Source organism: Acrocarpospora sp. B8E8, assembly GCF_039871605.1.
In the GTDB taxonomy this organism is placed as follows: Bacteria; Actinomycetota; Actinomycetes; order Streptosporangiales; family Streptosporangiaceae; genus Acrocarpospora; species Acrocarpospora macrocephala.
Genome location: NZ_JBDPLV010000091.1, coordinates 1 through 40,547 on the forward strand (window position 1 = coordinate 1; position 40,547 = coordinate 40,547).

Genomic DNA, 40,547 nt, shown 5'->3' on the forward strand with positions numbered 1-40,547 from the left:
ACTGTGGCCCGTGCTCGCGCAGGTGCCGCAGCACCAGGGAGAGGTTGGACCTGCGGACTGTGGCCTGGTCGGCGGGGATGTCCGCGAGTCCGTTGGGAACCGGCCGCACGCGCGTCCTCCTGGGGGGGTTGAGGTTGCGGGATCCGCTCAGGAAGTCGACCCTCCGAGCGGATTAATTTGCATGGCGCGCCGAATTAAATGATGTTCTTGCGTAGCCGCGCAAGCGTTGAAACGATTCGACGAGTAACGCTTCCGTAACGTAACTCGCGCCGGGGCGTAACCTAAGGCAGACCGTGCCTAGAGGCGACGGGACTGCGTCCCAACGCAAGAAATTTCTCAGTAGCGCAAAAGATGGACCAAGAGACGCACGCTGTAGACACTCCGCCCGTCCGAGCCTTTCAGATGTCAGCTCCGGATGCTCCCCATCGCACATCCCCACAAGAGGACATGAGGCAACCACTGCCATGCCCAACAGCCACGCCAAGCTGTGCGGTCGTACGCCCGCGATGCCGGCAAGCCGCTTGAAGGCCTGCTAAATCGTTTCACGTCATTCCCGCCACGAGCGCACTTCCGCGACGTGGGCGAAACTTTGCGGGATTCACTTCGAAAACTATGGGTTGCCAACTGGTAACTTCTGTGAAATTTTCACTACCGCAGGCACTGCGCCGTGATCTCTCTCCGGGCGTATGTCCAGGTTGCGAGACGGGTTCGGGGTATTGCCCAGGTCGGCGAGAGTCATTGACTCGTTGACGCTGAATCTGACTGTCGGATGTACTTCGCGACAACTATCCACCGGAGGATCGCATGGAGAACCGGGGTCCAGAATGTTATCGCTAACATCTTGGCGACCGCCCTGTCTCGGACCTAGCCCGCCAGCAACCCCCCAGAAAGGAACACATGTGTCCTTGAGTCGCAGGCAGTTCGCCAAGACCGTCCTGACGCCGGTCGCCCGCCCCACATCCCCCGTCCTCAGCTGTCCTCGGGCGGCGTACGCGGCCAACCCCGCGCATGCCCTCGCCTCCTTCGAGTCCCGCGACCAGCAGGTAGCCTCCCCCGGGCCTCGCTCCAACCCGATCAACGTCTCATTACGGGTGACGCCATGACAAAAATGTTAGCGCTAACACGTACTCGGAGCCGCCTGCGCGGCTGGCTGGCCATCCTCGCCTCGGCCGTGCTCACCGGCACGCTGATCACGGTCGTAACACCATCGGCGAACGCGGCGACGGTCGACACCAACGCCTGGTACGTCCTGGTCAACCGCAACAGCGGCAAAGCCCTGGACGTCTACAACCTGGCCACCAACGACGGCGCGCGGATCACCCAGTGGACCCGCAACAACCAGAATCAGCAGCAGTGGCAGTTCGTCGACTCCGGCGGCGGCTACTACCGGATCAAGTCCCGCCACTCCGGCAAGGTGCTGGACGTCTACAACTTCTCCACCGCCAACGGCGGCGCCATCGTCCAATGGGCCGACCTCAACGGCAACAACCAGCAGTGGCGCCTCGCGGACTCCGCCGGCGGCTACGTCCGCTTCATCAGCCGCCACAGCAACAAGGCGCTGGAAGTGCAGGGCGCCTCCACCGCCGACAACGCCAACATCGTCCAGTACGACGACTGGGGCGGCAACAACCAGCAGTGGCAGCTGGTCCAGGTCGGCGGCGGCAACCCCAGCCCCACCCCCACGACAACCCCGACCCCAGGTGGTCCGTGCGATCTTCCCTCGACCTACCGGTGGACCTCGACCGGCTCGCTGGCCACCCCGAAGTCGGGGTGGGTCTCGCTCAAGGACTTCACCGTCGCCCCCTACAACGGCAGGCACCTGGTCTACGCGACCACGCACAACACCGGGACGAGCTGGGGTTCGATGAACTTCAGCCTGTTCACCAACTGGTCTGAGATGGCCTCGGCCAGCCAGAACACGATGTCGTCCGCCACGGTCGCGCCCACGCTGTTCTACTTCGCCCCCAGGAACATCTGGGTGCTGGCCTACCAGTGGGGCTCGACCGCCTTCTCCTACCGGACCTCCAGCGACCCGACCAATGCCAATGGCTGGTCAGCGCAGCAGGTGCTGTTCTCCGGGAGCATCTCCGGCTCCGGGACCGGGCCCATCGACCAGACGCTCATCGGTGACAGCACGAACATGTACCTGTTCTTCGCCGGGGACAACGGCAAGATCTACCGGGCCAGCATGCCGATCGGGAACTTCCCGGGCAGTTTCGGCACCAGCTCGACGGTGATCATGAGCGACACGACGAACAACCTGTTCGAGGCCGTTCAGGTCTACAAGCTCCAGGGCCAGAACCGGTACCTGATGATCGTCGAGGCGATCGGCTCGCAGGGGCGCTACTTCCGCTCGTTCACGGCCACCAGCCTGAACGGTTCGTGGACGCCGCAGGCCGCCACCGAGAGCAATCCGTTCGCCGGCAAGGCCAACAGCGGCGCCACCTGGACCAACGACATCAGCCACGGCGAGCTGATCCGCACCAGCGCCGATCAGACCATGACCGTGGACCCGTGCAATCTGCAGTTGCTCTACCAGGGGCGTAGCCCCAGCTCCGGCGGCGACTACGGCCTGCTGCCGTACCGGCCGGGTGTGCTGACACTGCAGCGGTAATGGCGTGACGCGGGTCCTGCTCGGGTGGTCGTGACCACGGCAAAGGCGTACGCCGAATCGGGAGGCACACGATCAGGACCGCGTAGAGCGGCGGGCTCGGTGCAAGGCCGAGCCCGCCGGGTCGGCCCTCTATCCCCTCAGGAGTGATGACCATGACAAGCACACGATTGCGCGCGTTGCTGGCCCCGGCCGTCACCGTGATGCTGACCCTGGCCGCGGGAGCCGTGGCGGTCACCTCGGCCGTCCCGGCGCAGGCGTTGAACAACGGTGTGGGCCGTACGCCGCCGATGGGGTGGAACACCTGGAACACGTTCGGCTGCAACATCAACGAGACGCTGCTCCGGCAGACGGCCGACGCTCTCGTCAACTCCGGCATGCGCGACCTCGGATACCAGTACGTCGTGGTGGACGACTGCTGGTTCGACCCCAACCGCGACTCGGCCGGAAACCTGCAGGCCAACCTGTCGCGGTTCCCGAGCGGAATGAAGGCGCTCGGCGACTACCTGCACGCCCGGGGGCTGAAGTTCGGCCTCTACCAGGCCCCGCTCGACCGCACCTGCGCGCAGTACTTCGGCGCCTATCCGGGCGCGACCGGAAGCCTCGGACACGAGACCCAGGACGCCCGCCAGTTCGCCGCCTGGGGCGTCGACTACCTCAAGTACGACTGGTGCTCGCCCACCGGCACCATCGACGACCAGGTACGCACCTTCGCCAAGATGCGGGACGCGCTGGCGGCGACCGGGCGTCCGATCCTCTACAGCATCAACTCCAACAGCATCCATTCGAAGACCGGCCCGCAGCGGGACTGGGGCGACGTCGCCAACATCTGGCGTACGACCGAGGACATCACCAACGCCTGGAACACCGGCCAGACCAACGGCTACCCGATGGGCATCCAGAACATCGTCAACGTCAACGTCCCCCTCGCGGGCAACGCCCGGCCGGGTCAGTTCAACGACCCGGACATGATGGTCGTCGGCCGCGGCGGCATGACCGACACCGAAATGCGCAGCCACTTCGCGCTCTGGGCCATCATGGCCGCACCCCTGATCGCCGGCAACGACGTACGCACCATGGACAGCGCCACGTCCACGATCATGAAGAACCAGAATCTGATCGCCATCAACCAGGACGCCCTCGGCCTGCAAGCCACCCAGATCAGCAACGACGGAACCCGGCGCGTCCTGGCGAAACGCCTGAGCAACGGCGACGTCGCGGTCGCCCTGTTCAACCAGGGCGGCAGCACCACCACGATCAGCACCACCGCGTCCGCGATCGGCCTGCCGGGCGGTTCTTACACCCTGCGCGACGCCTGGACGAACACGGTCACCGGCAGCACGGGCTCCATCTCGGCGAGCGTGCCGTCCCACGGCACGGTCGTGTTCCGGGTGAGCTCCGGCGGCACGCCCAGTCCCTCGGCCTCGCCCTCCCCGTCCACGAGCCGGATCCGCGGTGTGGGGTCGGGCAGGTGCCTGGACGTGACCGGAGCCTCCCAGGCAAACGGAACCCAGGTGGGGATCTGGGACTGCAACGGGCAGTCCAACCAGCAGTGGACCTCCACCAGCACGAGCGAACTGCGCGTGTACGGCAACAAGTGCCTGGACGTCAACAACGCCGGCACCGCCGACGGCACCACCGTCATCATCTGGGACTGCAACGGCCAGAACAACCAGAAGTGGCGATTCAACTCCGACGGCACCATCACCGCCATCGGGGCCGGCAAATGCCTGGACGTCCCCAGCAACTCCACCGCCAACGGCGTCAAACTCCAGATCTGGACCTGCCACGGCTCTGCCAACCAGCAGTGGACCCGTTCCTGATCCCGACGCGGTGACGTCCTCGTCCGGGACACCGACCTGTCCCAGACGAGGGCGCCTCATATGAAAGTTTCATCACATCAGTTTCGTCCGGTGTGTGCGAAGGCGCCGAACCCCCAGTTGAGCCATGGTGATCGCGCCACTCCCAGCCCCAGGAAATGTTTCATACTCTTGACGGAGTGGCCCTCCCTCGGATTTGCTCCGCTCCACACCACCACGAGTTCCGACAGAAAGGAGGCAAGGCGGCCAAATGTTAACGATAACACGCGATTCACGTGCAGGAATAGTTGGCACAGGCGCCTGGGCTCCGATGGAGTCTCATCCTCGCCTGGAGGGACGATCATCGCGCGTCCCGACAGATGGAGAGGCTTTTCAAGCCACCAAGATTCCCGATCAGACTGATACATAAGCATCAATTCCAGGAAACATCGGCTGCCGACGGTGTCACATCAGGCCATCGGCCCCCCTACCGCATCCCGTCGATCGATGCACCCGAGCCGAGCTCGCGGGCACTTCACAACGGTCAGAAGAGGTCGAGCATGCATGCTTGGAGACGCTTACTCGTCACGGCGCTGAGTGCCGCGGTCACCGTCGCCCTGAGTGTGGCGGTACAGACAACCTCCGCCGACGCGGAATCCAACGGCGGGGTCCGGGTCATGCCGCTGGGTGACTCGATCACCGAGGGCACCCAGGTACCCGGCGGCTACCGCATCGGCCTGTGGCAGCGCCTCGCCGCCAATCGGTTCACGGTCGACTTCGTCGGCTCCCAGTTCAACGGGCCGAGCGGTCTGGGTGACCACGATCACGAGGGACACCCCGGCTGGCGCATCGATCAGATCGACGCGAACATCACCGGGTGGGCGCGGACCCACAACCCGCGTACCGTGCTGCTGCACATCGGAACCAACGACGTGCTGCAGAACCACAACGTGGCGGGCGCGCCGCAGCGGCTGTCCACCCTGATCGACCGCATCACCACGGCCGTGCCGAACGCGGACGTGTTCGTCGCCACCATCATCCCCCTGGCGTCGGCGAGCCAGGAGGCCGCCGCCCGCACGTTCAACGCGGCCGTTCCCGGCATCGTGCAGAACAAGGTCAACGCCGGCAAGCGCGTCCATCTGGTCGACATGCACAGCAAGCTCACCACGTCAGATCTGATCGACGGCATCCACCCCACCGCCGGCGGTTACGACAAGATGGCCGCCGCCTGGTACGCGGCGCTGCAGGCCGTCCCCGGCAGCATCGGCCAGCCCGGCGGAACGCCCAGTCCCTCGCCTTCCCCGTCGACGGCGACCCCGATCCGCGGTGTGGGGTCGGGCAGGTGCCTGGACGTGACCGGCGTCTCCCAGGCCAACGGCGCGCTGGCGCAGATCTGGGACTGCAACGGCCAGAACAACCAGCAGTGGACCTCCACCAGCACGAGCGAGCTGCGCGTGTACGGCAACAAGTGCCTGGACGTCAACAACGCCGGCACCGCCGACGGCACCACCGTCATCATCTGGGACTGCAACGGCCAGAACAACCAGAAGTGGCGGTTCAACTCCGACGGCACCATCACCGCCATCGGGGCCGGCAAATGCCTGGACGTCCCCAGCAACTCCACCGCCAACGGCGTCAAACTCCAGATCTGGACCTGCCACGGCTCTGCCAACCAGCGCTGGACCCGCGCCTGATCCGCGTCGGCCCCCGACGTCGACCAGCCGATACGCCATGACCGGCGCCCCATCGGGGGTCGCCGTCCCCTCAGGACAGTCATCCCGGTATTCGAACCCCAGGGAGTCCCTTGATGTCGAAACAGAGATCCGTCTTCGGAACGATCGCGGCCACGGCCGTGCTCGTCCTGGCCATGGGTCACGCGGCGCTGGGCAGCAGCCAGAGCACCGCGTCATCCACCGTCGCCGCGGCTACCGCCGGGTGCGGCAAGACTCCGACCCTCCGGAGTGGCACCTACACGATCCAGAGCGGCGGCAAGAGCCGCTCTTTCATCCTGAAAATCCCCGACAACTACAACAACGTCACCCAGTACCGCCTGATTTTCGCCTTCCACTGGCGTGGCGGTACCGCCAACGATGTGGCGTCCGGCGGCACGAGCGGGGCCCCGTGGGCCTATTACGGGCTCATGCAGCTGTCCAACAACAGCGCGATCCTGGTGTCGCCCCAGGGTCTCGGCAACGGCTGGGCCAACTCCGGCGGCGAGGACGTGACCTTCGTCGACGACATGATGAGGATGATCGAGGCCGATCTGTGCGTCGACACCACGCAGCGCTTCGCCACCGGATTCAGCTACGGCGGCGGCATGAGCTTCGCGCTGGCGTGTAGCCGCGCGACGGTCTTCCGCGCGGTCGCCGTCTTCTCCGGCGCCCAGCTCAGCGGGTGCAGCGGCGGCACACAGCCGATCGCCTACATGGGGCTCCACGGGATCGGGGACTCGGTGCTCAACATCTCCCAGGGACGGGCCCTGCGGGACAGGTTCGTGAGCAACAACGGGTGCACCCCGCAGAACCCGCCTGAGCCGTCGGCGGGCAGCCGGACGCACATCATCACCTCCTACTCCGGCTGCCGTGCCGGCTACCCGGTCGTATGGGCGGCGTTCGACAACGGGCACATGCCCGGCCCGGTGGACGGGACCACAGCGGAGAGTGGCATCACGACGTGGACCAAGGGGGAGGTGTGGAAGTTCTTCTCGCAGTTCGGGAGCGGTCCGTCCCCGTCTGCCTCGCCCACTCCCACTCCCACGCCTTCCCCGTCGACGGCGACCCCGATCCGCGGTGTGGGATCGGGCAGGTGCCTGGACGTGACCGGCGTCTCCCAGGCCAACGGCGCGCTGGCGCAGATCTGGGACTGCAACGGGCAGGCCAACCAGCAGTGGACCTCCACCAGCGCGAGTGAGTTGCGGGTGTACGGCAACAAGTGCCTGGACGTGTCCGGCGGCGGCACCGCCGACGGCGCCAGCGTGATCATCTGGGACTGCAACGGCCAGAACAACCAGAAGTGGCGGTTCAACGCCGACGGCAGCATCACCGCGGTCGGGGCCGGCAAGTGCCTGGACGTGTCCGGCGCCGGCACCGCCAACGGCAGCAGGGTGCAGATCTGGACCTGCCACGGCGGCACCAACCAGAGATGGACCCGCGCCTGACAGCCTCCGGCGTCTTCCACCGTCCCGCACGACCGGCCGACGGAACCCGGCGGCCGGTCGTGAGGCACCAGGAATTCGGCAACAGCGCGGCGGCGCGCGCCTTGCCCTGACTGATCGACAGTCGTCAAGAAGGAAAACTCATGTCCCGACGTCCGTGGCTCACCTTGCTGGCCACGATGGCACTGATCACTCCAGGCGCCACCGCGCTCACCGCCTCCCCGGCCAACGCATTGACCATCCCGGCGTCCGACTACCAGCAGGTGTCGCTCGCGTCGGGCGGTTCGGAACTGGGCGAGGCGATGTCGCTGGCCGTGATGCCGAACCGCTCGGTCGTCCACACGGCCCGCGACGGCACGCTGCGTGTGACCGATGTCAACGGCAACACGAAGGTGGCCGCCCGGCTCAACGTCTACAGCCACGACGAGGAGGGCCTCCAGGGTGTGGCGGTCGACCCGGACTTCGCGTCGAACCGATACCTCTGGCTGTACTACTCACCCCGGCTGAGCACGGCGAGCGGCGACGCCCCCGCCACCGGCACCCAGTCGCAGTTCGACCAGTGGAAGGGTGAGCTCTATCTGTCCCGGTTCACCCTCAAGTCGGATGACACGCTCGACATGTCCAGCGAGAAGGTGGTCCTGCGGGTCGCCAACGACCGCGGCCAGTGCTGCCACGTGGGCGGAGACATCGACTTCGACGCCGCCGGCAACCTGTATCTGACCACCGGCGACGACACCAACCCGTTCGAGTCGAGCGGCTACGCCCCGCTGGACGAGCGGACCAACCGCAACCCGCAGTACGACGCCCAGCGCACCGCGGCCAACACCAACGACCTGCGCGGCAAGCTCCTGCGGATCAAACCGCAGCCGGACGGCAGCTACACGATTCCCAGCGGCAACCTGTTCGCCCCGGGAACGGCGAAGACCCGGCCGGAGATCTACGCGATGGGCCTGCGCAACCCGTTCCGGATGAGCGTGGACAAGGCGACCGGGATCGTCTACCTGGGCGACTACGGGCCGGACGCGGGTGTGACCAACTCCAGCAGGGGGCCGAGCGGGCAGGTGGAGTTCAATCGCATCACCGGTCCCGGCAACTACGGCTGGCCCTACTGCACGGGCACGAACACCACCAGCGAGACCTACAACGAGTGGGACTTCGCCTCCGGCAGCACCGGCTCGAAGTACAACTGCGCGGGCGGCCCGGCCAACAACTCCTTCCGCAACACCGGCCTGACCACGCTGCCTCCGGCCAAGCCGGCGTGGATCAAGTACGCCGGCGACTCCGGCTCGCCGCCGGAGTTCGGCAGCGGCTCGGAATCGCCGATGGGCGGCCCGGTCTACCGGTACGACCCGAACCTCAACTCCAGCGTCAAGTTCCCCCAGGCACTCGACGGACGATACTTCGCCGGCGAGTACGGCCGCCGCTGGATCAAGGCCATCGAGGTGAAGTCCGACGGCGGCTACGGGGAGATCTCCGCGTTCCCCTGGTCGGGGACGCAGGTGATGGACATGGCCTTCGGCCCCGACGGGGCGTTGTACGTGCTCGACTACGGCACCGGAAGCAACAACCAGGCGCTCTACCGTATCGAGTACATCGGCCAGGCCAACCGCAACCCGATCGCGAGAGCCTCGGCCGACAAGACTTCGGGACCGGCTCCGCTGACGGTGAGCTTCTCCTCGGCGGGCAGCTCCGACCCCGAGGGCGGCTCGCTGACGTACTCGTGGAGCTTCGGCGACGGAACCACCTCCACCGCCGCCAACCCGACCAAGACCTACACCGCCAACGGCACCTTCACCGCCACGCTCACCGTCCGCGACCCGCAAGGGCTGACCGGGGGCGCGAGCGTCATCGTGAACGTGGGCAACACCGCCCCGACGGTCACGCTCACGAGCCCGGCCGACGGTCAGCTGTTCTCCTTCGGTGACACGGTGCCGTTCCAGGTCGGCGTCAGCGATCCGGAGGACGGCACCATCGACTGTTCGAGGGTGACGGTGACGTACTCGCTCGGCCACGACAGCCACGCCCACCAGATCACCTCGCGGACCGGCTGCAGCGGCTCCATCGCGGTGCCGGTCGACGGCGAGCACGACGCCGCGGCGAACATCTTCGGCGTCTTCACGGCGTCCTACACCGACGGCGGCGGCCTGACCTCCACGAGCACCCGGACGCTGCAACCGCGGCACCGGCAGGGCGAGCATTTCGGCGCCCAGCAGGGCGTCCAGACGGCCGACCACACCACCGCGGAGGGCGGCAAGACCGTGGGCTTCGTCGACGACGGGGACTGGGTCTCCTTCCAGCCGTACAATCTGAGCAACGCCAGGAGCGTCACCGCGCGGGTGTCCTCGGCGGGCGCGGGCGGCCGGATCGAGGTGCGCGCGGGCTCGGCGACGGGCCCGCTGCTGGGAACGGTGAACGTCGGGAGCACCGGTAGCTGGGACACCTTCGCCGACGTCTCGGCGAACCTCAGCGGCGCGCCGACCGGCGCCACGACGCTGTACCTGGTCTTCCGCGGCCCGACCGGCCAGGGCTACCTGTTCGACCTGGACGCGTTCACCTTCGCGACCGGCACGTCCCCCTCGCCTTCTCCGTCGCCCTCGGGGAGCGCCGGCGCTCTGCGGGGTGTGGCGTCGGGCAGGTGCCTGGACGTCAACGGCGCTTCGCAGGCCAATGGGGCTCTGGCGCAGATCTGGGACTGTAACGGGCAGTCCAACCAGCGGTGGACCTCGACCAGCACCAGCGAGCTGCGGGTGTACGGCAACAAGTGCCTGGACGTGTCCGGCGGCGGGTCCGCCGACGGCTCAGCCGTGATCATCTGGGACTGCAACGGCCAGAACAACCAGAAGTGGCGTTTCAACGCCGACGGCAGCATCACCGCGGTCGGGGCCGGCAAGTGCCTGGACGTGTCCGGCGCCGGCACCGCCAACGGCACCAAGGCGCACATCTGGACCTGCGGCGGCCAGAACAACCAGAAATGGACCCGCGTCTGAGGCCGGCCGCCACATCACACGCCGTCGACCACCCCACGACCATTCATTGACGTGCGCCCGGCGCGGCCCGGCCTTCATCGCCGGACGGGCCGCACCGGGCGCCGTGACGGAAGGACACTCATGCTGCGACAACTGATCCCCGCCGCGCTCGGGCGCGCCGCGGGACACGACCGGAGGACATCCGTGCTGCGACGCCTGTCGGTGACCGCGGTGGCCCTCACCACCGCCGCCGCGACGGTGATCCCCGCCATTCCCGCCCAGGCCGCCGCCTTCAAGGTGCTGGTGTTCTCCAAGACGGCCGGGTTCCGGCACGACGCGATCCCCACCGGAATCCAGGCCATCCGCGACCTGGGGGGCGCCAACGACTTCACCGTGGACACGACCGAGGACTCGAACGCCTTCAACGCGGGCAATCTCGCCCAGTACAAGGCGGTGGTGTTCCTCAACACCACCGGTGACGTGCTGAACGACACCCAGCAGGCCGCCTTCCAGACGTACGTGGACGGTGGGGGCGGTTATGTGGGGGTGCACTCGGCCGCCGACACCGAGTACGGCTGGCCCTACTACGGGCAGTTGGTGGGAGCCTGGTTCAACAATCACCCGGCGATCCAGCAGGCCACCGTACGGAACGAGGACCGGGCGCACGCCGCGACCGCTCATCTGGGGACGACCTGGTCCCGTACGGACGAGTGGTACAACTACCGCACCAACCCTCGTTCGAGCGCGCGGGTGCTGCAGAGCCTGGACGAAAGCAGCTACAGCGGCGGCGGCATGGGCGACCATCCGATCACGTGGTGCCATCCCCAGTCCTCCGGCCGCGCATTCTATACCGGCTTGGGGCACACCCAGGAGTCGTACGCGGACTCGAACTTCCGCAACCTGCTGCTCGGCGGAATCCGGTACGCGGCCAAGGCGGCCAACGCCGACTGCCGCCCGGAGAACGGATACACGACGCTGTACAACGGGTCGACGACGGGCTGGTCGCAGGCCGGGCCGGGGTCGTTCTCGAACAGCGCCGCCACGCTGACCTCCCAGGGTGGCATGGGCATGCTGTGGTACAGCGCCAAGGAGTTCCGTTCCTACTCGATCAAGCTCGACTGGAGGCTGACCGGCGACTCCAACTCGGGGGTGATCGTCGGGTTCCCGGCCACCAGCGATCCGAACGCCGCGCTCAACACCGGATATGAGGTGCAGATCGACGCGACCGACAGCACGGACAAGACGACGGGGGCCATCTACGGCTTCAAGGCGGCCGACATCACCGCACGCGATGCGGCGCTGAACCCGCCGGGTCAGTGGAACACCTACGAGCTGCTGGTGGAGGGCGAGCGGCTGCAGGTGTTCCTGAACGGCGCCAAGATCAACGATTTCACCAACACCGATCCGGTCCGCTCGCTCCAGCAGGGCTACATCGGCGTCCAGAACCACGGGTCCGGCGACGTGGTGTCCTTCCGCAACATCCGCGTCAAGGAACTGACCGTCGTCTCTCCCTCTCCGTCGCCCTCTCCGTCGCCCTCTCCTTCGCCTTCTCCGTCGCCCTCGGGCAGCACCGGCGCTCTGCGGGGCGTGGCGTCGGGCAGGTGCCTGGACGTCAGCGGAGCCTCGCAGGCCAACGGCGCGCTGGCGCAGATCTGGGACTGCAACGGCCAGGCCAACCAGCGGTGGACCTCGACCAGCGCGAGTGAGTTGCGGGTGTACGGCAACAAGTGCCTGGACGTGTCCGGCGGCGGGACCGCCAACGGCTCAGCTGTGATCATCTGGGACTGCAACGGCCAGAACAACCAGAAGTGGCGGTTCAACGCCGACGGCAGCATCACCGCGGTCGGGGCCGGCAAGTGCCTGGACGTGTCCGGCGCCGGCACCGCCAACGGCACCAGGGCGCACATCTGGACCTGCGGCGGCCAGAGCAACCAGCGGTGGACCCGCGTCTGAGTCCATCCGCCCGAACCCGGCGAGCGGCCAGGAGCTCCAGAGTCCTGGGGCGGTGGACGTCTTCGCACGGGACATGACGCCCGGCGCGGCCTATCAAGGCCGTGCCGGGCGAGGCCGACCAAGCCGCCACATCCGGAATGCCGCATGTCGGTGAAACACCGACCCGGGTTTTATGCTTCATACTCATTGTGAAGGCTCTGCCGTGTCCAACTTCAGGAGCGGTTACGGGTGCATCCCTATATAGCCGCACTTTTTCGAGTACAGGCAGCGCCATAGCGGCAGTGCGACAGGGAAATCAGGCTGCTCATTCGGCCGAATAATCATCCTTGACAGGGTTAAGTATCAGACTTATTTTCTTATCGAATTGATTCGACTCTTGTCGCATGGTTCAGGCTCGGCGTCCACCGGCGCCACGCGCCCTCCACCAAGAGGAGATCGGCCCGGCCGATCACCCGCGCGACCCAGCACACCCCCCGGCCCATGAGGAGACTCCCGTGCATGACCCGCCACCCCGTACGGCGCGGAGACTCCTCCCGCCCGCCCGGCTACATGGGCGGGCCGCGTGCTGAGGATGACCGGCATCGGCAAGAGCTTCCTGGGCGTCCGGGTCCTCGGCGGAGTGGACCTGGAGGCGTCCGCCGGCGAGGTCCACGCGGTGGTGGGGGAGAACGGCGCGGGCAAGTCCACGCTCATGAAGATCCTCGCCGGGGTGCACGGTCCGGACGAGGGGACGATCGAGATCGACGGCCGGAGCGTGGCCTTCGGGCACCCGGCCGAGGCGCAGCGGGCCGGGGTGGCGATCATCTACCAGGAGCTCACGCTGCTGCCGGAGCGCACGGTGGCCGAGAACGTCTTCCTCGGCCGGGAACCGGTCCGGCGAGGGATGGTCGACCGGGCGGCGATGGAGGCGGCGACCCGTGAGCTGCTGAGCTCGCTCGGGGAGGAGTCGTTCGGGCCGCGCGATCTCGTCCGGTGGCTCTCGGTCGCGCGGCAGCAGGTCGTGGAGATCGCCAAGGCGTTGTCGCTGAACGCCCGGATCGTGGTGATGGACGAGCCGACCGCCGCCCTGGCCGATCACGAGGTGGAGCTGCTCTACACGCTGGTGCGGCGGCTCACCGCGCGCGGCATCGCGGTCCTGTACATCTCGCACCGGCTCCGCGAGGTCTTCGAACTCGCCGACCGGATCACCGTGCTCAAGGACGGCGCCCGCGTCGCCACCGCGGCGGCCTCGACCCTGGACACCGCGACTCTGATCCGCCTGATGGTCGGCCGGGAGCTGGACTCGTACTATCCGCCCCGGGCGGCGGACCGGCCCGGAGAGGTGATGCTGAGCGTGCGCGGCGGCGGCAACGCCAGGCTGCACGGCGTCGACCTCGACCTGCGCGCGGGGGAGATCGTCGGAGTGGCCGGGCTGCAAGGCTCGGGCCGCACCGAGCTGGCCAAGGCGCTGTTCGGCGCGGAGCCCTTCACCAGCGGCGAGATGACCCCCCGCCGTCCCCGCTCGGTCCGAGAGGGCGTAGCCGCGGGGATCGGCCTGGTCACCGAGGACCGCAAGGCCGAAGGACTCCTGCTCAACCAAGGCGTGCGCGACAACGCCCTGCTCGTCGCCCGGGCCACCGGGATGCGCCCGCCCGGGATCGAGCGGCTGCTCGAGCACGTGCGGCTCAACCCGCCCCGGCCCGCCCAGGAGGTCCGGCTGCTGTCCGGCGGCAACCAGCAGAAGGTCGTGCTGGCCAAATGGATGACGGCCGCGCCGCGCGTCCTGCTGTTCGACGAACCCACCCGCGGCGTCGACGTCGGCGCCAAGGCCGCCATCCACCAGCTGATGCGAGAACTCGCCCATGACGGCAAGGCCATCCTGATGATCTCCTCAGAGCTTCCCGAGCTCATCGGCATGAGCGATCGCATCGTGGTGCTGCGGGACGGCCGGATCGCCGGCGAACTGCCCGCCGGCGCCACCGAGGAGGCCGTGATGCGCCTGGCGGCCGGCTCATGACCCAGCCACTGAAGCTCCGGCGTGTCCCGGCCGGGGGCTCGTTACTCCGGCGGCTGTCGGCCGACCGGCCCGCGCGGCCCGTGTACGTGGCGCTGGCCCTGCTCATCGTGCTGGGCTGGCTGCTGTTCGCCTTGGACGGCGGGCAGTTCCTCAGCCAGGAGAACATCGTCGGCATCCAGCAGCGATCCGCGGCGCTGGGCATCGTCGCGGTCGGCCAGACCCTGGTGATCCTGGCCGGCAGCCTGGACCTCTCGGTGGCCTACCTGATCAGCCTGACCTCGCTGGTCGCGGCCGAGATCATGGCGGGCGCCGACGCGAACGTGCCGGCGGCGGTCGCGGCGGCGCTCGCGGTGAGCGCGCTGACCGGGCTGGTGAACGGCCTGATCGTCACCAGGCTCCGGGTGCACGCCTTCATCGCCACGCTCGGGGTCGCGCTCATCATCAGAGGGGCGCTGGACGAGCGGTACGACGGGCCGGCGGGCAGCGTGCCCGAGTCCTTCCAGCACCTCGGATACGACCGCATCGGGCCGGTGCCGGTGTCGGCGCTGCTGTGGGCGGCGGTGGCGGCGCTCGCGTGGCTCCTGCTCAGCCGGACGCGCCTGGGGTACCGGATCTACGCCGTGGGCGGGGACGTCGAGGTCGCGCGGCTGTCGGGAGTCCGTACCGGACGGGTGGTGGTCGCGGCCCACGTGCTCTGCTCGCTCTGCGCCGGGATCGCCGGGCTGCTGCTCGCCTCCCGGCTCGGAGCCGGCGCCCCGACGGTCGGCACCGACGGCGGGTACGACCTGGAGTCGATCGCCGCGGTCGTGCTCGGCGGGACCGCCCTGGCCGGCGGCCGCGGCGGGGTCGCGGGCACCGTCGGCGGAGTCCTGCTCCTGGCCGTCCTCGACAGCGTCTTCAACCAGCTGGAGGTCAACTCCTTCGCCAAGGACGTCGTGCGGGGCGTGGTCCTGGTGGCCGCCCTGGCGAGCTACGCCCGCGGGAGGCGGACCGCATGAGACGTGCGCTGCCGATCTTCGTGGTGCTGGCCGGGCTGCTGGTCGCGATCGCGGTCGTGAACCCGTACTTCCTGGAGCCGCCCGCCTTCCTCGCCTTCGTCAAACGGGCCGCGCCGCTGGTGATCCTCGCGGCCGGGCAGTACTTCGTCATCGTGTGCGGCGAGTTCGACCTGTCGGTCGGCTCACTCGTCACCGCCGAGGTGGTGATCGCCGCCCGGCTCATCGACGGCTCCGCGGCGGCCACCTGGCCCGTGCTGGCCCTGCTGATCGTGATCGGGCTGCTCACCGGGCTGGTCAACGGGGTCATCACCACGCTGCTGCGGGTCCCGTCGTTCATCGCGACCCTCGGCATGCTGCTGGTCCTGTCAGGGGCGATCTTCCTCTGGACCGGCGGCGCGCCCCGGGGGGCCCTGTCCGAGCAGTTCCGCGAGCTGGGCCGGGGGAGTCTCGGCCCGGTGCCGTGGTCGGTCCTGATCCTCGCCGCGATGGCGGCCGCCGCCGGCTACGCGATGCGCACCCGGTACGGCCACACGCTGGTCGCGACCGGCGACAACGCCCGGGCCGCGGCTCTGTCCGGTGTCCGCGTCGCCCGGGTGCGGACGGCGGCGTTCATGATCTCCGGACTCTCCGCGGCGGTCGCCGCGATCCTGCTCGCCGGCTTCGCCGGGGTGTCGGCACAGGTCGGCCAGGGCCTGGAGTTCCAGGCCATCACCGCGGTGGTGCTCGGCGGCGTGGCCCTCGGAGGCGGCCGCGGCTCCGTGGTCGCCGCGATGGCGGGCGCCTTCACCCTGGAGGCGCTCTTCACCCTTTTCAACCTGTACGGCATCTCGGGGGCGCTGGAGCCGGCCGTACAGGGAGTGATCATCATCGCCGCGGTGGCGCTGGGAGCAGCGAGCTTCCCGCGCGGACGCGCCGCGGCAGCCTCGTAAGGAAAGGAACACCATGCGTTCATATTCGACGCGGCTCCTCGCTGCCGCACTCGCCGCGCTGACGCTGCCGGCGGCCGCGTGCACCAGCGACAAACCCGCGCCCTCCGGTCCGGTGGCCTCCGCCGCGCCGACGGAGGCCACCCAGCCGGAGGACAAGGGCACCGGAGCGCAGTCGAAGTTCTTCGTGCAGGCCGACTACGACGCCCAGATGGCGATGCGCCGGGCGCAGCCGACCGGCCTGCCCGACAAGCCGTGGGAGCAGAGCATCGACCCGCAGCTCGTCGACACCGCCGGGCACAAGAAGGCGGGGCCGTACCACCTGTGCTTCTCCAACGCCGCCGTCAACAACCCGTGGCGGCAGGTCGGCTGGAAGACCATGCAGGCGGAGGTCGCCCTGCACCAGGAGATCACGCGCTTCACGACGCTGGACGCCGAGGGCAAGGACGACAAGCAGATCTCCGACATCGCCGAGCTTCAGGGCAAGGGCTGCGACGTACTGATCGTCTCGCCCAACACCACGGCCACGCTGACTCCCGCGGTGTCCGGGGCCTGCCCGGAAGTGCCGGTCATCGTGTTCGACCGGGGAGTCCAGACCGACTGCCCGGTCACCTTCATCAAGCCGATCGGCGGCTACGCCTTCGGCGCCGAGGCGGCCGAGTTCCTCATCGACAAGGTGCCGCCCGGCGGGAAGATCCTGGCGTTGCGCATCCTGCCCGGTGTGGACGTGCTGGAGACCCGGTGGTCGGCGGCGAAGGTCGCGTTCGACGCCAGCGACCGCGAGGTCGTCGGCGTGGAGTTCACCGACGGCGACGCCGCGAAGACCAAGAGCATCGTCAGCGACTACATCCAGCGCTACGGCAAGATCGACGGGATCTGGATGGACGCGGGCGCCACCGCCGTGGCGGCCATCGAGGCGTTCGAGGACGCGGGCCAGCCCGTACCGCCGATCAACGGCGAGGACCAGCAGGACTTCCTGAAGAAGTGGAGCGACGCGAAGCTGACCGCGATCGCCCCGACCTATCCGACCTACCAGTGGCGCACCCCCATCATCGCCGCGCTCAAGATTCTCAAGGGCGAGCAGGTGCCGAAGGTCTGGAACCTTCCGCAGCCCACGATCACCCAGGCCAACCTCGCCACCTACCTCAAGCCCGGCATGCCGCCGCTGCACTACGCCCTGTGCGGCTGCGAGAACCTGCCCGGCTACCCCGGCAAGTGGGGCGGCACGTCGTGATCGGCGTCAACACCTGGGTCTGGGTCTCGCCGCTCACCGACGAGTCCCTGGCCGCCCTCGCGCCGCGGATCGCCGGCTGGGGCTTCGACGTCGTCGAGCTGCCGGTCGAGCGGCCCGGCGACTGGGATCCCGGGAGGGCGACGGCCCTCCTGAACGGTCTCGGGCTCGGCGCGTCGGTGGTGCTCACGATGCCGCCGGGACGCGAACTCGTCGGCGCCGCGCCGCAGGTGGTCCAGGAGACCCAGGACTACCTGCGGCACTGCGTGGACGTGGCGGTGACCGTCGGCGCGCCGGCGGTCAGCGGACCCGCGTACGCCTCCGTCGGCCGGGCCTGGCGGATGAGCCAGGACGAGCGGCGCGCGCTCTACGCCGAGCTGAGGGAGAACCTGAAACCGGTGGTGGCCCACGCGGCCGAACGCGGGATCAGGATCGGCGTCGAACCGCTCAACCGGTACGAGACCAGCGTCATCAACACCGTCGAGCAGGCGCTCGAAGCCCTTCCGGAGGAATGCGGGCTCGCCCTCGACACCTACCACATGAACATCGAGGAGAAGGATCCCCTCCGGGCCATCCGGCTGGCGGGCGCCAGGATCGCGCACCTCCAGGCGTGCGGGACCGACCGCGGCGCCCCCGGCAGCGACCACTTCGACTGGCCGGGCTTCGCCGCGGCCGTCCGCGACGTGCGCTACGGCGGCCCGCTCGTGATCGAGTCCTTCACCGCCGACAACAAGACCATCGCCACCGCCGCGTCCGTCTGGCGTCCCCTCGCCCGCAGTCAGGACGCCCTCGCCACCGAAGGCCTGGCCTTCCTCCGCAATCTCACGACCTGACCCGGCGATCCTCCCCGCAAGCCGGGACGGCTCGTGCCTTCGCACCGCCCACTCCGGCCGTTGCCGGTAGCCCCCCGAGGAGATCCTCATGCGACGATCACGATTACTGTTCGCCCTGGCCGCCGCCCTGTCGGTGCTGTTGACGTCCGCGGTGCCGATCCCGGCGCACGCGGCCGCTCCGCAGTTCAAGGTGCTGCTGTTCAGCGAGACCGCGAGCGGCGCCTACCGGCACGACTCCATCGCCGCCGGTGTCGCGATGTTCCAGCAGATGGCGACCGACAACAACTTCCAGCTCGACCGCAGCGAGGACTCCACCGTCTTCACGTCCGCGACGCTGAACACCTACGACGCGGTCATCATGTTCCAGACCAGCGGCATGGTGTGGGACAACGACGCCCAGCGCCAGGCCTTCCAGGCCTATGTGCGCGGCGGCCGCGGCGTCGTCGCGATCCACAACGCCACCGACATGAACATCGAGGCGCAGTTCCCCTGGTGGGACCAGGTCGCGCTGGCCGGCGCGCACATGACCGCCCATTCGGCGGTCGTGCAGGGCACCGCCAAGGTGGCCGACAAGGTCCACCCCTCCACCAGGGGGCTGCCGGATCGGTGGGTGCGTACGGAGGAGTGGTACAACTTCGACAAGAACATGCGTGGCTCGGTGCACGTGCTGGTGACCGCGGACGAGACCACCTACGACGCGGGGTCCAGCAAGATGGGCGCCGACCACCCGATCTCCTGGTGTCACAACCCGGAGGGCGGCCGGGTGTGGGCCACCGCGATGGGCCACCAGGCGTCCTCCTATTCGGAGCCGCTGTTCAAGCAGCACCTGCTGGGCGCGGTGAACTGGGCGGCGGGCGCGGCGCCGGGCGACTGCGGCGGCACGGTCGCGGCCCGGTTCCAGAAGGTCACCCTCGACGGCGCGCCGGACCAGCCGATGGAGCTGGACGTGGCCGCCGACGGCAGGGTCTTCTACATCTCCCGCTCGGGCAAGGTGAACCTGATCCCCGCCAACGGCGCAGGCACGCGCGTCATCGGCACCCTGCCGGTGTACGACGGCGGTGAGGACGGCGGGATCGGACTGGCGCTGGATCCGGACTTCGCCACCAACGGCTGGATCTACGTCAACTATTCGCCGTCCAACGGCGGTGAGGTGAACCGGGTGTCGCGGTTCACCTTCAACGGCACCGGCCTCGACGTGTCGAGCGAGAAGAAGGTCATCGAGGTGCCGGCGTACCGCAACGTCGACGAGCCGGGCCACACCGGCGGCTACCTCGCGTTCGGCCCCGGCGGCAACCTGTACATCGGCCCGGGCGACGACACCAACCCCAACGGGTCCAGCGGCTACGCCCCGATCGACGAGCGGCAGGGCCGGGAGCACTACGACGCGCAGCGGTCCTCGGCGAACACCAACGACCTGCGCGGCAAGATCCTGCGCATCCACCCCGAATCCGACGGCACCTACACGATTCCGTCCGGCAACCTGTTCGCGCCGGGCACCGCCAGGACGCGGCCGGAGATCTACGCGATGGGTTTCCGCAACCCGTTCCGCTTCTCGGTCGACAAGGTGACCGGCTGGATCTCGCTGGGGGACTACGGTCCTGACGCGGGGAGCGCCAACGCCAGCCGTGGTCCCGAGGGCACGGTCGAGTGGAATCTGATCAAGCAGCCGGGCTTCTACGGCTGGCCGTACTGCGTCGGCAACAACATCCCGTTCAACGACTTCAACTTCGCCACCAACACCTCGGGGGCCAAGTTCTCCTGCTCGGCGCCGGTCAACAACTCGCCCAACAACACCGGCCTGACCAGCCTGCCTTCGGCGCAGCCCGCGACCGTGTGGTACAACTACCACGCCTCGGCCGAGTTCCCCGAGATCAACTGTTGCGGCGGCGCCGCCGCGATGGGCGGGCCGTTCTACCGTTACGACGCGGCCAGCACCTCCGACCGCAAGTTCCCCGAGTATTTCGACGGCACGCCGTTCTTCTACGAGTGGAGCCGCAACTTCGTCAAGGAGTTCCGCCTGGACTCCTCCGGCAACCTCCTGAAGATCAACCCCTTCGTGGCGCAGGTCGCCCCGCACGCGCCGATCGACATGAAGTTCGGCCCGGACGGCGCCCTGTACATGGCGGACTGGGGCAACGGCTTCGGGCACGCCAACACCGATGACGGCGTCTACCGCGTCGACTACGTGGCCGGGAACCGTGCTCCCGTCGCCAAGGCGAGCGCCGACCCCGACTCGGGCAGCGCGCCGCTGACCGTGGCGTTCTCCTCGGCCGGATCGTCCGACCCCGACGGCGACACGATCACCTACAGCTGGGACTTCGGTGACGGCGGAACCTCCTCCAGCGCCAACCCGTCCCACACCTACAGCGCCAACGGCTCCTTCACCGCCCGGCTGACCGTGCGGGACTCGGGCGGGAAGACGGGAAGCGTCACGGTGCCCGTCGTCGTCGGCAACACCCGTCCCAAGGTCGCCTTCTCGGCTCCGCCGGACGGCGGGTTCATCGACTTCGGCGACCAGGTGGCCTACACGGTGAACGTCACCGACCCGGAGGACGGCGCCGCCGACTGCGCCAAGGTCAACGTGATCACCGCGCTCGGCCACGACCAGCACGCCCACGACACGGGTCAGTACACCGGCTGCGCCAGGACGGTGACGACCACCGCCTCCGGCCATGACGAGGCGTCCAACGTCTACTACGTCCTGTCCGCCGAGTACACCGACAACGGCGGCCTGAAGGGCAGCACCGGCGTCATGCTGCAGCCCAAGCACAAGCAGGCCGAGCATTTCACCGGCTCGTCCGGGATCCGGATCGTGGATGAGCAGGGGGCCGAGGGCGGCAGGCGCATCGGCGATGTCTCCAACAACGACTGGATTTCCTTCACGCCGGTCAACCTGTCCGGAATCGACACGGTGTCCTTCCGCGTCTCGGCGCCGTCCAGCACCGGGGCGTCCATCGAGGTGCGCGCCGACTCGCCGACGGGGACGCTCGTCGCCTCCAGTTCCGTGCCGGCGACCGGGGGATGGAACACGTACGTGTCCCTGCCCGCGGTGCCGGTCACCAACCCCGGTGGCACCCGCAATCTCTATGTCGTGTTCAAGGCGCCGTCGGCGAACGCCTTCGATGTCGACTCGTTCGCCTTCACCGGCAACGGCGTCGCCCAGGTCGGCAGCTCCCCCTCCGCGTCGCCCTCGCCTTCTCCGTCGCCCTCGGGGAGCGCCGGCGCTCTGCGGGGCGTGGCGTCGGGCAGGTGCCTGGACGTCAACGGCGCTTCGCAGGCCAATGGGGCTCTGGCGCAGATCTGGGACTGCAACGGGCAGCCCAACCAGCGGTGGACCTCTACCAGCGCCAGCGAGCTGCGGGTGTACGGCAACAAGTGCCTGGACGTGTCCGGCGCTGGGACGGCGGACGGTTCAGCCGTGATCATCTGGGACTGCAACGGCCAGAACAACCAGAAGTGGCGGTTCAACGCCGACGGCAGCATCACCGCGGTCGGGGCCGGCAAGTGCCTGTACGTGTCCGGCGCCGGCACCGCCAACGGCACCAAGGCGCAGATCTGGACCTGCAACGGCCAGAGCAACCAGAGATGGACCCGGTTATGACCGCGACATGACGTCCGGTGATGATGCCGGCCCGCTCCGGCGGGCCGGCATCATCGGCGCGCCTGAGCGGCAGGCGCGACGGAGACCGTGAGCAGGCCGCGGGCAGGCCGAGCCCCGCTGTGTCTCGTCGGTGTCGAACTCGTGGTTGCCGCCCCTAACCCCCCTTCGGGAACGGAGAACCGAGATGTCTGATTTATCGCGAAGGCAAATGCTGAGATTCGGCGCGGCCGGAGCCGGAGCCGCGCTGTTGCCGCTGCCGTGGACGGCCACCGCCCGGGCCGCCGCGGCACCGCCTCCGGCCGTCATCGCCGCCAACGACCTGGCCCTGTGGTACGACGAGAGCGCCGGCACGGACTGGCTGCGCGCGCTGCCGGTCGGCAACGGCCGCCTGGGCGCAATGGTGTTCGGCAACGTCGACACCGAGCGGTTGCAGCTCAACGAGGACACCATCTGGGCCGGCGGACCCTACGACCAGAGCAACACCAGGGGCGCGGCGGCGCTGGGGCAGATCCGCCAGCTGGTCTTCCAGAACCAGTGGAGCCAGGCTCAGACCCTGATCGACCAGAACATGCTGGGATCCCCGGCGGGCCAGCTGGCGTACCAGCTCGTCGGCAATCTGCGGCTCGCCTTCGGCAGCAACGCGGCCTCGGAGTACGCCCGCTACCTGGACCTCACCACGGCCACCACCACGGTGTCGTACGTGCAGAACGGCGTGCGTTATCAGCGCGAGGTGCTCGCGAGCGCCCCGGACCAGGTGATCGCCATCCGCCTGACAGCCGACAGGGCCGGTTCGATCACCTTCTCCGCGACGTTCGACAGCCCTCAGCGGACGACGCGCTCCAGCCCGGACAGCGCCACGGTGGCACTGGACGGCATCTCGGGCAACATGGAGGGCGTGGCCGGCTCCGTCCGGTTCCTGGCGCTGGCCAGGGCCGTCGTCGACGGCGGCAGCGTCAGCAGCTCCGGCGGCACGCTTCAGGTGAGGTCCGCCAACAGCGTGACACTGCTGATCTCCATCGGGTCCGGCTACGTCAACTTCCGCGACGTCAGCGGCGACTACCAGGGCATCGCGCGGCGGCATCTCGACGCCGCCGTCGGCAGGAGCTACGCCGACCTGCGGAGCCGGCACGTCGCCGACTACCAGCGGCCGTTCGGGCGTACGACGCTCGACCTCGGCCGCACCGCGGCGGCCGACCAGCCGACCGACGTGCGGATCGCCCAGCACAACAGCACCAGCGACCCGCAGTTCTCGGCGTTGCTGTTCCAGTTCGGCCGGTACCTGCTGATCTCCTCATCGCGACCGGGCACCCAGCCGGCCAACCTGCAGGGCATCTGGAACGACTCGATGACCCCGGCGTGGGACTCCAAGTACACCATCAACGCCAACCTGCCGATGAACTACTGGCCGACCGACACGACGAACCTGTCGGAGTGTTACGAGCCGGTGGCCAGGATGATCAACGACCTCGCGGTGAGCGGCGCCCGCACGGCCCGGGTGCAGTACAACGCCGGCGGCTGGATCGCCCACCACAACACCGACGCGTGGCGGGGCACGTCGGTCGTCGACGGCGCGTTCTGGGGCATGTGGCAGACCGGTGGCGCGTGGCTGGCCGCCACGGTCTGGGACCACTACCTGTTCACCGGCGACCTGGCGTTCCTCGGCCAGTACTACCCGGCGATGAAGGGCGCCGCGCAGTTCTTCCTCGAAACCCTCGTGGTCGAACCGAGCCTGGGATATCTGGTCACCAACCCGTCAAACTCCCCCGAACTGTCTCACCACAGCGGCGTCAGCGTGTGCGCGGGGCCCACCATGGACAACCAGATCCTGCGTGACCTGTTCAACGCCTGCGCTCAGGCCAGTCAGGCGCTCGGCGTCGACGCCAGTTTCCGGACGCAGGTTCTGGCCGCCCGGGACCGGCTCGCGCCGATGAAGGTCGGCTCGCGCGGCAACATCCAGGAGTGGCTGTACGACTGGGTGGAGACCGAGCAGAATCACCGGCACGTCTCCCACCTGTACGGTCTGCACCCCAGCAACCAGATCACCAAGCGGGGCACACCCGCGCTGTACACCGCCGCGCGGCGGACCCTCGACCTTCGGGGTGACGACGGCACGGGCTGGTCGCTGGCCTGGAAGATCAACTACTGGGCGCGGATGGAGGAGGGCAACCGGGCGCACACCCTCATCCGCCTCCTGGTGACGACGGCCCGGCTCGCGCCGAACATGTTCGACCTGCACCCGCCGTTCCAGATCGACGGCAACTTCGGCGCCACGTCCGGCATCGCCGAGATGCTGCTCCAGAGCCACAACGGCGAGCTGCACGTGCTGCCGGCGCTACCCACGTCCTGGCCGAACGGGAAGGTGCAGGGTCTCCGAGGGCGCGGCGGCTACACCGTGGACGCGACGTGGAGCTCCGGCGGTGCCACCGAGATCCTCATCAGGTTCGACCGTAACGGCACGACCAACGTGCGCAGCCAGCTGTTCACCGGAACCTTCCAGGTGGTCGACACCACGACCGGCGGCACCGTGACCGTCACCAAGCCGCAGTCCGACGTCATCGCGCTGACCGGCCAGGCCGGCCGCGCGTACCGCGTGACGGGGTCCGGCCCCACGCCGACGAGCTACGTGCGGATCGCCAACGCCACCACGGGCCTGGTGCTGGACAGCGGCGGCAACGTCGCCTCCGGATCGGCGGTCAAGCAGTGGGCCTACGACGGGAGCACCAACCTGCAGTGGCAGCTCGTCGATCTGGGCGGCGGCTGGTACCGCATCGTCAACCGCACCAGCGGCATGGTCATCGACAGCTGGGGCAACACCGCCAACGGCGCCAACGCCAGGCAGGCGGCCTGGAGCGGCGGCAACAACCAGCAATGGCGCCTCAACAACATGGGCAACGGCCGTTACCAGATCATCAACCGCGGCACCAACACGGCCCTCGACGGCATGGGCAGCAGCACATCAGGCTCCATCGTGTGCATGTGGACGCCGAACACCAACACCAACAACCAATGGACCATCACCAACGTGTGACACCACCCGCCACGCACTCTTCGCCGCAGCCGGCACCGGTTGCGGCGAAGCCGTGCGCGCCGGACCGCTCGGACGGCAGCACCCTGACGGTGAACGCGGCAGCGGTCATCCGCCCGGTCAGCCACGTCGGCTCCGGCACGCTTTACGGCCTGGCCGACGCCAACACCCCGCCGGTCTCGATCACCCGGCCACTCAAGCTGAAGCAGGTGCGCCAGCCGCCGCCGCTGCACGAGCACCGCCCCAACGGCTACCCCCACCCGATCGGCGACACCCTGGCCATCGCCGCGAACGCCGAAGCCGTCGGCGCCGTGATCACTGTGGACATGGCGGACTCCTTCGACGGCTTCCCGTACCGGTGGAACGACTGGAACGACTGGTACCGGCGCATCGACGACATGATCGCGGCGGTCAAGGCCCGCCCGGACATCACCAACATCGACTCCTGGGAGCCGTGGAACGAGCCGGACTGGACCTGGCCGGCCGCGGCGGGCGTCGACTTCGACGAGGGGTGGGTCCGCACCTTCCGGCGGATCCGGCGGAGTGAGCCGGCCAAGCCCATCATGGGCCCGAGCTTCTCGCGGTGGGACAGCGACTGGATGCGGGGCTTCCTCACCAAGGCCAAGGCCACCGGCACCCTGCCCGACGTGATGTCCTGGCACGAGCTGAGCGGATGGCGGCCGGTCACCGGCAACATCCGGGCCTACCGCGCGCTCGAGCGTGAGCTCGGCATCTCCCCACGCCCCATCTCGATCAACGAGTACGCCCAGCCCGCCGAGATCGACGTGCCCAGCCAGGCCAACCACTACGTGGCGCAGTTCGAGCGGGAGGGCGTACGTGACGCGCAGCGGGCGTTCTGGTACGAAGCCGGCACGCTCAACGGGCTGCTGCACAACGGCCGTCCGACCGCGTCGTACTGGATGTACAAGTGGTACGCCGACCAGACCGGCGATGTCGTCACCGTCGTCCCGGCCGCCGGCAACGACGGCGTGGCGGCCTTCGACGTCGGCGGCAGGACCTTCAGCCTGGTCTTCGGCGGCCGGTCGGGCGACGGCGCGATCCGGGTCGACGGGATCGGCGGACTCGGGTCCACCGTCACCGCCACCCTCGAGTACGTGCCCGGCACCGGCCGCACGACCAACGTGCCAGGCCCGACCACGGTGTCGTCGGGCGCTCACACCGTCGCCGACGGGAGCGTGACCGTCCCCGTGGCTGGCCAGGACGCCGACGGCGCGTATCGCCTGATCCTCACCCGGAGTAGGACTCGCTGACCGGCCGCTCAAGCGGGCGCGGGGCCGCTGCTCTCCCGGACGATGAGCTCCGGCTCGCTCCAGAGCGGGACAGCCGGCGCGTCCGCCGGCTCCAGCCTGCGGTGCAGCAGCCCGAAGCAGGCCCGGCCGAGACCTTCGAAGTCGAGCCGGATGGTGGTCAGCGACGGGTTCAGGTAGGCCGACTGCGGCGAGTCGTCGAACCCGACCACGCTCAGGTCGCCGGGGATGTCCCGTCCGGCCTGCCGGGCGGCCCGCATCACCCCCAGCGCCAGGTCGTCGTTGCCGCACAGGACGGCCGTCACCGAACGGTCGGCCAGCAGGGATCGTACGGCGAGGTAGCCGGAGCGAGGACTCCAGCCGCCCTGCAGCGGTTGGGGCAGCGGCCGTCCGGCCGCGAGCAGCGCCTCACGCCATCCCTGGGTTCGCTGGGGGAGCGGACTGGTCGAGGAGGGGATGGCGATGTAGTGGACGGTCTGGTGTCCCAGGCCCAGCAGGTAGCGGGTCGCGTGCGCGGCCGCCGCCCGGTCGTCCAGCCAGATCCGCCACGGGTCGGCGTCCGCGTCGCCGTCCGGGCGGCGTTCGACGGCGGCGGTCACCGGGACGTCCGCCGGCAGCGCGCGCAGCGCGCGCACACCCGGGTCGTCGAAGGCGATCACCATGACCGCCTCCCCGGGCCGGTTGAGCCGCAGGGCGACGTTCGCCTGGTCGAAGTCGCGCTCCAACACGCTGATGCCCATCGAGAAGCCGGCCGTTCTGGCCGCCTCCTCCATGCCGCGCAGCGTGGCGGCCGCGCCGTACAGGGCGGTGTCGGATGTCAGCACGGTGACCGAGCGCGCCGGGCCGCCGGCCAGCACCTGGGCCAGCCGGTTGGGCCGGTAGCCGAGATCCTCGATGACCCGCAGCACCTTGGCCCGGGTGGACTCGCTCACCCGTGCCTTGCCGTTGATGACGCGCGAGACGGTCTGCTGGGAGACACCGGCCACCCGGGCGACGTCCCAGATGCTCGCCGACCGGGCGCGCGGAGCGTCCTGCGCCGGTCTGTGACCGATAACGCCCATGGGCCGAAGCCTACTTGACGGCCTGGCGGGCAAGGGAATCCTGACGTTGGGTATCGCGGCGGGCAGCACGGAAGTGATGGGTGCACCTTCTTCGTTTCAACGCTATCGGGCGGTCCCGCTACGCTGAATAGCGGAGGTTACGGCAACCGATCTGGCAGCGGATGCGGCTGAAAGACGCCGCCAGATGGCCTGCGAGCGCCTACTGGTGATCAGCGCCAGCCCAAGAGTTCCGAGCATGGTCAGAACGACGCGAGCCCTCTCCCCGCCAACGGGAAGCGGTGGTCTCCTTGCCAGGAGGCTTGGATCATGGCCCGTTCCGCGGTAGCGAGGTGGGTCGCGGCGGCCACCCACGCCCACGCGTATCGGTCGGGTCCTGGATCCGTCAACCGTCCGAACACGTCACGGCCCCGGCGGTCGGCCTCGGCGGTGAGCCCGGTGACCAGGTCGGCGGCGGCCTGGAACCCGGCGCTGCGCAGCGGGGCATGGGAGTCGCCGTTGCGAGCCGATTCGGCGACCGCCCGTCTGCCGCCGGAGACGGCCAGCTCGATCAGCCTGCGTACCCGCCAGAGTGGCGCGCTGGCCACCGGATCCACCTCGTCGTCTGCTGGTGGGGGTGGCATGCGGGCGTCCTGGGGCGGAAGGTGGGCTCCCTGGAGACGGTCGTACCCGAGGTCGGCGTGGCCCTGCCATTCGGAGGGCAGGCGCAGCGTCGTCTCTGTGCCGGGGACCGGACCGACCGCCAGCGGGAGCAGCGTGGCAACCCGGTCGGGCGCCACCCGGCCCACCACACGGACGAGCAGACCTGGACGGGACGCGAGGCGCCGAAGGTTGTCGATATGGGCCAGCTCGGAGTGATGACTGGCCGGGACGAGCCGGATCAACGGACCGTAGACGCGTACCTCACCCGGGAGATCTCGGCTCCCGGCGAGCGCTCCTGCGGGTGCCGCGTCCCGGGTATCGGAGTGATCGCCTGTAGCGGTCTTCTCGGAGACGCGGGGCTGGTCGTCCGGCCTTTCGTAGCGTTCGGACGGGAGCAGTTCGCGGGCCAGTACGTGGTCGCCCGCCGCGCCGACGATGACCAGGTCGCAGCCGACGGGTTCGCGGGCCTTCTCCTCCGTGTCCGGCGCGCTCCAGGCGTGACCGGAGAGCCGGGTGACCGCCGCTTCCGCCAGTGGGCGGGCGAACAGGGCCGCCATCGGGCCCTCCGTCCACGGCATACCGGCGACGGGGGTGGCGCGTACGTCCCGGCCCGCTCCGAGGCGGCCGTCCGGCGAGACGGTGGCACCGGCGATCAGCAGTCCGGTGCGGGCGAGTTCGGAGTGGTTCAGCATGGCGGGACCGATGGAGACGGGCGCGGTGGCGGCCCCACGGGCGCGGGCCGATCCGCCCGGTTTGACGTCGGCCACCGAATACCAGCGGCCGTTCTCCGTGACCATGTGCGTCACCACGCCACCGTAGCCGGTGGAGCTGATCACCGGCTCCCTGAACACCCCGTGCACCTTCAGGCTCCCGCCTGGCTGGTAGTCGCGCCGTACGGTGCCGACCAGCGCCGGGTCGGGATCGCCCCCGGCCAGCCTGCCCGTGATGAGCAGCAGTTCGCGCAGATCGCACACCAGGTCGGCGAGGCGGTGCCCGGGGTGATGGGCGCGGGCGGCCCGCAACCCCCGTACGACTCGCAGCGCGGCGGCAGCCGCCCCGGGCAGCCCCGCCAGGCGGGCGGTGTGCGCGGCCCTCAGCAGCTCGGACTGGGGCACCGCGCCGGCGGCGGGCACTCCGGCGGACAGCACGGCCGCGGCGGCGGCCCACAGCCCGGACGCGGCGGCCACCCGCGCCGCCGCGGGCCCCGTCGCCGTCGTGGGCACCTCGGCGGCGGTCGTGGGAGCCGGCGTGCCACCGACGAGGTCGGGAGCAGGACCTATGGGGGAGGAGCCGTCAGGCGCGGTGACCCCCGCTTCCCCGCCGGCGGTCGGGTGGGGGAGCCCGTCCGCGATCGGGCATGCGCTCAGAACGGCCGCGCGATGCAGACAACGAGGCTGAAGGAGGCAGCTGCACCGTGCCTGGTCGTCGGCGATCACGCCAGACGGCCCTGGTGAGAGCGTGACGATCGCGTCCTCACCGCAGGTGATCCGGATACCCTCGTCGCCGGCCTCGACGGGCAGGGCGGCGTACTGTTCGATCGCGGCGTCCAGCTTCTTGCGGAGCCGCGACGTGAGGCCCTCGACGGCGGCGGCGACCACGCCGGGGGCCACCGGCGGCAGCGAGACAGCGGAGCCCGCCGTGGGAGCGACAGCCTCAGGGGTGGTTGATGTGAGGGGATTCACCGGTGTTCTCCGCGGAGGCGGTCGCCCACCCATCGGGCGAGGGCGAGCGGGCTGAGGGCGGCGACGGGCATACCGGCCGCGACGAGTTGCTGGGCGACGGGAATCGAGTAACGGGGCACGCCACTGTCGTCCAGCGCGGCGCACCCCAGCACGTGCACGCCGGAGGTGGTCAGCGCTCGTACCTCGCCGAGCAGGCCGCCGATCGGGTAGCCCTCCTCGAAGTCACTGACGACCACGACGAGCGTGCGGCTCGGGACCGTGACCAGCCTACGGGCCTGCGCGAGCCCGATGGCGATGTGGGTGCCGCCGCCGACGCGCACCTCCAGCAGCAGGGACAACGGGTCGCTGACCCGGTCGGTCAGGTCGATCACCTGCGTGGAGAACGTCAGGAAGTGCGTGGACAGTGCCGGAACGCCCGCCAGCACCGCCGCCGTCAGCGCCGACCAGACCACGGACGCCTCCATAGAGCCGGACACGTCCACCACCAGGATCAGCCGCCAATCGGCCTCCCGACGGGAACGCGTGCTGAACACCGGCCGTTCCGGCGTCACCACGAGCCGTCCGTCGTCCAGGCGCCGCGCGAGTGACAGATTGGCGCGCAGCGTGCGCGCGAGATCCAGCCTGCCACCGGGGCGGCGGGTCGGGCGCGGCGTGGCCAGCCCGGTCAGGGTGGGCCGCAGGCGGGTGGCGAGCTCGCGGGTCAGCTCGTCCACCAGGCGGCGTACGAGCGGGCGCAGCTTGGCCACCTGCTGCTCCGGCAGGCCGCCGGCCAGGGACAGCACGGAGGCCAGCAGCTCCACGGACGGCCGGACGGAGGCGGGGTCGAGCTCGGCCAGCACGTCGGTGCGTCCGGCGTCGACGGCGCGGGCCAGGACCTCCTCGCGAACCCGGGTGCCGAACAGCGCCTCCAGCTCCTGCGACCATTCGCGTGCCGTGGGGAACGGGGCCTCCCTGCCGCCCCCGTCCCCTGGAGCGGCCCCGAAGTCGTTCGAGCCTTCGCCGCGGCCCGCTCCGTACAGTTCGTCCAGGGCACGGGCGTACGAGCGGGCGCCCGCCGGTAGCCGTTCGGACTCCCGGCCGAGCAGCAACCGCCACCGGTCCGCCGGCCGCAGCCTCCGCGGAGCGTCGTTCCCGGGGCCGGCGGCCGCACGCCCGGACGCGTCGGTGGGCGGGGCGGAGGCGGCCGGCTCCGGGGCGTCGAACAGGGCCGGGATGGGGAGTCGTAGTGTGCGCAGGGAGTCCAGTCCGGCGGCGTCGGCGGCAGTCCAGAGGGCCAGCAGCGACGGGGGAGCCCCCAGAGCCAGGTCGAGCCGGTCGCCCAGCCGCTCGGAGACAACCTCCAGCAGCCGGGTACGTCCCGCCGGGTCGAGCGTGTCGAATCCGCCGCGCAACGCGGGCAGACGGTCCAGGAACTCCTGGTCCGTGAGCCCGTCCACCCGGTCCATGAGCGGGTCGAGCGCGGCGGGGGCCGACTGGAGCAGCGGACCGGCGGCCGTGAGCACGCCGGTCAGCAGCCGGTCCAGCCGGCGGCGGCCATCGGGCTCGGTCGCGGCGTCGACCCAGCCGGCCGCCCGGTCTCCGAGCGAGGACGGGCCGTCCAGGTCCAGCAGCACCCGGGCGGCCAGGGCCGCACCCTGGACGAGGGGCGAGGCCGTGCCCGCGAGCACGGCCAGAGCGTCGTCCATCCGCAGGCCCAGGCGTTCCTCGCCGACCCGGAAGGCGAGGGCGACCAGGGCGACCGCGTCTTCCGGCCGGTCGCTGCCCGCCAGCCCCGGCAGAGCGCGGACCGCGGCGTCCAGGAGGGCGCCGGACAGTTCGGCGGCGCGCTCGCGGCTCTCGGGCGTGGTGCCGGGCAGGTGCTGCCGGCGTAGCGCGTCCAGCAGGTCGAGGGCCTCGAGCAGTTCGGCGAGGGTGGCGGTGGCGGGCAGCGTGACGGCGGCGTCGGCGAGGCGGTCGGTGACCAGGCCGGGCAGGTCGCAATCGGCGGCGGCGCGCAGGCCGCGGAGGATGAGGGCGCAGGTCGGCCCGCCGTCCGCGGACTCGCGGCGGTACGTCTCGCGCAGCGTCCCGTCCGCCGCCTGGGCGAGGGTCACGCCGCGGACGCCGGCCAGGTCCAGCAGGGCCGGGACCGCGGGGGTCCAGGCCAGCCGCCACCTGGTGGTGAGCGCGGCGCCGTCGCCCGTTCCGATCACCTCGACCGGCTCGCCGTAGTTGACGCCGCAGACGTGCAGGCGCCGCAGTACGACCTCGCGGCGGGCGTCCAGATCGGAGCGGAGGGGCTCGAGGCGGACTTCCCTGGGCTCGGGGTTGCCGGGACACGGGAGGCGCAGCGCGGCGAGATCGCTCTCGGCGGCGGGCCCAAGTCCGGAGCGTGGCGTACCGGGTGCGGTCCTGCCCCGCTCGGTGCCGACGAACACGGTGTCCAGTGCTCGCGCCAGGGCCCGTCCCCGGCCGAGCGGCTCGCCCTGGCCGAGCACGGTCGTCACCGCCTCCAGCAGCTCACCACGCCCGGGGGCGGGCAGCCCGCGCAGGCGGGCCAGATCGCAGGCGAGCCGCAACGTCTCGACGGCCTCGCCGGTGCCCGCGGTGTGCCCGGCTGAGCGCAGTTCCCGGCACAGGTCGGTGATGGCGCGCGCGGCGCCGTCCCGAGCCTTCCCGGGATCGCCCCCGGCCGCGAACACCGCCTGCTGCCAGCGCGGGTCCCGGATGCCGGCCGGGTAACCGGACCGGGAGTCGAGCAGGTCGAACGCGTAGGGCACGAGCGAGGTGACGGGCGGACGCGAAGCCGGCGGCGGGATAGCGGCCGAGTCAGGGGACGGGGTGCCGGACGGTGTCAGCGCGGCGGCGTGGAAGGCGCCGATCACGGCCGCGACGAGGCGGCCACCGGCTGCGGCGGCCGTGACGACCTGTCGCATGTGGGCCTCGCGGGCCAGGTCCAGCGCGGGTACGCCGCCCGCTGCCTCCGCGTCGCGGCGCAGTGCCCAGCCGACCCCGAGGGCGGCCCGGCGGACGGCCTCGGGGTCGCAGCCGGGGGCGAGGACCTCGACGGCGCGGTCCCACATGTCGTCGCCGTCGCGACCGGTGCCGGACGCGGCCAGCGCGTCGGCGAAGGAGACGCCCCGCGAGGATTCTCCGGCCCCGCCGTCCGGCACCGTGACGGGGGTGTGCCAGCCGGCGTCGGACAGCGGGAGGTCGCAGCAGATCACGTCGATCCCGCGCTTCCAGGCCCACCGGATGGCCACCAGCTCGGGCGAGAAGTCGGCGAACGGATAGAACGCCAGCCCTCCGTCCCCCCGTGCCCCGGCCAGCGCCACCGGGGCATGGGTGTCCGAGTCGGCCAGGTACGCGAGCCAGGGCTGGAAGTCCGCCGGCAGCTCGACGCACACCACCTCGGCGTCGGCGGATTCCAGCAGCGCGGGCAGCACCACGCCCAGAGCGGGGCTGTGGTGCCGGACTCCCAGCAGGTACGGCCGCGCCGAGGCCGCCAGCGCGGCCACCGCCTCCCGCGGATCCTGAGGCGTCAACGGAGGTCCTCGCGCAGGTCCCACAGCCGGCGCCACATCGCCGACCCGTCCTCGGCGCGCCTGCGCACCGGCCCGTCCCAGTACCCCAGCAGCCGTCCATGGTCCGCCGGGTCGTCCTTGCGCACCACCCCCAGCAGATGACCGGGCACCAGGTCCAGCACGTCGCCGCTGGGCAGATAAGCCGCCGCCACCCCCAGCGAGGCCGCCACCTGCACGGCCTCGGCCGTGGACATGACGGTGCCGGGGCGTTCCACGTCCCAGCCCTCCGCGGAGCGGCCGGAGCGCAGGTCGCGGAAGACGGTGACCAGGGCGTCGAGCACGGCGTCGTCCACCCCGAAGGCCGCGCCGGCCCGTGCGACGACGGCCGTGGCCTGGCGGCGCACCAGGGAGGTCTCGGCGTCGGCGTCGGAGATGGGTTCCACGGTCTCGAAGTTGAAGCGCCGCTTGAGCGCCGCCGACATCTCCGAGACGCCGCGGTCGCGCAGGTTGGCGGTGCCGATCACCGTGAACCCGGGCGCCGCCGCGACCTGCGCGTCCTCGGTCCCGGCGAGCTCGGGCACGCTGACCCGCCGGTCGGACAGGATCGACACGAGCGCGTCCTGGACTTCGGGCAGGCAGCGGGTGATCTCCTCCACCCGGACGACGCGGCCGGAGCGCATGGCGGTGAGCACGGGCGAGTCCACGAGCGCGGCCCGGCTGGGGCCTTGGGCGAGGAGAAGGGCGTAGTTCCAGCCGTAGCGGAAGGCGTCCTCGGTCGTGCCGGCGGTGCCCTGGACGGTGAGCGCGCTGGTGCCGCACACGGCGGCGGCCAGCAGTTCGGAGAGCATCGACTTGGCGGTGCCGGGTTCGCCGACCAGGAGCAGGCCGCGTTCTCCGGCGAGGGTGACGACGCAGCGTTCGACGAGGGCGCGTTCGCCGACGAACTTGGGCGCCACCTTCATCCGGCCGTCCAGGGTCTGGTCGCCGCTGCCGCAGATGAAGGTCACGACCGCGCGCGGGGTCAGCGCCCAGCCGGGCGGGCGCGGTCCGGAGTCGTGGGCGGCGAGGAAGGCGAGTTCGGCGGCATGGCGTTCCTCGGCCGGCAGCACCTGCCGGGCCGAGGGAACCCGATTCTCGGTCAAGGTCATGGGAAGAGAAGTCCTCTGCGTGATGGTGAATGGGTGCGGGGGTCAGCGGCGGGGGCCACGCTTCACCTTGAGCTCCTCGAACCGCGGCACGTCCCCATCCCGCACCCGTCTCCAAGCCCGGGCGTACAGGTCGGCGACGGGTTCGAGCGGGACCAGCGGCGCCCCCTGCGGCCCCGCCGCCTCGAACAACGACAGCTTCCACTGCTCCACCGGCAGCCGCGGCGCGGCGAGCACGGCCCACCCGCCGGGCAGGAACAACGACCGCCCCGCCCGCTCCCGGGTGGCCTGGACGACCAGGTCGGTCGCGGCCAGCTCGGCGTGGGCCGACTTGAGCCGGGCGGGCTTCCAGCCGGTCCAGCGGGCCACGTTGCGGTCGGTGGGGTCGGGCATGGCCAGCAGCATCAGGTATGCGGTGGCGGCGTCCTCGCCCAGCCCGTGTTCCTTGGCCACCTCGACGACCAGGGACGGCACGGACCGAGCGGGATCCTGCGGCCACCAGATGCCGCCGGCGCCGCCTTCCCCGGCGCCTTCCCCGGCGACGGGATCGGCCAGGAGGGCCTCGAAGCGCGGGTCGCGGGCGGTGCGTAGCGCCAGCTCGACCGGGAACGGCGCCTCCGATCCGAGGAGGGCCCGCAGGTACTGGTCTTCACCGGCCGCGTCCAGGAGAGACGTGCGGATGGCGGGCGAGGGCCGGTCGTCGTGGGTGGCCATGATGACCGCGCCGTACCTTTCGTACCTGTTGCCGGCCTGGGTGGGCCTGCCGGCCGCCTTGCGGAAGGCGACCAAGTCGACATACCGGCCCAGGTCGAGCATCAGGTCGGGGTTGGCCAACCGGGCCCGTACCGCGGCCAGCGCGCCGGGCAGCGCCGCCCTGATCGGATCGCCCGCGGGAAGCCGGTGCGCGAGCCAGCCCGCCATGGTGACGGCCATGCACAGCGTGCCGGACGAGAAGCCGATGGCGTTGTCGTCGGCGGGCGTGGCGCGGTCGCCCTGGACGGTCCAGAGCAGGTCGCGGCTGAGCTCCGGCTCGCCGGCCGGATCGATGAGGGCGCGCAGCGCGCGTCCGGTGTTCCAGCCGGTCTTGACCGCGCGGGACGCCTCGCCGAGCAGCCATTCGGGGATCAACGCCTGAGGGCCGATCTTGTCGTTCCAGACGGCCGCCGCCGCGGCGACGTCGGGGCCGTCGCTCCAGAGCCGGGCGGGCTCCGGTGGCAGCAGCGCGGCGACGATCGCCCGCCGGACTTCGGCGTCGACCCCGCGTAGCTCGTCGCGGGCGATGGCGGCGTCGGCCAGCTTCAAGCCGATCATGGTGCGGGTCTCCTTGGCGAGGAAGGAGTGGTCGTACGCGTCCACGGACGGCAGCCCCGCCACGACGAGCCGGGCCAGCGTCAGGGAGACACCGGTGAGCCGGGCGAACTCCTCGGCCGCCGCCGGCCGCCAAGGCGCGGGTCCGCGCGCGGCCAGTTCGGCGCGGAACGACTCCAGCCACCCCTGCGGACGATCCTCGCCGACCGGGGCGGAGGAGAGCAGTGTGTACGGCGGGGGCACCTCGAACCGCCCGGTCGGGTCGTGGCACAGCGCGGTCCACCGGGCCCCGGCGTCGCCGGGCGACTCGAAGGTGAGGAAGACGAGGTGCGCGCCGCCGTCCAGCGGCAGGACGCCGAGCCAGCTGCCGTCGCGCCAGTCGCCGTCGGGCCCGGTCAGGTGCCCCTTGGACAGGTGCACGGTGACACGGCGCCACCGGGACGGGTCGGCTGTCACGGGCAGTCCGGCCTCGACCAGGGCGTCCAGCAGTGCCTCCTGCGCGACGCGGTGCTCCCGCGTGGTCGCCGCCGATCCGGTGCGATAGGCCACGGCGCCCAGGTGGTCGAGCAGGACGTCCCACCGCAGGGTGGAGTGCGGCAGCTCGGGCCGGTCGAGGTGGATGCCGCCCGCCACGCCAGGCGGCTCCGCCGGCGCCTGGGCCAGCCGGATCTGCTGGCAGGCCCCGTCGACGCCGTGGCGCCAGGAGGTGCTGGAGACGCCCAGCCCGCTGAGCGCCTGTTGGAGCTCGTAGTCCGCGGGGCCCGCGGGCGCCTGCCGGTGATGCCCTCCGGCCAGAGCCTCGCCGAGTCTGGCGGCGACGGCGTTCAGCGCCGCTTGCTGGACGGCGGCGAACCGCACGATCCCGGCGATGCCCGCCACCAGCCCCTCATGGCTGACCTGGGGCAGCAGCTCCCGGATCCGGGCCGGCAGGTCCTCCGCGCCGGCCGCGGCCAGCAGCCGCGCGGCGCAGTCCAGGTTGAGCTCGCGCAGGGCGGCCGACCCCTCGGGGTCCCTGGGTCGCAGGCAGTGCCAGTGGCGCAGCGGCGGCAAGATGAGCGTGCCCTGGGCGAAGGGGCCGGGCGCGGCGTCGGTCTTGGCGGTGGCGGTGAGCACGCCGTCGGCGTCGACCAGCTTGACCTGGTAGCTCCCCTTGACCACGGCCACGAGCTGATCGGTGCCGGGGAATGCCAGGGCGCGCACCGGGGACCCGCTGTCGGGCGGGAGGGTGACCGTGCGGCCGGACAGGTCCTCGCCGCGCAGCGCCCCGTCGGGCAGCCGCGTCACCCGCCAGCCGAGCAACCCGCCCACGGGCACGCCCGCGGGGCTGGGCTCCTCGGCCGGGGCGGGCAGCAGCCAGCCCCGGTGGAACGTCGTGCCCGCGGGGACGTCGGTGAAGAAGGCGGGCGTGCTCTTCCTGCCGTGTTGCCCGCCGGCCGGGTCGTACTCGTGCCATCCGGCGCTGTTGTAGTCGGACCCGTCCCAGGTCCACACCCAGTAGGAGACGCCATCGGTGATCACGGACTGCTCGCTGGGCAGCGTGGTGTCGCCGGGGTGCAGCACGCCGAGGCCGGTGGCGCGCCCGCCGCCGGGCAGCGCCAGGGTGACCGGGTCGTCGCCCCGGTACCAGTCCATGCGCGAGCCCCGGGTGCTGTGGTTCTGGGCCTCGATGGGGTGGATGCGGTCGGCTGAGGTGTGCCAGTAGCCGCGCAAGCCGTCGTCGGCGGCGCGCGAATGCCAGTAGACGAGCAGGTCGCCGTCGACGTAGTGGTAGCCGACGTCGCCCCACAGGTCATTGGGCGGTATGCGCAGGTCGTGGGTGAGCACGGTGCGCTCGTGCCCGAGCACGCGGACCTGCGTGGCACCCGCGACGATCAGGTGCGGCCAGGCGTCGGCGACGACGATGTCGTCGACGTCCTTCCTCGGTACGAGGGTCTCGGCCGCCTCCTCCCAAGCCGGCCAGCCCAACTCGTCGAAGATCCCGGCCCGCAGCGTACGGGCGAGCACGGGTGAGAGGTCGGCCGCGGCGGCCCGGCGTACCTCGTCCTCGGCCAGGACCACGGCCTCGCCCGGCAGCCAGGACAGCCGCCGCAGCGCGTCGGGCAGGTCGGGCAGCCCGGCGGCCGAGGACCGCGTGGCGACCTTGCGCACCCACTCGGCCAGCATCGGCCGGCCGCCGGTCGAAGCCGCCAGCAGGCGGACGGCGCGCAACGCGTCGGCATCGCCGGAGAACCCGTCGGCCGCGCGCTGGAAGGGCAGCGTGAACCGGCCGTCGGCGGCCAGCGCGGTCAGGTCGCGCTGGCCCTCACCCTGTGCCCAGTGCTCCAGCCGCAGCGAATCGTGCTCGCCCGGGTCGGCCACGGGCAGGCCGAGCGCGAGCAGCAGGTCGAGCAGGTCGACGTCGTACGGGTCGGTCACCGTGGTCGGACCGCCGGTGAGCTCGGCGCGCAGCCGGTCGGCGGCCCGCTCCACGAGCGAGTAGAGGACGGGCAGGCGCGGCGGGAGGCCCCAGGCGGCGTTGCGGGCCGTGAGGAAGCGTTGGAGCCAGCCGGTCACGCCGTCCGCCGGCGCCTGGCCGGAGATGAGCTCTTCGGTGGCGCCCGAGGACTGGAGGATGTCCAGCCACACGCCGGCCAGCTCGGCGTCCCTGGTCTGCGGCATGACGGCGAGGAGCGTCGCCCGCGCCGCGGGGTCACGCTCGGCCAGCGCCGCGATCGCCGTACGGTGGGCCTTCCACCAGCCGGTGGCGGCCCGCAGGGTCGCGGGCAGGCCGAGCAGTTCGCCCAGGTATGCCTGCTCCGCCGCGTCGGCGTCCACGCCCGCCGCTTTGGCCAGGCGGCGCAGGTCGTTGGCCATCTGGGCCGAGGGAGGCAGCCCGCCCGCCGTGCGTCGCACGCACAGCCGGGAGAAGCGGCGCAGCGCCTCGTCGGCGGGCACCCGGGCGGCCAGCTCCTTGGCGTGCCCGGAGAGCACCTTGACCGGCAGCGCCCCCGCCAGCGCGAACTCCAGGAAGACCGCGTCGAGCCGGTCCTCGTCCACCGTCAGCCCGTGTTCGGCCTCCGACCTGCGCGCGCTGGCGAACATCTGCGCGGCGTAGGTGGCGTTCTCCACGCCGATGAACACCCGTCCGGCCTGTTCGTAGAACGTGGGCAGGAAGTGCGGCACGGACGCGGCGAGCCGGCCGGCCAGCTGATGATAGCCGTCGAGCGCGTTCTTCGGCTTGGACTTGGCCTGCCGGGCGACGCGCTCCAGCTCCGGCACGACGGCGAGCGCGTGCTGCCCGTCGCCGGGGTGCCGCGCCAGCACCCACTCGGGGAACCCGAGCGAGCGCCGCAACCCGAGCCCCACCACGGCGGGTTCCCCGTCGGGCTCCAGGCCCAGGAACCTGGCCGCCAGATCCTCGGCCGCGCCCAGCTCCGCCGCGACCAGGCGCACGACCACCCGGCCGTCCAGCCCGGGGTGACGGTAGCGGCGGGCGGTCATGGGGACGGCGCTCTCGCCCGCGCCCTCGGTGCCGGGCGGCAGGATCGCCCCCGCCCTCAGCGCTTCCTCGTTCCTGTGCCCATCGGCTCGCTCGCTCACGTGTCCTTGCCCTCCTCGACCTGCCGGCCCGCGTGCAGCGCCGCGGCCATTCGCATCCCCTCCGACCACGCCACCGGCCCGACCTCATGCAGCGGCAGCGTCCTGCCGTCGAGGTCCTGCCAGCTCAGATGGCCCGTGGTCACCTCGTCGTCCCAGTACGGCTCGCCGATCCAGACGCTCGCCTCGACGATGGCGCCGGTGTCGCGGACCCGGCAGGTGGCGTAGCCGCCGGTGACCCGGTAGCCGAGCGCCGTGGCCCGCGCGGCCAGCACGAACCTGGAGGCGTATGTGCCGCCGGAGAACTCCGTCACGGTCGTCGCGTTGCCGGCCAGGCCGGCCGGCTTGCGCCAGGTGGCGCGGTGGATCTGCTCGACCTTCTGGACCACGCCCAGTTCGGCGGCGAACTCCCGCAGGTCGTCCAGGTCGGGCAGCAACACCGGGTGCGGCAGCGTCACCGTGCGCGGCGACAGCCGCACGGTCTCGCCGTCGAGGTTGACCACCCGCAGTTCGCCCGCCTCGGTGGCGTCGCGCAGGAAGCCCACCTCGCCGGGGTCGTCGCCGACCACGGCCAGGTCGCGCAGCGCCGACTGCCACGCCTCGTCCGGCCACACGCGGGCCAGCAGCCCGGTCGGCACGGGCAGCGACGACACCATCCACAGGTCCGTCTGCGCCACGCACGCGGCGGCGTGGCGGTCGAGCCACTCGGCGAAGCGGCGCAGCCGGTCAACCTCGGGATGATCACGCAGCGCCTTCGGCAGCGATTTCAGCTGCCGTCCCGCCGCCCGGCCCGAGGTGGCCCGCGCCGCCACCCGCCCCTCTATGAGGGCGACCTCGTATTGGTCGCCCGCTGCCAGCCAACCCAACGGTCCCCGCCTTCCAGAAGCATGAAACGTCGAATGAGCAGGGGTTTTGCGACTTTCCAAACCCCCGCCAGTGCTTGATGCGCCGAACGTTAGCGTTCCCGACCGACAAAATCCGGGGCGCCGATGACGGTGGCAGACGGCACGGTGGCGACTCATCCGCAGAACCGCGCAATCGACCTAGGGTGTAGGACACAATCGTAGGTTCCTGTGATCGGTCCTGGTCGTCGAGTACTCTGGTTACGGATCAAACAACCAGATTGCGGAGGCGTGATGACCGTCCCTCCTCTCGAAGACCTGGAGGCCCGGCGGGCCGAGCTCTACGCCGAACTGGCCGCGGTCGGAGATTTCCGGCGCGGCTCGGTAAGCGAGAACTACCGCCGGTGCGGCAAGCCGAACTGCGCCTGCG

At 70.7% G+C, this 40,547-nt stretch carries 21 protein-coding genes; 15 read left to right on the plus strand and 6 right to left on the minus strand.

Annotated elements, in window-relative coordinates; genetic code table 11:
- The first annotated feature begins 905 nt into the window (after positions 1-905).
- From ABGB08_RS47895 to ABGB08_RS47965, 15 genes are all read left to right on the plus strand, one after another.
- The gene (locus ABGB08_RS47895; RefSeq protein WP_347605023.1) at positions 906-1,103 is read left to right on the plus strand and encodes a hypothetical protein; all 198 of its coding nucleotides are present in this window, start codon (positions 906-908) and stop codon (positions 1,101-1,103) included.
- A 5-nt stretch (positions 1,104-1,108) separates the two neighbouring features.
- Positions 1,109-2,614: a non-reducing end alpha-L-arabinofuranosidase family hydrolase gene (locus ABGB08_RS47900; RefSeq protein WP_347605076.1), complete on the plus strand. Its 1,506-nt coding sequence runs from the start codon at positions 1,109-1,111 to the stop codon at positions 2,612-2,614.
- A gap of 152 nt (positions 2,615-2,766) precedes the next feature.
- A complete protein-coding gene (locus ABGB08_RS47905) occupies positions 2,767-4,434 on the plus strand; it encodes a ricin-type beta-trefoil lectin domain protein (protein ID WP_347605026.1) in 1,668 nt (555 codons plus the stop codon).
- Between the two features lie 599 nt (positions 4,435-5,033).
- Entirely contained in the window at positions 5,034-6,104 is a 1,071-nt protein-coding gene (locus ABGB08_RS47910) for a lectin (protein ID WP_347605029.1), read from the plus strand.
- Positions 6,105-6,217: 113 nt separating this feature from the next.
- Entirely contained in the window at positions 6,218-7,567 is a 1,350-nt protein-coding gene (locus tag ABGB08_RS47915) for a lectin (protein ID WP_347605032.1), read from the plus strand.
- Between the two features lie 140 nt (positions 7,568-7,707).
- Complete coding sequence (locus ABGB08_RS47920; protein WP_347605035.1) at positions 7,708-10,551, plus strand: PQQ-dependent sugar dehydrogenase; 2,844 nt, start codon at positions 7,708-7,710, stop codon at positions 10,549-10,551.
- A gap of 120 nt (positions 10,552-10,671) precedes the next feature.
- Complete coding sequence (locus ABGB08_RS47925) at positions 10,672-12,483, plus strand: lectin (protein WP_347605037.1); 1,812 nt, start codon at positions 10,672-10,674, stop codon at positions 12,481-12,483.
- Between the two features lie 571 nt (positions 12,484-13,054).
- On the plus strand, positions 13,055-14,479 hold the full coding sequence (locus ABGB08_RS47930; protein WP_347605079.1) for a sugar ABC transporter ATP-binding protein: 1,425 nt from the start codon (positions 13,055-13,057) through the stop codon (positions 14,477-14,479).
- Positions 14,476-15,477 (plus strand): ABC transporter permease, encoded by a 1,002-nt coding sequence (locus tag ABGB08_RS47935; RefSeq protein WP_347605040.1) that lies wholly within the window; start codon positions 14,476-14,478, stop codon positions 15,475-15,477. The genes ABGB08_RS47930 and ABGB08_RS47935 overlap by 4 nt, the downstream gene beginning before the upstream one ends.
- Positions 15,474-16,406, plus strand: a complete 933-nt coding sequence (locus ABGB08_RS47940) for an ABC transporter permease (RefSeq protein WP_347605042.1) — start codon at positions 15,474-15,476, stop codon at positions 16,404-16,406. Before ABGB08_RS47935 ends, ABGB08_RS47940 begins: the two co-directional genes overlap by 4 nt.
- Positions 16,407-16,419: 13 nt before the next feature.
- On the plus strand, positions 16,420-17,637 hold the full coding sequence (locus ABGB08_RS47945; RefSeq protein WP_347605044.1) for a substrate-binding domain-containing protein: 1,218 nt from the start codon (positions 16,420-16,422) through the stop codon (positions 17,635-17,637).
- Positions 17,634-18,467 (plus strand): sugar phosphate isomerase/epimerase, encoded by an 834-nt coding sequence (locus tag ABGB08_RS47950; RefSeq protein ID WP_347605047.1) that lies wholly within the window; start codon positions 17,634-17,636, stop codon positions 18,465-18,467. The genes ABGB08_RS47945 and ABGB08_RS47950 overlap by 4 nt, the downstream gene beginning before the upstream one ends.
- Positions 18,468-18,555: 88 nt before the next feature.
- Complete coding sequence (locus ABGB08_RS47955) at positions 18,556-22,068, plus strand: ThuA domain-containing protein (protein ID WP_347605050.1); 3,513 nt, start codon at positions 18,556-18,558, stop codon at positions 22,066-22,068.
- A 208-nt stretch (positions 22,069-22,276) separates the two neighbouring features.
- The gene (locus tag ABGB08_RS47960; RefSeq protein ID WP_347605053.1) at positions 22,277-25,096 is read left to right on the plus strand and encodes a glycoside hydrolase N-terminal domain-containing protein; all 2,820 of its coding nucleotides are present in this window, start codon (positions 22,277-22,279) and stop codon (positions 25,094-25,096) included.
- A gap of 89 nt (positions 25,097-25,185) precedes the next feature.
- Positions 25,186-26,364, plus strand: a complete 1,179-nt coding sequence (locus tag ABGB08_RS47965) for a hypothetical protein (protein ID WP_347605056.1) — start codon at positions 25,186-25,188, stop codon at positions 26,362-26,364.
- A gap of 8 nt (positions 26,365-26,372) precedes the next feature.
- Here the strand turns inward: ABGB08_RS47965 and ABGB08_RS47970 are convergent, their stop codons facing one another.
- From ABGB08_RS47970 to ABGB08_RS47995, 6 genes are all read right to left on the minus strand, one after another.
- Positions 26,373-27,422 carry a LacI family DNA-binding transcriptional regulator gene (locus ABGB08_RS47970; protein ID WP_347605059.1) on the minus strand — a complete coding sequence of 350 codons (1,050 nt, stop codon included), beginning with the start codon at positions 27,420-27,422 and terminating at the stop codon, positions 26,373-26,375.
- A gap of 239 nt (positions 27,423-27,661) precedes the next feature.
- Complete coding sequence (locus ABGB08_RS47975; RefSeq protein WP_347605062.1) at positions 27,662-29,743, minus strand: SWIM zinc finger family protein; 2,082 nt, start codon at positions 29,741-29,743, stop codon at positions 27,662-27,664.
- A complete protein-coding gene (locus tag ABGB08_RS47980) occupies positions 29,740-33,267 on the minus strand; it encodes a DUF5682 family protein (RefSeq protein ID WP_347605065.1) in 3,528 nt (1,175 codons plus the stop codon). The genes ABGB08_RS47975 and ABGB08_RS47980 overlap by 4 nt, the downstream gene beginning before the upstream one ends.
- Positions 33,264-34,394 carry an AAA family ATPase gene (locus ABGB08_RS47985; RefSeq protein WP_347605068.1) on the minus strand — a complete coding sequence of 377 codons (1,131 nt, stop codon included), beginning with the start codon at positions 34,392-34,394 and terminating at the stop codon, positions 33,264-33,266. The genes ABGB08_RS47980 and ABGB08_RS47985 overlap by 4 nt, the downstream gene beginning before the upstream one ends.
- 42 nt (positions 34,395-34,436) lie before the next feature.
- Positions 34,437-39,278, minus strand: a complete 4,842-nt coding sequence (locus tag ABGB08_RS47990) for a DNA-binding protein (RefSeq protein WP_347605070.1) — start codon at positions 39,276-39,278, stop codon at positions 34,437-34,439.
- Positions 39,275-40,141: a DUF4132 domain-containing protein gene (locus ABGB08_RS47995; RefSeq protein ID WP_347605073.1), complete on the minus strand. Its 867-nt coding sequence runs from the start codon at positions 40,139-40,141 to the stop codon at positions 39,275-39,277. The genes ABGB08_RS47990 and ABGB08_RS47995 overlap by 4 nt, the downstream gene beginning before the upstream one ends.
- Between the last annotated feature and the right edge of the window lie 406 nt (positions 40,142-40,547).

Coding starts and splice junctions, on each gene's coding strand:
- ABGB08_RS47900 (WP_347605076.1), top strand. CDS start 1,109: ATGTTAGCGCTAACACGTACTCGGAGCCGCCTGCGCGGCTGGCTGGCC.
- ABGB08_RS47905 (WP_347605026.1), top strand. CDS start 2,767: ATGACAAGCACACGATTGCGCGCGTTGCTGGCCCCGGCCGTCACCGTG.
- ABGB08_RS47915 (WP_347605032.1), top strand. CDS start 6,218: ATGTCGAAACAGAGATCCGTCTTCGGAACGATCGCGGCCACGGCCGTG.
- ABGB08_RS47920 (WP_347605035.1), top strand. CDS start 7,708: ATGTCCCGACGTCCGTGGCTCACCTTGCTGGCCACGATGGCACTGATC.
- ABGB08_RS47925 (WP_347605037.1), top strand. CDS start 10,672: ATGCTGCGACAACTGATCCCCGCCGCGCTCGGGCGCGCCGCGGGACAC.
- ABGB08_RS47930 (WP_347605079.1), top strand. CDS start 13,055: ATGACCGGCATCGGCAAGAGCTTCCTGGGCGTCCGGGTCCTCGGCGGA.
- ABGB08_RS47935 (WP_347605040.1), top strand. CDS start 14,476: ATGACCCAGCCACTGAAGCTCCGGCGTGTCCCGGCCGGGGGCTCGTTA.
- ABGB08_RS47940 (WP_347605042.1), top strand. CDS start 15,474: ATGAGACGTGCGCTGCCGATCTTCGTGGTGCTGGCCGGGCTGCTGGTC.
- ABGB08_RS47945 (WP_347605044.1), top strand. CDS start 16,420: ATGCGTTCATATTCGACGCGGCTCCTCGCTGCCGCACTCGCCGCGCTG.
- ABGB08_RS47955 (WP_347605050.1), top strand. CDS start 18,556: ATGCGACGATCACGATTACTGTTCGCCCTGGCCGCCGCCCTGTCGGTG.
- ABGB08_RS47960 (WP_347605053.1), top strand. CDS start 22,277: ATGCTGAGATTCGGCGCGGCCGGAGCCGGAGCCGCGCTGTTGCCGCTG.
- ABGB08_RS47970 (WP_347605059.1), bottom strand. CDS start 27,422: ATGGGCGTTATCGGTCACAGACCGGCGCAGGACGCTCCGCGCGCCCGG.
- ABGB08_RS47985 (WP_347605068.1), bottom strand. CDS start 34,394: ATGACCTTGACCGAGAATCGGGTTCCCTCGGCCCGGCAGGTGCTGCCG.